Genomic DNA, 57,671 nt, shown 5'->3' on the forward strand with positions numbered 1-57,671 from the left:
TGTGAAATTCTTCCCACAAGCAGGCTACGATAAGGGTTATAAGCTAACTATTGTACCGAATGCGACCCATACTCAAGCAATTATATGTGAAAATGCCAATGCTGTAGATTTCATTCAAGCTAATATGTCAGCGGGTACGGGTATTGTGCTGACTGATGCACAGAAAGATGCTAGCCAAAGCCCGCACTGTACAGGTAAGTTCTAAGTTTTATTTAACTAGCATTTAGCTTAAGAAAAGAGCCTTTATATAGGCTCTTTTTTATTATATTGTTACGTAGCTTAAAATTAATGATGTTCGAGTTTAAATCACTTATGAATCAGCAATCAGTTGAAAAAAAATCTGTTCCTTGGTTATTAATGGGAGTAGGTTTACTCATTCCTTTTCTGATTATAGGAATTCTTTTCTTTGCTGCGAAAAGCGATGCGAAAAATAAAAAACAATACGAACAGCAGCGTTTAGAAATGGCAAAAAGAATCGCTGAAAAAGAGGCTGCAAATTCAGAAAAGAAATAACAGCAGCTTGTTAATGAATATCCTTTTGTAACTGGCGTATGGTAGGAATATTCGTGTAGCGCTTTACTAGGTAACCTGCTTCAGTAAGCATTTGATCACGAACACGGTCTTCTTCTATTTTTTCAAGATGGGTAGGGTCATCTAGCTCAATAATAGCAATCACTTCCATCTTGTCATTTAGCACGACAAAGTCAGTGACTTTACGGTTGAACTGACTACGAATTTTATAGTCATTACTGGTAATTAAAGCACTAAAAGCCACTTGTGCTAATACATGATAATTTGGAAAACTTTGTTTTAAACGGATAAACATTTGAGTTTCAAAGTTTGTAATGACAGGACGGGCAAAGAATTTTTGTTTTGGAAATAAATAAGGGCGTAAACAAACGAGAAGAAAAATACAGGTGCTTACGCAACCTAAAACAATAAAAAATAAGTGACTCGATTCGAACATGGGAAAGCATCATACAAATAAAAACCCACTCATGATGAGTGGGTTTTTAAGAATCTTGGCTCTCCCACCTGGGCTCGAACCAGGGACCTGCGGATTAACAGTCCGTCGCTCTACCGACTGAGCTATGGGAGAATCTGGAAAAGGATTTTAGGCAGGAAAGGGGGCTGGGTCAAGCCTTAATGGCAGAATTAGAGAGAATATCTAATCGTTTGGTTTAAAAATACTCGATACGTTGATTTTATTAAAAATAATAAAAGTATTAAATGATAAAAAAGAAAAAGCCCGCAATAAATGCGGGCTTTTAGAATCTTGGCTCTCCCACCTGGGCTCGAACCAGGGACCTGCGGATTAACAGTCCGTCGCTCTACCGACTGAGCTATTGGAGAATCTGATGCGCATTTTATGGATGAAATCTAAAACCGTCAATAAGAATATTAAAGAAAATGAATCGTTTGCTTGATTAATATGCTTTTGTGGTATTAAAAATAAAAAAACCACCCGAAATAGGGTGGTTTTTTATAAAGAAATAAAATTATTTCTCTACACCTGCTGGTTGACCTGCAAGTTTTGCATTTGCATAGTCCCAGTTCACAAGGCTTTCTAAGAAAGTTGCGATATATTTAGGACGTAAGTTACGGAAATCGATGTAGTAAGCGTGTTCCCATACGTCAATTGTTAATACAGCAATTTGACCATGTGCAAGTGGAGTGTCTGCATTAGAAGTTTTAGTAATAGAAAGTTTACCGTTTACTTCATCAGCAACTAACCAAGCCCAACCTGAACCAAATTGAGTTGTCGCAGCAGCAGTAAATTCTTCTGCAAATTTTTCGTAACTACCAAAAGCTTCGTCAATTTTAGCAGCGATTGCGCCAGTAGGCTTACCACCACCATTTGGCTTCATAGAATTCCAGTAGAATGTATGGTTCCAAACTTGAGCAGCGTTGTTGAAAATACCAGCTTTAGATGCATCACCAGCAGTTGCTTTGATGATTTCTTCTAAAGTTTTACCTTCAAGGTCAGTTCCTTTGATTAAGTTGTTTAAGTTAACAACATAGGTATTGTGGTGTTTGTCGTGATGGTATTCTAAAGTTTCTTTACTAATATGTGGCGCTAAATCATCATAGCCATATGGAAGTGCAGGTAAAGTAATGGTTGTCATGTTCCTATTCCTTGCATTTGCTGGGTTATACAATTAAGTGGCTCTATTGTAAATGATTCTGGTCACAATAGGGCATCGTTTTAAAGAACTATACACAATAAAGATCTAATTAATACGCATAACACAGATTGAAAAAAAGACTTAATTAAATCGGATTATTCAATTCAAAATATTCACTTTCAACTGAGAACTGTTTTGAGATCGCTTGTGCCAAACGTTGAACACCATAACGCTCAGTTGCATGGTGACCACAAGCAAAATAATGAACACCTAACTCTTTTGCTTCATAAAAAGTTCGTTCACTGACTTCACCTGAGATATAAGCATCACAATTTTGCAAAGCCGCTTTAGCAATAAAATCTTGAGCCCCACCTGTGCAGAAGCCCACTTTTTGAATGCTTTGTTTTTCTGCTGGCAAATGAATCACCTTAAAATCAAAACTGTTTTGTAGTTTTGCTTTAAATTCATCAACAGAAAGCGCTTGTTCTAAATAACCAATATTGCCAATTGGATGTTTCTCGGCTAAATCGAGTGGTTCTAAATTCTGCAAGTTCAGTTTTTCTGCAATAGCCACATTGTTGCCTAAAGTTGGGTGGGCATCTAAAGGTAAATGGTAAGCAACTAATGAAATATTATTTTGGATGAGTTTCTTAATGCGATTGCCGCGCATTCCTGTAATTGGATACGGTTCGCCCTTCCAAAAATAACCGTGATGTACGAGTAATAGATCTGCATTCTGAGCAATTGCAGCATCAATTGCATCTTCGGAAGCAGTAACCGCACAAAGAATATGTTTTACTTCAGTTGAACCTTCAATTTGCAGGCCATTAGGTGCGTAATCTTTAAATTCTGCTGCTTTTAAGGTTTGGTCGCACCACTGAATAATTTCATGCAAATTTGCCATGATATTTCCTGAATTGAGTAGTAAATAATTGCTAAAGCTATAGAAACATATTTTGTTGTGTAACTAAAGCTAGACAAATCTTTTTTGACTTTTTTATGTATATCGACATATTTAATTTAAAATGCTTAACTGAAAAGTCTTTTTGTTCAATATATTAATTTAATTAAAAACTTCTTTGCGTAGAGGATATGAACGTGCGCCGCACCTTTACATGGTTACCTTGGGTGTTACTTATTATTGTAATTGCCAGTTTTATTGCATGGCAAAAATACCATCAGCCGAAACCAACTGTTGCAGTTGATGGGGTGCAAATGCCTGCTGAGAAAGTTGAACCATTGGTTGATACTTCACGAACGGGCGGGGTGGTATCTTATAGCGCTGCGGTAAAAGTTGCAGCGCCAGCCGTTGTTAATATTTTTACGACCCAGAAAGTTAAACAAAATCATCCATTATTAAGTGATCCTGTCTTCCGCGAATTTTTTGGAAATCAGGTTCCTGAACAACAACAGCAAAATGAAAATAGCTTAGGCTCTGGGGTTATTGTACGAGCTGACGGTTATATTCTTACGAATAATCATGTAATTGCTCAAGCTGATCAAATTGTGGTGGCTTTACATGACGGGCGTCGTGCAGAAGCAACGATTGTGGGTACAGACCCTGATACGGATTTAGCCGTAATTAAAATCGATTTAGATAAATTACCTGTATTGCCATTTAAGCTAAGTGGCAATGAAGTAGGTGATGTTGTCTTGGCTATCGGTAACCCATTTGGTGTAGGGCAAACGGTAACTCAGGGTATTATTTCTGCGACTGAACGCTCTGATTTAGGTATCAATACCTATGAAGATTTTATTCAAACGGATGCTGCGATTAACCCAGGTAACTCTGGCGGAGCATTAATTGATGTGGCTGGGAATTTAATTGGTGTAAATACTGCTATTTTCTCTCAGTCAGGTGGTTCTTTAGGAATCGGTTTTGCAATTCCAGCTAAAGTTTGCCAACAAGTTTTAAACTCAATTTTGAAAGATGGCCGTGTTGTCCGTGGATGGTTAGGTATTAGTTTAGTACCCCCTACACAAGAAGATGTATTAGCGCCGAAACAGCAAATTGGGGTAGTAGTTGCAGATGTCTTGAAAAGTGGTCCAGCTGCGTCAGCAGGTATTAAAATTGGCGATAAAATTATTCAAGTTAATAATGAGCCAATCACTTCAGCATCTCATTTGATTAATTACGTCGCATTACAATCGCCTAATAGCGAAATTAATGTAATGGTTGAGCGAGATGGGAAGCAACAAAACTTTGTGGTGACAGTAGGGGAAAGGAAAAACCAAAATACTCAATCACAATTTATACCACTGCCTAAACAGTAAAAGTAAAAGTAAAAAAGCCTCTTAGTGAGGCTTTTTTATTGGCTTGAATTAAGAATGAGAGGGCGCTTGATGTTGATGTTTAAACTCAGTTAAAGCATCAATGCGATACTGAATTAGCATTTCACCAATCTCAGCACCTTTAATATTCTCAGGTAAATCCTGAACTTTAATAGAGCGAACGATTTGCATCGCGTCTAACATATATTGAGCTTGAGGATAAGGGCGGTCTTCTAAACCTAGTCTTCCTTTAGCATCACATTCACATGCTTGTACAAAAGCTTCTACTCTCTCAGGACGGCGTAAGACATCTAGACGCTGTAATAAACGCCATACAGTTCCAGGTTTTAATGACATAATCTGATGACATTTTAGATGTTCTTTACACACCGAGAGTGCCAACTGTCGAGTTTGAGTAGGAACTTTTAAACGTTCACATAGCTCGGTAACGGGTTTCACCCCACGTTCTTCATGCATGATATGGCGAGGCAGTTCATTAACTGGAGTTAATGCTTTACCTAAATCATGTACTAACACAGCAAATCGAACATCGAGCGAGTAATTGGCCTTACAAGCTTGCTGTAAGGACATTAATGTATGTATGCCACAATCTACTTCTGGATGATATTCAGGACGCTGTGGAACACCAAACAAAGCATCAATTTCAGGAAAAAGATGTTTTAAGGCACCGCAATCACGTAATGTTTGGAAATAAACATCGGCATTATCTTCTAAAAGTGCACGTGAAGTCTCTTTCCATACACGCTCTGGCGTTAATGCATCTAGTTCACCTGATTCTGCCATTGTTTGCATGAGTTCTAAGGTTTCAGGTGCAATATGAAAACCATATGAAGAATAACGCGCTGCAAAGCGTGCAACACGTAAAACACGTAAAGGATCTTCAGCAAAAGCTTCTGAAACATGACGTAAAGTTTTATTTTCTAAATCGTTTTGACCGCCATATGGGTCATATAGTTTGCCATCTTGATCCATTGCTATGGCATTGATGGTTAAATCACGGCGAATTAAATCTTCTTCTAAACTTACAGTAGTATCGGTAAAAAATTGGAAACCGTGATATCCCTTACCGGACTTTCGTTCAGTACGTGCAAGTGCATATTCTTCTTTCGTTTCAGGATGAAGAAACACAGGAAAATCTCTGCCTACAGGTTGAAAACCTTGGGCGAGCATGTGTTCCGGCGTTGCACCGACCACAACATAGTCTTTTTCTTGATAGGGATGCCCAAGTAAAGAATCACGGACAGCACCGCCTACTAAATACACTTGCATGAAAAAACCTCTATTCTTCAAGCAATCATGCTACAGAATAGAGGTTTTCTCAAGTCATTAGAGAGGCTTTTCGTAAAAAGCGGTTTCTAAATTACTTTTCTTGTTGTTGGATTTCAGCAACAGTTAAAGCAGTCATATTGATAAGACGACGAGTGGTTGCAGTCGGTGTCAAAATATGAACAGGTTTAGCAGCACCTAACAAAATTGGACCAATAGTAACGTTGTTACCAGAAGTCGCTTTCAATAAGTTAAATGAAATATTTGCTGCATCTAGGTTCGGCATAATGAGCAAGTTTGCAGAACCTTTAAAACGTGAACCTGGGAATGCAAATTGACGAATATTTTCGTCTAATGCTGCATCACCGTGCATTTCACCTTCAACTTCAAGCTCAGGAGCTTGCTCAGATAAAATACGATAAACTTCACGCATTTTTTGAGCACTTGAATCAGTTTGATCACTACCAAAACTTGAATGAGAAAGTAAGGCTACACGTGGAGTAATACCAAAACGACGTACTTCTTCAGCTGCTAAAATAGTCATTTCAGCAAGTTGTTCAGCAGTCGGGTTGGTGTTTACGTAGGTATCTGCAATAAATAAATTACGATCTTCAAGCATTAATGCATTTAATGTGAAGAAGTTATTCATGCCTTCTTTAAGGCCAATCACATTGCGTACAAAGTCGAGGTGAATGTTATAGCTACTATAAGTACCACATAACATACCGTCTGCTTTACCGAATTTAACCAGTAAAGATGCAATTAAAGTAGAACGGCGACGAGCTTCACGTTGAGCATATTCAACAGTAATGCCTTTACGTTGCATTGTTTGATAGTAGTCTTTCCAAAACTCTTCATACATCGGGTTTTGTTCTTGATCTACGATCTCAATATTTACACCGTGTTGTAAACGTAAGCCTAATTTTTTGATATTAGCTTCAATTACAGCAGTACGACCTACTAAAATTGGTTTAGCCAAGTCTTCATCAACTGCGATTTGCACTGCACGTAATACGCGCTCATCTTCACCTTCAGCATATGCGATGCGTTTAGGATCTGTTTTTGCTTGAGCAAAAATCGGTTTCATCAAGAATGCAGAGTTATAAACAAACTCAGATAGTTTTTGACGGTATGCAGAGAAATCTTCGATCGGACGAGTTGCAACACCTGAATCCATTGCAGCTTTAGCAACAGCAGGGGCAATTTCTAAAATTAAACGTTGATCAAGTGGACGTGGAATTAAATAATCACGGCCAAATGAAGCAGATTTTTCACCATAAGTAGCTGCATCAGCTTCTACATGTGCCATACGTGCAATTGCATGTACACATGCAATTTTCATTTCTTCATTAATCGTCGTTGCACCAACGTCAAGTGCACCACGGAAAATGTAAGGGAAACATAATGCGTTGTTTACTTGGTTTGGATAGTCAGAACGACCTGTTGCCATAATCACGTCTGGACGTACTTCATGTGCATGTTCAGGTAAAATTTCTGGATCTGGGTTTGCCAAAGCAAAGATAATAGGGTTCTCAGCCATCTGTTTCACCATTTCTTTGGTGAGAATACCAGCAGCAGAAAGACCCAAGAACATATCTGCACCAGCCATTACTTCATGAAGCTGAGATGCAGTAATGTCTTGAACATAACGTTTTTTAGATTCATCAAGTCCGTCACGAGAAGTCGTTAATAGACCACGAGAATCGGCAACAATAATATTTTCTTTTTTAGCACCAAGTGCACAAAGCAAGTCTAAGCATGAAAGTGCTGCTGCACCTGCACCTGAAGCTACAATTTTGATTTCATCAATTTTTTTATTTACAAGTTGCAATGCATTGAGCAAAGCTGAACCTACAATAATACTTGTACCATGTTGATCGTCATGGAATACAGGAATTTTCATACGTTCACGAAGTTTCTTCTCAATATAGAAACATTCTGGCGCTTTAATATCTTCGAGGTTGATACCCCCGAAAGTTGGCTCAAGAGAGGCAACAATATCTACAATTTTATCTGGATCGTTTTCTGCAATTTCGATGTCAAATACGTCAACACCAGCAAACTTCTTGAATAAAACCCCTTTACCTTCCATTACAGGTTTAGAAGCTAATGGTCCAATATTACCTAAACCAAGAACAGCTGTACCGTTACTGACTACGGCAACCAAATTTCCGCGAGCTGTATATTTAGCAGCAGTTGATGGATCACGTTCAATCTCTAAACATGGCGCAGCAACTCCTGGTGAGTAGGCTAAAGCCAAATCTCGTTGGTTGACAAGTTGCTTACTTGGGGTGACGCTGATTTTCCCTGGGTTTGGATATTCATGGTAATTTAAAGCGGCCTGTTTTAAAGATTGATCGTCCATCTGAGTCTCTATTTGATACAAAAAAGCAAACTAGTCAAATCGCTCATTTAGGGAGAGGCAACGCGGCTCTTTGACTATGCTTTAATTTTTACCAATTAAGAGAATAGTAGACGAATTGCCAATAGCCCCGTGGTGAGCTAAATGCTAAAGAATATAACACTACTTCTTTATTTCTCACAGTCAAAAACGCTCATTTTTGGAAAAAGCAGCATAGGTAAAATAGATGGCCAAAACAGTTAAGAAATATGTGGATTTGTTTGTAGATAAGGGATGATCTGCTCGGCAGGGATTGGACGACTAAAGAAATAGCCTTGTAAAAAATCACATTGTTGTTTTTGCAGATAGGTTACTTGTTCTTTTGTTTCTACGCCTTCAGCAACCAGTTTAAGCCCCATACTTTTACCCATTGCGATCATTGCATTCACAATCGCTTCTTGTTTATGGTCACCAATTTTAGAAATAAAAGCACGATCAATTTTTAATACATCAATTGGGTACTCTGTCAGGTACGCCAAAGAAGAATAACCCGTACCAAAGTCATCTAGGGCAATTGAGATATCTCGTTGTTTTATCGCGTGTAATAGTGTTTTTACGTTATCAGTATTATCTAAAAGGGCTGACTCGGTAATTTCAAGTTCAAGATCTGAACCTTGTATATTATATTTTTGCAAAACCTCGTCTAAATCACTGAGTAATAAGCCTCGATGTATCTGTTGCGCCACAATATTTACAGAGACTTGAATGTTGATATAGCCTGCATTTTTCCACTCTTGTAGTTGCTTTCCAACTTTATCTAAAACAACTTTACCAATGTCTGAAATTAGGCTGCTACGCTCAGCAAAAGGTATAAACATATTCGGCATGACTAATCCTTTTTCAGGATGTTGCCAACGAATGAGTGCCTCAAAACCAATAATGGATTGATCTTGTAGACTAATTTTGGGTTGGTAATAAACTACAAATTCATTATTTTGAATAGCTTTGCGTAATTCTTGTTCTAAATCGGCAGTTCTATATGGGTGATCTGTTTTATTGCAGTAGTAAGAAATGGTATTGCCTCCTAAACGTTTTGCCTCTGAAAGTGCTTGCTCTGCATGATGGTTGAGATGGTCAATTTGTCTGCCATGTTCAGGGAAACATGCCACACCAATAGAAGCAGTAATAAAATATTCGTGATTATCAATATAAAATGGTGCGTTTAGCGCTTGCAAAATATTTTGGCAATATTGCTCAATATTTGGATGAATTGGTGAAATTTCATAAATAATTGCGAAATCATCACTATTTAAGTAGGCGACTAAAATTGCATTGATATTGATTAAGCGTAATCTTTGTGCGAACTGTTTAAGTAGTTCGTCACCACTATCATTATTTAAAAATTCATTAAAAGCCCGGAATCGGTCAATATTGACTCGTATTAAAGCTAAATTTTTAATGTTATATGAAGGGTTTACAAGATATTGGTGTAATTGATTGTAATAGTAAAGACGATTAGGGAGGTGAGTGAGACTGTCGTAATTTTTTAAATAAGATAGGTGCTGCTCTTGACGCTTCTGCTCAGTGAGATCGCGGGCAAATCCAATGTAATTGGTAATTTGATTGAACTCATCTTTGACGACATTGATATGCAACCATAAATAGACGCTTTTGCCAGAATTAAATTTTTCGTCAAACTGGCCCATGTATTCTCCTGTCTCGAGGAGTTGCTGTTTTATTGATGTATGAAATTGTTGTTGTAATTCTTTTTGATTACTTGTAATGCTAAATAACTCTTTATTCAGAAGTTCTGCTTTAGTAAATCCGGTCAATTTTTCGTAGTAAGGATTAATATTAATATAGTTCAGATGTTCATCTAAAATAAATATTCCTTCTGCTGCTTGCTCAAGCACAATAGCAGATAGCCTTAGATGTTCTTGGTCTTTTTTCTCTTGATGTATATCTCGGGTCATTCCAACCATACGAAGCGCTTTTTGTGTTTTAGGATCTCTCGTGATGACTCGACCTACATCATGAATCCATCGCCAAGAACCATCTCGACGTAAAATGCGAAAATTGATATTAAAATGATCTGTAATACCTTCCAAATGTTGTTTTAAACGTTCTTCAAAAAGCTTTTTATCACTTGGATGGATCCGATCTAATATCGTATGAAGATGAATAACAGCAGTCTGACTTTGCTTTTGTTGATCAAAAAAAGTAATTTCTAACTTTTGATGTTCAATATCCCAATCCCAAGGCCGGATACCTGCAGTTTCATGCGCAAAAGCTAAATTGTAGTGATGGCTTTCGAGTTGCTCATTCATTTTGGTGAGATCATAAGTACGTTCACGTACTTTTTGCTCAAGTAAATGATTGTTGAACTGAAGTTGGGCTTCAATATCTTTAGACTTATTTACTTCTTGCTGGAGCTGTACACATAATTCTTCAGCCCACTGAGTATGTTGGTCTGAAATTTGAACAAGCTGTTTGTTTTTAAGTAATAGTTGAGAAATTTTTTGGTAATTACGTTGAGTTGCGTATGCACAAAGTACTGTTGCTACAAAGGTAAGGTTATAGGCAAAATAAAATGGTAATTCAGTAATGGAGTTGTGTGTGAATTGAGCGAACAATAACGGCAAAGTACTAGGAATAAATAAGAGATAAAAGTATCGAGGTTGTTGCGTTAAAAATGTAAGGCCAATGATATGAGCAGAGGTAATAAATAAAGCAATTAAAATATGAGCATCTGGTAGTGCAACTAGCTCAGGCGGAAGATAAAAATGAATAATCGTGACATTTATTCCCATTAAAATGCCAGATAATAAACAAATACTTTGTAAGACACGATCAGCTTTTTTTGTGAAGTCGATAGTGCGGTAGTGAGTTAAAATATTTGGAATAAATAATAAGCAGATAAAAGAAATAATAGTCAGTCCAATAGACCAGCTAAATATTGTTATTACAGAGGAAAAATAATAAGAAAAAATACCATATGAAATAAGGCACAATAATATCAGGCTAATCAAATACCAACGTATATATTGAGTTGAAAGTTTCAGCTGTTCAATTTTTGTTTGATGCTGTAGATATTCTTCCTGAAGCCCAGACATAAGATTTTTCTATCCTATTTTTTTTACATATATACAGAAAGAATCTGATTTATCAGTGAAAAAGAATTTGAAATTTTATTCATACAATAAAAGTAAATTAACTTTAAATCACGATTTAATCAATGTTCTGAGAACTTAGGTGGATAAAAATCGATAATTTAAGATAGACAAGGCAACAACAGGGGCAGTTTCTGTACGTAAAACACGGTCACCAATGCACCAGTTCATGAAACCAGCTTGATTGGCTTGCGTAATTTCATTTTCACTTAGTCCACCTTCTGGGCCAATTAATAGGGCAAGTTCAGGTTGTATTCCTGCCAATACATCTTTTTGTTCTTTTTCAGGCGCTAAAACAAATTTAGAGTGAGGAAGTTCAGACGAACTTAACCATTCATGAAGGGAAATAGGTGCTAATACTTCTGGCACTAAGTTCAAGCCACATTGTTCACATGCTGCAATTGCAACTGCTTGCCAGTGATCTAATTTTTTTTGATCTCGATCGTATTTTAAGCGCATTTCACAACGCTCACTGGTCAATAATTGAATTTGGCTTACACCCAGCTCTGTGGCTTTTTGAATAGCATAATCCATTCGATCGCCTTTACTCATAACCTGACCCAAAACAACTTTAAAAGGGGCATTACGGTTTGCAGGGTTAAAATTTTCAATTGTGACAGACGCATTTTTTTTATTAATTTCGGTCAACGTTGCGAGATATTCACCACCTTGTCCATTAAATAAAGTCGCTTGTTCTTGTAGTTGTGCACGTAAAACACGTACCCAATGATGGAATACTGATTCTGTCAGTTGAATTGTTGAGCCAACTGTAAGTTCAGTTTCGATAAAAAAACGATTCATTGGGTACGCCTTACAAAATTAATTTAAACCAAGGTCAACAACAAGCTGACGAGTTGGTTCGACTTGATTCATTGAGTAGAAGTGTAAGCTTGGTGCTCCACCTGCAATAAGGCGTTCGCATAGCTTAACAACAACTTCATGACCGAAAGCTTTAATGCTTTCACTGTCATCGCCATAGGCTTGTAACTGCTTACGGATCCAGCGAGGAATTTCAGCACCCGTACCATCTGCAAAGCGAATTAAATTACTTGCATTGGTAATAGGCATGATACCAGGAGCGACAGGAATGTTAATTCCAGCTTTATCTAAACGCTCTATAAAATAAAAGTATGAATCTGGATTAAAGAAGAATTGGGTAATTCCCGCATTGGCACCAGATTGTACTTTTTCAATAAAACGTTGAATGTCCGAATCAAGGTTTTCAGCTTGAGGATGCATTTCTGGATAAGCTGCAACTTCAATATGAAAATGATCACCTGAGTGCTCACGAATAAAACGTACTAGATCCTGTGCGTAAGGAAGTTCCCCAAGTCCAACCTGACCAGAAGGCAAGTCACCGCGTAAAGCAACAATACGATTAATGCCTTGCGCTTTATATAAATCCAGTAACTCAGCAATACGAGCTTTATCATCACCAATACAAGAAAGGTGAGGTGCAACTGGCGTACCTTTACCGTTAAAATCTTCAATAGCAGCAAGAGTACGTTCGCGAGTAGAACCACCAGCCCCATAAGTAATCGAGAAAAACTCAGGGTTTAATAGTTGTAATTCTTGGTGAACAATACGAAGTTTTTCAGCACCCCCATCAGTTTTTGGTGGGAAAAACTCAAAAGAAATAGGTGTACGTTTAGTCATGTCAAATCCTTGTAAACAGCGAAACATTTTTAGAAAAAAGGGCAGTCGGTTCACCGTCTGCCCTTAATTTCTTAGTATTTGTAAGCGTCAGATTTGAATGGTCCCTCAACAGCAACGCCTAAATAATCGGCTTGCTCTTGAGTTAACTGAGTAAGTACACCACCGAAACCTGCAACCATTGCAGCAGCAACTTCTTCGTCAAGTTTCTTAGGAAGAACTTCTACGCGAATTTTTGCAGCTTTTTCATTTGCAGGAAGGTCAGCAAATTTCTCTTGGAATAAGTGAATTTGACCTAAAACTTGGTTAGCAAAAGAACCGTCCATCACACGTGATGGGTGACCAGTTGCATTACCTAGGTTTACAAGGCGACCTTCAGAAAGAAGGATAAGGTAGTTGTTTTCGTCTTCTGAACGATAAACTTGGTGAACTTGTGGCTTAACTTCAACCCACTTGTAACCACGTAAATAAGCCGTGTCGATTTCTGTGTCGAAGTGACCAATGTTACATACAACTGCGCCAGCTTTTAAGCTATCTAACATCGCTGCATCACACACGTGGTAGTTACCAGTTGTTGTTACAACAAGGTCAGTATTGCCAAGAAGATCGTGGTTAATATCTTCTTTTTTACCTGTTTGTACGCCATTTTTGTATGGAGATACAACTTCATAGCCATCCATACATGCTTGCATTGCACAAATTGGGTCAACTTCAGTTACACGAACGATCATGCCTTCTTGGCGTAAAGATTGAGCAGAACCTTTACCTACGTCACCATAACCAACTACAAGTGCACGGCGGCCAGACAAAAGCATGTCAGTTGCACGTTTGATTGCGTCATTTAATGAGTGACGGCAACCGTATTTGTTATCGTTTTTAGATTTAGTCACTGAGTCATTTACGTTGATTGCAGGAACTTTCAAAGAACCGTCTTTCCACATTTCGATAAGACGTTGAACACCTGTTGTAGTTTCTTCAGTAATACCGTGAATACGTTCTAAAAGAGCAGGGTATTTTTCATGAACAAGAGCAGTTAAGTCACCGCCATCGTCCAAGATCATGTTGGCATCCCAAGGTTGACCATTTACATTGATCTGTTGTTCAAGGCACCATACATATTCTTCTTCAGTTTCGCCTTTCCAAGCAAAAACTGGAATACCGCGAGCAGCAATTGCAGCAGCAGCGTGGTCTTGAGTCGAGAAAATGTTACATGATGTCCAGCGTACTTCAGCACCTAACTCAACAAGCGTTTCAATAAGAACCGCTGTTTGAATGGTCATGTGAATACAACCAAGAATTTTTGCGCCAGCAAGTGGTTTAGTCGCTGCATAGCGTTTACGTAAGCCAATCAAAGCTGGCATTTCTGCTTCAGCAAGTTTGATTTCTTTACGACCGTAGTCAGCAAGTGAGATGTCAGCAACTTTGTAATCTGTAAATGAAGCATTAACCGCGTTCATCAGGATCTCCTAGGAAAAAATAGTATTGATCATTCTGTTCGCGGATGCCGTTGTTGGTTAAAACGAGTGTTTAACCGATCGTCGAGCCTGGCAAATTGATCTTTAGTGCCGATCATTTGTCGCAGCATCCCTCGACTAGCGGGACATTGTACTTGGAAAAGCTTTTAGTGCCAATCCAGTTTTGTTTATTATCTGCGTAATTATTACTTTAGATTTCAATTATGGCAGTAAATATCCCCGAAGTATTAGCGAACCTTGAAGCCAACTGTGGCGTATTTGCAGTGTGGATGGTACTTCAGCATCATGCAGTGCAAATTGATGTGGCCGAGTTGATCAAAGTTTGTCGACACGATGAAGGAGGGACCTATACGATTGCTTTAGCCGTCGCTTTAAAAAAACTCGGATTTGAAGTGTCATTTCATTCAGATGAAGACCCTAATATTAGCGCAAGTGAACGAATGAGCTATAAAGAAACAAAGGTATTGAAAATTCCAACTGGACCAGCGCTCAGCTATCAAGATATTCAAACTGCAATTGAAAATGGAAAAATGGTGATTGTCTATTACGATACTTTAGCAGGTGTCGGAAATCAGTCACTTATCTATTCTATTGACTCAAATGAAATCTGCTTTTTTGATAGTTTTAAGCCGATGTCAGCGGCAGTTTTTGAAAAGCAGCGTCAAGTAGAGGGGATTTGCCGTCAGGCTATTGTGATTGATGACCGTAATTTTCAGACATATTCGACCAAATTGAATTAGATTAAAAAAGAGCCAGTAGCGTGCTGGCTCATATTGAAGTTATTTTTGTTGATATTCCTGAATCACTTCTAAAGCAGCACGAAAAGCTTCTTGTGTAGCAGGCGCACCGCAATATGGCAGACTATGTAATAAAGTTTCTTGAATCTCTTCAACTGTACAGCCATTGTTGAGCGCACCACGAACATGGCCTTTGAGTTCAGTAGGTGATTTGAGTGCCGTGAGCATTGCCAAAGTAATTAATGAACGATATTTACGTGGTAGCACACCTTCACGCTGCCAAGTCGATCCCCATGCATGTTCATTAATCCAGTCTTGTAAAGGCTGGGTAAAGGGTACGGTATTTTCTTGGGCACGTCTTACAAAAGCTTCTCCCATCACCTCTGTGCGTACTTTTAATCCATTTTCGTAATCTTGCTTAGACATTAATTTCTCCTAAAAATAAAAGCGTCGATTGACGCTTTTATGGCTGTTTATTAATTAATCCCAATCAAAAGTGAACGCAATAGTGAATTAGTGGAGGCATCAGTCACTAAATTTGATGAGGGTTCGACAAAGGAAGATCCTTATTTAAATCCTCATCAAATACATCTGTAAGCATGCTATCGAATCGAATTGCGTTGTATTGCAATAATTGTTGGGCTTCACTTTCAGTAATAAAACCTTCTTTTATCGCTTGTTGAATATTCTCTTCGAAAGTCAGTCCTGTAAATTTGCCTTTAGATTCAGCTTTTTTAAACTTATCCCAAAGCGGCTCAAGTGTTCGTAGAATTTGGAAAGCATGCTCTAAACGACCCGTTACATCATCGGCTTTGGTTGAATAAAATACGTGATGCTTAAGTTGTTCTCTGAAAGGATGCTCTTGCATCATAAGTTCAGCGACTTGTTGTTTTAACTCATCATCTGGTTTTGAAATGACACGACCAAAAGGGAAACAGATCCATTTCACAAATGCTGCTGGAAGTTTGGCTGGAAAATTTTCAAATAATCCCCAAAATGCTTCCTGAATATTCAAGAACGCTTTTTGTAGCGCTAATTTAGCGTGAAGTTGTTCAGCTTCAGTTTTTTGTCCAGCTTCATAAAATTTTAAAATCGCAGTAGAAATAAAGAGGTGCGCGTGAATATCTGCCAAACGGCCTGATAACATCTCTTTGCGTTTTAAGTCTCCTGCAAGTAAGCCAAGTGACATATCCGAAACAAGCGCGAAGTTGGCACTAAAACGGTTAATCGTCTTATAGTAACTTGCGGTGAATTGATCTGCTGACTGAGGTGCATCGCTTGAGCCACCTGTCCAACCGTAAGCAAATGATCTAGCACCACGGTTAAAGGTATAGGCTAAATGTTTAAATAATAAATCATCGAATTTTTGAACCGCATTGGTTTTATCTTCAGACTGTAAAAATTGCAATTCTTCAAATAGGTAAGGATGACAACGCATTGAGCCTTGGCCAAAAATCATCAATGAACGGGTCAAAATATTTGCACCTTCTACCGTAATTGCAATTGGAATGGCTTGATAGGTAAGGGCAAGGAAGTTACGTGGTCCAAGTTGAATTGCACGTCCTCCCGCAATATCCATCCCATGATTGACAACTTTACGCATCGTTTCGGTTGCATAATATTTTGCCATGGCAGTCATTACAGCAGGAGTTCCACCTTGGTTTAAGCCACATGTCACTAAATAACGGAATGCTTCAAGCATATAGGCATCGCTGGCAATTTCACTGGTCGCTTCTTGTACACCTTCAAATTTACCGACAGAAATATTGAACTGTTGACGAATTTTCGCAAAAGCACCAACAGTTAAATAGCTCATTTCACCTGCTGCTGTTGCTAAAGCGGGAAGGGAGATACCACGGCCCACACCTAAGCATTCCATGAGCATACGCCAGCCTTTACCGGCATTTTCTTGACCACCAATAATCCAATCAATAGGAATAAAAACATCTTCTCCTTCTACTGTTCCGTTCATAAATGGAGAGCCAGGATAATGACGTGCTCCTATTTTTACACCTGCATGACTGGCGGGAATTAAGGCACAGGTAATACCGTACTCTATTTTATTTTTATCGCCGAGTAAGCCGTCTGGGTCATAAAGTTTAAATGCAAGACCTACGACTGTGGCAATTGGGGCGAGGGTAATCCAGCGTTTAGAGAAATTCATGCGCAGCCCAAGAACCTGAGCACCTTTATATTCACCGTAGCAAACAACGCCCGAATCTGGAATGGCACCAGCATCTGAACCCGCTTCTGGACTGGTTAAACCAAAGCATGGAATCTCTTCACCTTTTGCAAGACCCGGTAAATATTGTTGCTTTTGAGCATCGGTACCGTAATGCATGAGTAGCTCACCCGGCCCCAACGAGTTTGGAACCATACAACTCACAGCAGTGGTGAGTGAGCGTGAAGCAATTTTGCTCATAATACGGCTTTGGGCAAATGAGCTAAATTCTTTACCACCAAAAGATTTTGGAATAATGAGACCTAAAAAACCTTTGTTTTTAATAAATTGCCAAACCTCTGGTGGAAGATCTTTTAAGTGATGATGAATTTCCCACTCATCTAGCATGCTGCAAAGTAGCTCAACTTCATTGTCGATAAAACTTTGTTCTTCTGCTGACAACGTTGGATAGGGATACTTTTCAAATTGCGACCAGTCAGGTGCCCCCATAAATAATTCTTTTTCCCACCAACTGGTACCTGCCTCTAAAGCCTCTTGTTCAGTCGTACTGATGCTTGGCATTGAGTTTGCTAATGTTTTATATGCAGGTTTGGTAATCAGGTTAAAGCGTAATGGTGCAAATAAAATAATGATACTAAGGGCAATGAGGGGAATACCTAAAATGAGAGCCCATGGCGTTACTATGAGTGCTGTAAATATAGCGACAGCAATCGTAATTACACTACCAATGATTCGATTCAGGTTAAAAAAGAAAATTGCCCATATTGCAAAAAGCTGAATGACAATGCTTAAAACAAAGAGTAGGAAAATCATACTTGCTCCTTGCTAGATAAGCCCTCATGTTAGAAGTTACAAAAAAAGCGAGGAGAGATTTAAGGCTTAACTAGCTAATTTTAATGCTGTTTAAATTTAATTTTTTATGTCGCAATTGATGTATATGCTAGAGCAGGGATATATCGTACTTTTAGGTATAAAATATTTTTAAGTGAAAGTGTAATGGCTTGTTTTATCGATTTGTCAAGAAATGTTATTGATTTTCTTATACAAATAAAAAGCCCTCTAAAGTAGAGGGCTTTCATTGAACTTTAATTTTTAAGCTTCGACAACTTGAACAGCAATTTTTTTAGCTGGATCTACTTTACGACGAACTTCTGGTACTGGTTCACCATGGTATTGACGATCAGCAAAGTAACTTGAACGAACCATTGGTGCAGACCAAATATTTTTAAAGCCAAGTTTACGGCCATGCTCTGCATAACGTTCGAACTCTTCTGGCGTTACAAAGCGGTCAATTGGTGCATGTTGTTTAGAAGGCTGTAAATATTGACCAATAGTTACATAGTCAACATCGTGAGCACGTAAGTCATCAAGTAATGCAATAACTTCTTCTTCAGTTTCACCAATACCGACCATCAAACCACATTTTGTTGGAATGTCTGGGCAGTATTCTTTAAACATTTTTAATAAGTTTAAAGAGTGTTGATAATCTGAACCTGGGCGCATCGCTTTATATAGACGTGGCACAGTTTCAATGTTGTGGTTAAATACGTCTGGCGGACATTCCGTCATAATGCGTAAGGCGATGTCCATACGTCCGCGGAAATCTGGTACTAAAATCTCAAGTAATGTATTTGGACTAAGTGCGCGAGCTTCTTTGATACAGTCCACAAAGTGTTGTGCACCGCCGTCAAGCAAGTCATCACGGTCAACCGAAGTAATTACTGCATACTTGAGTTTAAGATTAGCAATTGTCTCTGCCATGTGACGAGGTTCATCAGCATCGAGTGCATTTGGACGGCCATGTGCTACATCACAGAAAGGGCAGCGACGTGTACAAATATCACCCATAATCATGAATGTTGCTGTACCACCACCAAAACATTCAGGTAGGTTAGGACAAGCAGCTTCTTCACAAACGGTATGGAGTTTTTGAGCACGTAAAGTCGTTTTAATACGCTGAACTTCTTCTGGTGCCGTCATCTTGACACGAATCCAGTCAGGTTTACGCGGCACTTCAACCGTAGGTACAACTTTTACAGGAATTCTTGCGACTTTTTCTGCGCCACGAAGTTTTACACCCTGTTCAGGTTTACGGTGTTCTGACATATTTAACTTTTCCACTCGTTTATAGAGACATTGACATTGTATTATAGCGAACTTCTGTAGTTAATAGCGGAAAATAACTATTCATATAATAAATGTGGTTATTCAGAAATATAGGGTTGAGAAATACATAAATTCACCGCATATTACCCATAATTTATTATAAAATATGGTCATTCAAGTGAGGAAGGAGCTTTCAATGCCACGTAAAAAAGAGGTCGTTAGTGGGAATTTCGTTAAGTACGATGCGGTAGTTCTCGGTTCTGGACCTGCAGGTGAAGGCGCGGCAATGAAGCTTGCAAAAGCGGGTAAGCGTGTTGCAATTGTAGATGTGCGTGATCAACTAGGTGGTAACTGTGCACACGTAGGTACCATTCCAAGTAAAGCATTGCGTCAAACGGTTTCTAGTATTATTCGCTATCAGCGTGATCCAATGTTTCAAAAAGTAGGTGAATGGAAACAGTTCACCATGAAACAGGTATTGCGTAATGCACACAAAGTAATTCAACAACAGGTTGATACGCATACACGTTTTTACGACCGCAACAAAATCGGTGTATTCCACGGCCGTGCATATATTCAAGATAAAAATACAGTTTTAGTTTTTAGCCATGAAGGCATTAAAGAAACAATTATTTGTAAGCAAATCGTGATTGCAACAGGTAGCCGTCCTTATCATCCGCAAGGTCTAGATTTTGATCATCCTCGCGTATTTGATTCGGATAAAATTCTTGATCTTGATTACTCAATTCAAAAAATTATTATTTACGGCGCAGGCGTTATTGGCTGTGAATATGCCTCAATCTTTATTGGTCTAGATCATAAAGTTGACTTGATTAATACTCAGCAAAAACTCTTAAGCTATTTAGATGATGAAATTGCGGATGCCTTGTCTTATCACTTACGTGAACAAGGTGTATTGATTCGTCATAATGAACAAATGGATCATCTTGAAACGTTTGATGACCATGTGGTTCTGCATTTACAAAGTGGTAAAAAGATTAAAGCTGATGCGATCCTTTGGTGTAATGGCCGTTCAGGAAACACAGAAGGTTTAGGTCTTGAGAATGTTGGCTTAGTTCCAAACAACCGTGGCCAACTTTCAGTAAATGATCAGTACCAAACTGAAGTTGAAAATATCTATGCTGCTGGTGACGTGATTGGCTGGCCTTCACTTGCTTCTGCTGCTTATGACCAAGGGCGCTGTGCGGGCGCAAACATGAGTGGTGAAGATGCGAAACCAGTACGTGATATCCCAACGGGTATCTATACCATTCCGGAAATCTCATCAATTGGTAAGAATGAACAGGAATTAACGGAAGAGAAAATTCCGTATGAAGTGGGTCAAGCTTCTTTCCGTCATTTGGCTCGTGCACAAATTACCGGTGATACAGTAGGTGAGTTAAAAATTCTTTTCCATCGCGACACTATGGAAATTTTAGGTATTCACTGTTTTGGTAATAACGCTGCCGAAATTATCCACATTGGGCAAGCAGTTATGCACAGCCCAAATAATACCTTGAAATATTTCGTTGAAACGACATTTAACTATCCAACCATGGCGGAAGCATACCGTGTAGCTGCACTTAATGGTATGAACCGTTTATTTTGATTTTAAATAATTTTTCCATAAAAAAGCCCGCAAATTTGCGGGCTTTTTTATTTTCATTAGACCATAGGTTTCTTATATTTTTATGACAATGCAAAGCTTTAATCTGATTATCGATATCTCTAGTGAGCACAAAATGCTTGATTAAAATACTCAAATAAATCAGGTGTCTGCATCCATAAAATAAGTGAACAGACCAAAAGAGTAATGACGAGAAAAATCATAATTGTTTTCAAAAGTAAGGCATTATGCGTCATGAATAACAGCCTCCTCATTCACAAAGAAGTGTACGATTACACCTAATATACTCAATGCAATAGAACATAGCCAAATCGCATTGTAATTACCTGTTAAGTCGTGATTAACACCGCCAAGCCAACCGCCAAAGAAAGAACCGACTTGATGGGTGAAAAACACAATGCCACTTAGCATTGAAAGGTATTTGACACCAAACATATTTGCCACAATGCCGTTTGTGAGTGGAACTGTAGAAAGCCATAAAAGGCCCATAATCACTCCAAAAGCATATACCGTATATGTGCTTAAAGGTAATAGTAAAAAAGCAATAATTGCGATGCCGCGGCTACCATAAAGTGCCATTAATAACTTAGGCTTCGAGAAACGATCTCCTAACCAGCCTGCGCCGTAAGTCCCCACAATATTAAATAGTCCAACTAGTGCCAGAAACACGGTACCTGTAGCTGCATCAAAGCCATGGTCGATTAAATAACCGGGTAAATGTACACCTAAGAATACAACTTGAAATCCGCAAACTAAAAAGCCTAAGGCTAACCACCAGAAGGGTTTGTGTTTTCGGGCAATATTCAATACTTGCTTAAAAGTGAGCTGAGGTTGTGTAATTGCTTTTGGTGTTTGAGTGCTAGGACCTTTTAACATCCACGCTAGTGGAATGATAAGGGCAATTAATAGCGCACTGACCATTAGGGCTGCTGACCATCCAACATTTTTAAGTAAGAGAAGGGTTGAGGGCAGCATAATAAACTGACCAAAAGAACCTGCTGCACTGGCAATCCCCATTGCCATACTCCTTTTTTCAGGCGGAGCAGCTCGGCCCACTGCACTAAGTAAAACTGTAAAAGAAGTTGTTGATAAAGCTAAACCAATAATAAGACCTAGGCTCAAATTTAAAATGAGTACATTTGAACTAAAAGCCATGAGTAGTAAGCCGAGGGCATAAAGTAGCCCACCAACAGCAACCACAATTTTACTGCCGTATTTATCTGCGATAGCCCCAGTAAAAGGTTGAACTGCGCCCCAGATTAAATTTTGCATAGCGATTGCAAGACTAAAAACATGCTGCCCCCAACCGAACTCATGGCTCATTGGTACGAGGTAAAGGCCGAAACCATGACGAACACCTAATGAAAGTGCCAGAATAATTGCACTGCCAATCAACATATAGATGAGGGACTGAGAAAATCGTTTGTCAGTTTTAGTCATGATTAATGGAAAATTATAATAATGGTGATTTATTGTAGAAGATATATCGAACAATATCGATATAGATGGCAAGAATATTTAAGAAGAATTAAAAAGTTTTTAAGGGGCGTATTTTATGAAAAGACAATTAAAGAAGCAGATATCATTTTGATCTCTGCTTCTTATAAAAATTACGCGGCGGAATTACGCTCAAGTAATGCTTGTTCAAAAAGGACTTGTTCTTTTTCTTTATGTTCGGTGGTAAAGCGAATCAAAATTACGCTACAGCCAGCGACCATAACCAGACCACCTAAAATAAATAAGCAAGTTTGAACATCAAGCAAGCCTTTAAGTAGGAAACCAGCAGCTACAGCACCAACATTGCCACCAGCCCCAATAATGCCAGCAACACCACCTAATGCATTACGGTCAATGAATGGTACGAGAGCATATGTTGCACCACAAGCCATGTGAGTAAACAGGGCAAAAATTGTCATGGAAATAATTGCAAGAGCAACCACATTCATTTGAGAAAAAAGAATTAAGAATAAACCTTCGCCCAAAATCATGAGCACCAGTACTTTAGTGCGGCCATCTAAACCTTTTTTCAGAGCGACTTTGTCGGAAATAATACCCCCAAGCGCACGAGCGAATAATGCTAAAAGACCAAATATTCCGGCAGTTAAACCAGCAGTTTTTAAATCCATTTTGAACTGATCAACATAGTACATTGCTGCAACGTTATGGATAAAAATTTCGATTCCGAAGCATGCCCCGTAAGCCACAAATAAAATCCAGACGCGGTAGTTGCGAGCAGCTTGCATTAAAATTGCCATGCCACCTTTTTTGCCACTGCCAACTTCAATGCCTTGTGCACGAACTTCTTTAAAATTTCCTTGCGGGCAATCTTGAGTGAGTTTCCAGTAAAGAATACCAACAATGACCATCATTATGCCCGGTACGACTAACGCAACACGCCAGCCCATAGTTTGCTCGACGCCAAACATGATAATTGCACCGAGTAATAAAGGCATAAGCGCTTGGGTTGCACCGCCACCAGCATTTCCCCAACCAGCTGCTGCCGCATTTGCTGTCCCTACTACGTTAGGGGCAAACATGACACTGGTGTGATATTGCGTAATGACAAAGCTTGCACCAATTGCACCAATCAGCAAGCGGAAGAATAAAAAGGATTCATAACTGTTGGCCGCAGCTACTCCAAATACTGGAATACTTCCTAATAGCAATAGGGTGGTGTAAGTGATGCGGGGGCCATATTTATCACATAGTGGACCGACAGCGAGTCTTACTAAAATCGTAATCGCAACGGCAGCAATATTAATATTGGCAATTTGATCTTTCGTTAAGCCGAACTCACCTTTAATCACTGGCATTAATGGAGCACATGCAAACCATGCGAAGAAGCACACAAAGAATGCGAGCCATGTCATATGGAAGGCACGCATTGCTGGAGTAGAAAAACTGAATAATTTAATCTCAGTTGCTTTTTTTGCATCTAGATTGATATTTGAAGACATACGCTGTCCCCCTGAACTGAACGAAATGTTAATTTGCTTGGCAATTTATTGCCTACTGCATACCGATCAGAGCGGACATCATTGGCCGTCTTGGTTTATTCATTGAGTCATCGTTGACTCATCTTGCTATGAATAAAGCAAAGCTTGTGCCAAAAAATTATTTTTACTAAAAGGAAAACCTTAGTTTTTAATTTTATTCATTTAGTTATTAAATATAAAAATTATTAACGTAGGGAATTTTAAAGAAAGAAGATGATAAAAGTGAAGAAAGAGAGATTTGATAAACCTATTTTTAAAAAGTGCTCATTTTTTTAGCACTTTGTTTTAAAAAGAGGCAGTGTGTAGAGAGAATGAAAGCTATAACAACGCGCCTCCGTTCTTATAGCTTTACTTGACACAAAAGTTAGAAACGGTAGCCGACACCTGCATAACCTAAAATTGGGTTAATTTCGATATCTGCTTTTGCATTAATTAATTCACCATACTTAGCATCATTGACTGTAATTGTTGTATCTGTTTTTAAATGAGCATAAGAAACAGACCCGACCGCATACCATTTATCATTGAAGTCATAGGTGAAACCTAAAGTTGCTACAGGGGCAATTGCATCGGACGCTTCAAGTTCTACTTTAGGATTACCAGAACTGGTTTTTCTTTCTAAGGCAGCACCTGATTTACCATCTTTAATATTGACAATCATGTGCCCGGCACTGACTAAATCTTTCTCAATTTCAGGATTCATTTCTAACTCACTGAAATAGGCATACATCACACCTAATCCGACATAAGGTCTAAACTTATTTACGCCAGTTTTGCCAAAATGGTACTGTAGTTCAAATGCAGGTGTCCAAGCTCGAGCCGATGCCGCACTTCCATGTGCTTCAAGATCGGTAATAAAAATATTATTTTCAAGCTCCATCGACCCGAGGATTCCACCAGCAGGTTTTGCAGTAGCAGAAAAGGGAGCATATATTTTCCCTTTACCTTGTAAATCAACTTTAGGGGGAATTCCTGCTTTTAATTCTAGTGAAACATTATCTGTAAAAAAGTAATTTGACATGAGACCGAGAGTAGTCACATCATCTGCTTCTAAACCTGTATTCTCAGCTTCCCATTGGCTTAAACCGCGAATTTCTGCTGTTCCACTTAACCATGCAGGAATAGTATCTGTACCTAAACCAATAACATCAATGAGCTGTTCAAGAACGACATTACTATTATCGTCTGAAATATTGTCTTGAATAGTTTTTACTTTAATATCTCCGACCTTAGACTGCTCATTCTCTTTAACAGAAGTATTAATTCTAAATGGTTGAGCATTACCAGTCGGTTTGACATATAACGGACCAGCAGAGATAGAAAAACGTTTGAAGCCATCGCCATCTTTTAAACTAAAATATGGAGAAGCGGCACAAGTGACTGTTGGCAGAGCAAAAACAGCAGCTGTCATACAAAATAATGACTTTTTCATCATAAAAGGACTCCATGTCCGGCATTTGTTTACTGATTTTTATTGAGCCCACCATAGCGTGTTTTATTAAAATGATTGTGTATTTAAAATTAACAATTGTAATTTTTTTGAAATATTTGTTTATATTTGGAAATATTTATTAATAAAAAGTACATAATAAATAATAAAAGGCTACACAAGGCAGCCTTTTATTTAAGTTTGTTAAACTATTTAGTTAAAGCGAGATAAGTCTTCTTCAGGACGAGCTGTTAGAACTTCAATACCTGTTTGAGTGACTAAAATAGTATGTTCATATTGAGCTGAAAGTTTATGATCTTTCGTTACAACCGTCCATTTGTCACCCAATAATTTGGTTTGCCAAACACCCGCATTTACCATAGGTTCAATCGTAAAAGTCATACCAGCTTCTAAACGCATACCTGTACCAGCTTGACCATAATGGAGTACTTGAGGTTCATCATGGAAAACAGTTCCAATACCATGGCCACAATATTCACGTACTACGCTAAAACGTTCTGATTCAACATACTTCTGGATTGCATGGCCGATATCACCTAAATATGAACCATCTCTGACAGTTGCCATTCCACGATACATTGCTTCTTGAGCAACCTTACATAGACGGTTTGCTAAAATAGAAGTTTCGCCACCAACGACATACATCATGTTGGTATCGCCGTGATAACCGTCTTTAATGACAGTTACGTCAATATTAAGAATGTCACCATTTTTTAAGATTTTATTTTCAGAGGGAATACCATGGCATACAACATGGTTAACCGAAGTACAAATAGAGTGCTGAAAAGCCGGGCGGCCAGGAGCTCCACCATAGCCGACACATGCAGGAATAGCATGCTGCACATTTTCAATGTGATTGCGACAAATGGTATCAAGTTCAAGTGTACTTACACCTGCCTTAATATAGGGCTTGATCATCTCTAGAACTTCAGCCGCCAGTCGTCCTGCAATGCGCATTTTTTCAATTTCATCTGGAGTTTTGATTAATCGACGTGGAGCTGTATAAGTACTGTTCATGATCTCTAAAAACTTTTGGTAATTTACAAGTGTCTATGGTATAAATAGCCGCCCATTTTATCAAATGCTTTTCGTGAATATCTTTTACGAACAATTTTGATAGATGGAGTAAAAAATCCGCACATATATCGTCACATTACTCTGGGTGCCTGTAAAAGGGTGGAGGATGCGGATATATGGAGGCCTAACCCAACTTTTAAGGTAAAGAAAATGGCAGATTACAACGTAAGCATGCGCGACCTTCTTCAAGCAGGTGCGCACTTTGGTCACCAAACTCGTTTCTGGAACCCAAAAATGCGTCAATACATTTTTGGCGCGCGCAACAAAATTCACATCATCAACCTTGAGCACACTGTTCCTGCGTTAAATGATGCTTTGAACTTCGCTAACCAATTAGCAAGCAAAAAGAACAAAGTTTTGTTCGTTGGTACAAAACGTGCTGCTTCTAACATCATCCGTGAACAAGCTCAACGCGCTGGTCAACCATACGTAGATCACCGTTGGTTAGGTGGTATGTTGACGAACTGGAAAACACTTCGCCAATCTATCAACCGTTTAAAAGATCTTCAAACTCAATCTCAAGATGGTACTTTTGCTAAGCTTACTAAACGTGAAGCTTTAGAACGTGCTCGTGAGATGGAAAAACTTGAGCGCTCTTTAGGCGGCGTTAAAAACATGGGTGGTTTACCTGACGCATTATTTGTAATCGACGTTGATCACGAAGCGATTGCAATCAAAGAAGCGAAGAACTTAGGTATTCCTGTTATCGGTATCGTTGATACAAACTCTAACCCAGACAACGTTGATTACGTTATTCCTGGTAACGACGATGCGATCCGTGCAGTAACTCTATATGCTTCAGCTATGGCTGACGCAATTCTTGCTGGTAAAGAATACGCTCAATCTCAAGCGAACGCTCAAGCAAAAGGCGATGACGCTGCGAAAGACGCTTCTGAGGCTTAATGCGTTTTGACGCAGGCTTGTCATTTTTGCGACATGTAATGGTGGCAAATTAAGCGTCGAGAGTGCAAACGGCCCAGAGATTCTTTGGGCCGTTTTTGTTGAAAAGATTTATTTTCTACCGATTTTAGGAGATCAACATGACTGCAATTACTGCAAGCATGGTAAAAGAATTACGTGACCGTACTGGTCTTGCAATGATGGAATGCAAAAAAGCATTAACAGAAGCGAACGGTGACATCGAGCTTGCTATTGATAACCTTCGTAAATCTGGTCAAGCTAAAGCTGCTAAAAAAGCTGGTAACATTGCTGCTGACGGTGCAATCACAATCGTTCAAGAAGGCAACAAAGCAATTTTAGTTGAAGTTAACTGTCAAACTGACTTCGTTGCTAAAGACGAAAACTTCTCTAACTTCTCAAAAGCTGTTGCTACTGCTGCTTTAGCTGCTGGTGAAACTGATGCTGCTAAAATCGCTGAATTAAAATTAGCAGACGGTCAATCAGTTGAAGAAGCTCGTATTGCACTTGTTCAAAAAATCGGTGAAAACATCCAAGTTCGTCGTGCGAAAATCGTTGAAGGCGAAAACTTGGCTATCTACAAACACGGTTTAAAAATCGGTGTTGTAGTTTCTTATACTGGTGATGCTGATACTGGTAAAGGTATTGCAATGCACGTTGCTGCATTCAACCCAGTAGCTGTAAATGCTGAAGCTGTTCCTGCTGACCTTATCGCTAAAGAAAAAGAAATTGCTGAAGCGAAAGCGTTAGAATCTGGTAAGCCAGCTAACATCGTTGAGAAAATGGTAACAGGTTCAGTTGATAAATACTTGAACGAAGTTGCTCTTGATCGTCAAATGTATGTAATCGACAATGACAAAAAAGTTGCTGATGTATTAAAAGCAACTGGTACTACTGTTGCTGAATTCGTACGTTTCGAAGTTGGTGAGGGTATTGAGAAGAAAGCAGAACTTAGCTTCGCTGAAGAGGTTGCTGCTGCTCAAGCTGCTGCGAAGTAATTCGTATCACAATAAAAAAAGCCCCATTGGGGCTTTTTTTATCTCAGTTAAAATAAGGTTATACAATGACAAATAAAAAAAATCTCAGTATTGGTGGTGTTATTATTTTATTGATTGCTGCGTATTTTGGACTGGATTTATCTGGACATAAGCAAAGCCAATCGCCTTCATCAACTATACCCACAGCTCAGAATAATAAAACTACATTTTCAAATAATGGGGTGGACACTATAAAAACTGCTTACGAGCAGCGACAAAGTAATGTTCAAGTAGGGGGAAAGGGTCGAGTCAAAGCAATTCTAAGAGATGATAATGATGGGTCGAGACATCAGAAATTTATTCTGGTATTAAACAATGGCCTTTCAATTTTGGTCGCCCATAACATCGATTTGGCACCTAAAATTTCCAATCTAAATAAAGGTGATATCGTAGAGTTTTATGGCGAATATGAATACAACCCAAAAGGTGGGGTATTACATTGGACTCATCATGATCCACAAGGTCGTCATGAAAGTGGTTGGCTTAAACATGATGGACAAATCTACCAATAAAACTCCAGTGAATGTCTGATTAGATTATTTTCATAGAGCAATTTTGTTCTATTCAGTTTATTAAAACATGCTATGGTTTTTTTATTGAATAGATGAGACGTATTTATGCAGCGGGAGCAAGCCGATTATCTGCATGTGCGAGAGTTGGGCGGTTTAGAGTTATTAAAAGCACATTATCACCAAACACAATTTTCAAAGCATACTCATGAAGGGTATTGTATTGGTGTAATTGAAGAAGGGGCACAGTCTTTTTTTCGGACGGGACAGCTACATGTAGCTCCTAAAGGCGATATTATTTTAGTTAATGCAGATGAGATTCATACTGGCTCCTCTGCTGTCGAATCGGGTTGGCGCTATCGAGCAATTTATCCTACACCGGAAATGTTGGCAGAAGTTAGCCAAGATTTTTTTGAAAATCCGCATGGAGCCCCATGGTTTCCACAAGCTGTGATTCACGATCTAGGTTTGGCTCAACAGCTTTGTTTACTATTTGATTTATTAGAACAAAAAGATAATTTTCTACTCAAAGAAACAATGTATTTGTCGACGTTAGCTTGTTTAATGAAACGACATGGTAAATCAAATCATACTTTTTGTGAGTTGCCAGAGGCGTATTCAAAAATATTAAGAGTTAAAGAATTGCTGGTAGAAATGCCTGAAACGAACTTTTCTTTACAAGATTTGGCGGACATGGTCGGCTTGAGTGCTTGGCATTTCTTAAGACAATTTAAAAAATATGTAGGCTTACCACCTCATGCATGGCTGGTTCAAGCGCGCTTGCAAAAAGCGAGACAGTTATTAAAACAGAGAGATCAAATTGCGATGGTGGCACAACAATGTGGTTTTTCTGATCAAAGCCATTTTAACCGTCACTTTAAAAAAGCAATGGGCGTTACACCTACTCAATATGTGGCAAGTTTAAACATATAAATAAACTGGTATTAAAGCAATTTTATCCAATATAAATCTGCACTCATCAAGCAAGTTATAGAGGTGTTTCTTATATTGGATTTTATATATGAATTTTCAGCTTAATCAGGTGGTTGAGTTTTCAAAAAATAAGCCATCCTCTTTGTTTTTACGTGGTGCGATGGATATTTTGCCCTTGTCAATTTCGGTTATTCCATGGGCGATTTTAGCTGGTTCTATGGCAATTCATGCAGGATTATCTTTTTATAAAGCACTGGCAATGTCTGGACTTGTCTTTGCTGGAGCTGCTCAATTAGTTAGTTTAAGCATGGTGGTGGAAGGGGCATCCGTTTTTACAATTTATCTGACTATTTTCTTTTTAACGGCTCAGCATTTTATTTATGCATTAACTTTAAGAAATGATATTTCTATTTTGCCCTTATCGAAACGAATAAGTTTGGGCTTTTTATTAACAGATGAATTGTTTGCTGTGAGCGCTCCCTTGGAAAAAAGAAGATCGGAATATCTACTCGGGGCCGGACTGACTTTTTATTTATTCTGGGTGATTTTTAGTTTAGTAGGAATATTGCTGGCAACAGTGATACCTGATCTTTTAAATTATCATTTAGATTTTTCGATCGTTGCTATTTTTATTGCCATGATTGTGCCGTTATGTAAAGGATATCCTGTTATGGCGGGTGTATTAAACACTTGTTTAAGCGGATTTTTATTTAAACTTTATCAAATTGAGGGAGCGATTTTACTTTCAGGATTAATAGGGATGTTAGCGGCTGTATTAACTGAAAAAATAGGGATGGGGGAATAGTATGTCTTGGTTTATGATTTTAGGCTTGGCAGCAATTGTCTTTTTTAATCGCTATTACTTTTTAGAGCCGAAAGTAAAAATTAAAATGCCGCTTATTATGAATAAGATGCTTCACTATTCCGCACCTTGTTTGTTAACTGCAATCTGCATTCCAGTTATTTTTTTCGATGATGATCATTTTAGAGGTATGGTAAATAATCCTTATATTTATGCAGCAATCTTTTGTGTTGTGATTGCTATTTATCTAAAAAAAGTACTTTTAAGTGTGATAGCAAGTTTGGGATTCTTTTATTTTATAAATTTTCTAATAAATTATTAAGATATAAAAAAGCTGAATCGAGAGGATTCAGCTCTAATTTAACAATTAGGAAATAGCATGTTTTTGTCTCGTTTTCCATTTGGGTAAGATTTTTGAGAGATAAGCATCCATACACCAAACTGGTCCAATCAGTAGGAATTGTAAATCTTTAAAGAATGATGGTTTTTTGCCTTCTATTTTGTGTCCGTAAAACTGTCCGACCCAAGCAATCACAAAAATAGCGATATAAAACCCGACTCCTACAGGCAGGGTGTAAATGAGCCATGCCATAACAACGAGTAAAGCAGCCATCGCAACAGCAAGTACAAGATCTAAACGTGCATAAAATACTAAGGTCAGCACAAGTAATAGCGCAGTAAGTAATGTGCTGAAATGCGCAATAATTCCAATAATAGAAAATAAAATAGCAGGAACGCATAGCCAGTGAATTTGTTTGTTTGTTGGATTTTGATGACTTTCACTATATTCATCAAACCATTCAGTAATGGATTTCATGGGTAGCACACTCCTTGTTTTAAATTTGATTTATTTTTTCTGAGTGTATTTTAGCCTGTTCTTGAAGATATCGACAAGAAACTCACACTATTCAACTATGGAAAATTGGTAATAAACGCTTAGGAAAGAACAATGGAAAAAATAAGGTCACGGTAATTGAAAAAGTGATCAATTTGACCTCAAGAGAGGTGCAATATTTCATAATATTTTTTCTATGTTGCTAGATGATGAAATTATCAAAAAAAGTGCCATTTTAAGATAGTCGGGAAAATTGTGTGAAAAAGCTCTACTCATCTACTCTAAAAACGCCGTAAATAGCCTTTATTTTAGAAAAATGGTACTAGGGTAGCCAAAATTTTATAAAGTTGCTCTAAGCGCAATTTAGGCGTTAAATTGAGTTGGACTAAATTAATGTGTTTTTTTGATTAATAAGTATTCAAATTTGGGGTGAATTAGGGGCAAAAAAGAAGTCACTTCAATTCTAGGCCGGAAATTATATTTGATAGTTTAAAATATAAAAAAGCCGCAGAAAATATGCGGCTTTTTACATGAACTCGAGAGGCTATAACTTATGAAGTTGGGCCATCAACACGCTCAATATTTACTTTTGCAGTTCCGGCATTGGTAATACCAAGACGTTTAGCTGCACCGTAAGATAGGTCAAGTACACGATTACCATGGAAAGGACCACGGTCATTTACTTTTACAACCACACTTTTACCATTGTCTTTATTGGTTACTCGAATATAACAGTTCAATGGTAGGCTACGGTGAGCAGCAGTTAGAGCATTCATGTCGAATGTTTCACCACTTGCAGTTTTACGACCATGGAATTGGCGGCCATACCAAGACGCCATACCAGTTTGGCTAAACTTACGAACAGTATTTGAAGCTACTGTGTTAAGTTTTTCAATCACTGAAGGCTCATCTTCAGGGATTTCAATTTTTGCTGCGATCGCTTGACGACGGATTTGATCGCCAGAACGTTCAGTGATTGAAAGACTGTTAATGTTAGAAAAACGAGAATTAAAGTTTTGAGTATCTTTACTCAACACACGTGCTGCTAGATTAGGACCATCTACATCACTGTTTAATGATGATGACTGCACCATTTCAGCGTGCAGTGGGGCCATGCTTAAACTAGCCGTCAGTGCAAGAACGTATTTCAGCGATAACTGCATTTGTATAAACTCCTGAGAACATGTACTTTTTTCTTTCAGCCATTGACTGAAATTTAAAGTGAACATGCCTTATTATTCACTTTTGCAATTGCTATATTGGGGTGGATAATATTCATCGCTTACGGAGAGTGTCTAGTCTTTAACGAGAAATCGTTACAAAAAGGGCAAAAACTTACAGTTTTAGATTAAAAAATAACCAATAGTGTAACAATTTATTTAAAATGTATGTATTGTGAGCTATTTAACAAAAATATTTATTGACTTTTGAGGCGGAGATAAAAAAGCTAGCCTATCGGCTAGCCACTTCAGTGCCTAATAACCACACAGCGGTAGCGTACATACGGCTCTTATTATAAGTCGTAATCACTTGAAAATTCGGGTAAGTTAAATAGTAAATTGGACCGTTATAGTCTTGTAATTGAATTACATTCACCATATCCAGATCATCAATTTTGACTAAAGGATTTAATGGTGCGATACCCAGTGTCTTTAGTGCGCCATAGGGGAAAGGCTGAGTTAAATCTTTCGCAATAATACTTTCCGGATTTGATCCTGTGTAACGTGCCATAAACCCGATAGGCTGATCGCGTTGCCAACCTTGTTTTGCTAAATAGTTGGCGATTGAACCGATGGCATCTTCTGCTGAGTTTCTTAAGTCGATATGGCCATTACCGTCATAATCCACACCATATTTACTAATATTACTTGGCATAAATTGCGGATAGCCAATCGCCCCTGCATATGAGCCAACAATACTTCTAGTTGGATAACCTTCTTTATATGTCCATGCAATCAGAGCAGCTAACTCATCACCAAAATATTCAGCGCGGCGAGGGTAGCCAAAAGCAAGGGTAGCTAAGGCATCACGTGTAATAAAAGAACCTTTATTTGCACCATAACCTGTCTCAACGCCCAAAATACCTAAAATGACAGCTTGAGATACGCCGTATTGCTGTTCAGCGCGATTTAAAGCATCTGCATATTGGTTTTTAAAACGCACGCCGCGTTGAATTGTGCCTTCTACCAAGAACATGGAACGGTAATCATACCAAGGCTTACTTTCACCTGGGCGAGTCATAATATTTAGAATGTTTGGTAAATTTTTTGCGCCACTCATGGCTGCATCGACTTGATCGCTACTTAAGCCATAAGCATTCATCGTTTTTTGTTTAAAGTTTAAATAATCAGGATGTGTGGCAAAATCGTTAGCCTGAGCAAAATGACTGGTACTGATTAAGCCAGTACACAAAGCAAGCATTTTTAAAGTTTTATTTAAGTGTTGAGACAACATATCGTTTTAAAATTCCAGATTATCGATGTGTATGAATGGACATGACTAAACCAAAGGTGGCCATTAAAGTAATAATAGCTGTTCCGCCATAACTCATAAAAGGTAAAGGAACACCTACTACAGGTAAAATACCACTGACCATTCCCGCATTTACAAATACATAAACAAAAAAAGACAAACCAAAGGCGCCGGCAACTAAACGTCCATAGTTATGGAAGCTTTGTAAACCGATCTGGAATGTTCTAAAAATAATAGCAAAATAAAGAGTTACTAAAATAAGTACACCGATGAAACCAAATTCTTCGGAATACGCCGCAATAATAAAGTCAGTATGTCCTTCGGGTAAAAAGTGTAAATGTGATTGAGTACCTTCAAGGAAACCTTTACCTGAAAAACCGCCAGAGCCAATTGCAGTTTTAGATTGAATAATATTCCAACCTGTACCGAGTGCATCTGCTTCTGGATTAAGTAAAGTTAACACCCTTTGACGCTGATAGTCGTGTAAAAGAAATTCCCATGCAATAGGAATTATGACCGCTGCACAAGCGGCAGCTGCACCAATCATCCGCCATGATAGTCCACTTAAAAATAAGACAAATATGCCGCTTGCCAAGACTAAAAGCGATGTCCCTAAATCTGGTTGTTCTGCAATCAGTAAAAAAGGAATACCAATTAACATTAATGATAAAACAACTTGTGAAAAGCTAGGGGGAAGAGGTTTTCTTGCCAAGAACCACGCAATCATCATCGGCATGCCGATTTTCATGAATTCACTGGGTTGGACACTTCCGAAACCGGGAATATCAATCCAGCGCTGAGCACCCATTCGGACTTCACCAAACACCATGACTGCCACAAGTGAAAATAGACCAAACAAATAAAAATAGGGTGAAAAAGCTTGATAGACCTTGGGTGGAATTTGGGCTAGGCCAACCATTACTAGAAAACCAATACCAAAACTCATGGCTTGTTTACTGACTAACCCTACGTCTTGTGCTGAAGCACTATATAGTACAGTTAAACCTAACAGAGCATTTAAGAGCAAAAATAGGCATAACCACGGGTCAATATGGAGTTGTTGCCACTTTGATGGTTGCATAGCTGTGCTAAGACCATCTCGAGGAGCTTGGCGTAAAAATTTATATTGTGGACTCGGAGACATGCGGCGTTAACTAGGTCAATCAGTGCTTGGCGCATGCTAACATAAACCTGATTAATGGCAATGTATATCAATATTTTGCAATAAAAAAACCTAGCTCTCGCTAGGTTTCCGATAGGCTATTTTTTATTAGTTAAAGAATAGGCCATCATGATATTCAGCCATCGCTTTTAGTTCAGTACGATTTAAGCTAGGGATGAGCTTATCAATTGCAATATGAACTGCTTTTGTTACAGCCGCAGCACCAATATCAGCCGCTTTACGCTTGATCATGCCGAGGTCTAATGTCTTGTTAAAATCAGACATAAAATGCTTGATCATAGCATCGCCGAATTGTTTATATAGTTCAGCTAATGCAGCTTTATTAATATCATTGCCAGCTTCAAGCTCAGTGAAGTTATGCTTAAGGTTAGTGACTAAACTAGGATCTAAAGTTACACCTACTTTATATTGACCTTGTGGGTCTTTAAATAAGCTTTTTTCAGAGAACTCTACAGACTGTTTAACAACATCGTTTGGTGCTTTGCTTAACAATTGTTTTAAAAGAACAGCAACTGTTGATTTGACATAGCCTGCTAGTTTTTCGGCAGTATCACGTTTTTCACTTGCAGGGAAGTGCTGAACTAACTGAATTAAGACATTATCAATAATCTCTTCATTGAGTTGTAAAGCAATCTTATCGCGAAGTGGATACAAAGGTTCGCTAGAATTTTTATTCGCAATTCCAGTTTGTATATCGTTCAATAAGCCTTCAGAAGGGGTAAAACCAAAAAACGGCATGGTATATCCTCAAATTATTCGTTTTATTGTCGTGCCAATCGAATCGGTTTTGGCATCCATGAAAGATCCGATACTCGGCAAGGGTTAATATCAAGTCCGCCGCGACGAGTATAAGTTGCATAAACCATCAGCTTTTCAGGCTGCAAATTTTGCCAAATATCAGCAAAGATTTGCTCAACACATTGTTCATGAAAACCATTATGCTGACGGTACGAGATAATATAAGCTAAAATACTACGATAACAAGGTTTTTTGCCCTTAAAACGGATAAAAACTGTACCCCAATCCGGTTGTCCCGTGACTGGGCAGTTACTTCTCAAAAGATGAGAATACAGTTCAATTTCCACTTCTTCGTTAGACTCATCTTGTTTTAAAAGAGTCGCATCTGGATGTTGCTCTAAACGCTCTGGGTTTAGCTCATCAATACAAATACCTTGAGGCTTAGAAATCTCTAAATCATCTACCTGAAATAGGGTTAACTCAACTTTAGCGCCTGCCGCAGCCGATAAGTCTTTTTCAACTGTTTCAATGAATGATTGTTTAGAATCAAACTGAGTAAAGTTAAGACTATTGAAGTAAAGTTTTAATGACTTTGATTCAATCAAATTTGGTGAAGAAGCTGGCAGCGTAATTCTGCCAATAGCAACTTGCGGGATGGCATGAGCGTTTAACCATGAAATTTCAAAAACATGCCACCAATCTTTACCTTGTGTAATACCTTCAATGTGCGAGTAAGCTTCACGAGACTGGGCACGAGCAATTGGAAATAAAACATCAGGTTGATAGTTAGTTGGATATTGAGTTTCTTTACCCAATAAAGACTGTTCGACACTCATTCACGCATTCCTGAACCACGAGCAAGTAAATAGTAAGCAATTCCGTAAAGTACAACACAGCATAATGTCACAATGATTAAAGAGAACGTAACATTCACGTCACTATGACCTAAAATACCGAAACGGAAAGCATTGACCATGTACACAATAGGATTAATTAAAGAAAGTTTTTGCCAAAAAGGACCAAGTGCACTAATGGCATAGAACACACCACCTAAATAGGTTAAAGGTGTAAGGACAAATGTTGGAATAATAGAAATATCATCAAATGATTTTGCATAAACTGCATTAATGAAACCACCTAATGAGAAAAGAACTGAGGTAATTAAGACTGTATATATAGTCACGAACCAGTTGTGTATAAAAAGGTCGGTGAAGAATAAGCTCATTGCAGTCACAATTGTTCCGACCAATACACCACGGCAAATCCCACCAATCACATAGCCCCATAAAATAATATGGAGTGGCACGGGACTCATAATCAGTTCTTCAATACTTTTTTGGAATTTCACACTAAAGAAACTTGAAGATACGTTTGCATAACTGTTAGTAATAACCGCCATCATGATTAGGCCGGGCACAATAAACTGCATATAGCTCACGCCACCCATTTGTCCAATGCGCGAACCAACCAAATTACCAAAAATGACAAAGTACAAACTCATTGTAATCGCAGGTGGTAATAAAGTTTGTGGCCAAATACGTAGAAAACGGCGTACTTCTTTACGAACTAGAGTCCAGAGGGCAATTTGCAGTTGGTTAAAATTCATTTTGCCTCTCCTTCAAGATTTTTCTCGACCATTTTGACGAATAGCTCTTCTAGACGGTTCGATTTGTTTCGCATACTACGAACACGAATACCTTGTGATTCTAAAAGCTGGAATAAGTCATTTAATGTATGGGCCTTATCCATTGTCACTTCTAAAGTGCTGCTATCAATTAAGTTGAACTTCACACCAATGATGTTTAATTGAAGTGGGGCAATGGGTTCTGCCAAATCAAAAATAAAAGACTCTTCACTCAGCTGGTTTAAGAAACTTTTCATGCTGGTGTCTTCTTTAATGACACCACGGTCAATGATGGCAATTTGACGACACAACATTTCTGCTTCTTCGAGATAATGTGTAGTCAAAATAATAGAAGTACCACTTTCGTTCATTTCGGTGAGAAAATCCCACATAGAGCGGCGCAATTCAATATCTACACCCGCGGTAGGCTCATCTAGAATAAGTAGTTTAGGCTCATGCATCATGGCACGGGCAATCATCAAACGGCGCTTCATACCACCCGATAGCATGCGTGCTTGTATATTACGTTTTTCCCAGAGACCTAGCTTTTCTAAATAATGTTCGGCGCGTTTTTCTGCAATCTTTTTATGAATGCCATAATAACCCGCTTGAGTGACTAAAATATCGAACGCTTTTTCGAACTGTCCAAAGTTAAATTCTTGAGGGACAACACCAAGCTGCTGTTTTGCCAAGGATGGATGAGTGTCGAGATTATGCCCAAAAATCTCAACTGTCCCTTCGGTTTTTTTCGTGAGGGAACTGATAATACCAATGGTTGTTGATTTGCCGGCACCATTTGGGCCTAACAACGCATAAAATTCACCTTCAGGCACAGTGAGGTTAATACCTTTTAACGCCTGAAAACCATTACGATATGTTTTGGACAAATCTCTTAAAACCAAAGCATCAGTCATGAAATTCTCACATTATGAAAGAGGGGTATATTTTGAGCGATAATGATTAATAAACCAAGTAAAATAGTCGGAATTTTATAAAATTGAGATAAATTTATGAAGTTATTATATATAAATTGGTGCGCTCGGCGGGGATCGAACCCACGACCCCAGGCTTCGGAAACCTGTACTCTATCCAACTGAGCTACGAGCGCACGTGTGTGGGCCACATCATAGGAAAAAAACACCAATAGGTAAAGCACGAAATAGGTAACAAGTGAGTTTAATGCTTAATTAAACAGCAGCTTGTTGTTTTTTTAGATGCGCTGTTGGATAAGTTGAATTGAATAATTAATAGAATGAAGAGTATGGGTTAGCTCATGAGGTGGAATACGTGACTCCTGTAAGTGGGTAATCCATTGCATTTGGCACATTTTAAGCTCTTGAAGCGTTTTTATTTGCTCTATTTTCTGGATAAGTGGTTTTGCCATAAGTCCACAGTACTGATTCAAATTTTGCTTCATCAGTTGTTGTATTTCTTCAAAAGAAAGTTGTTGAACAGGAACTGGTGGCTGAATATTTTCAATATTTGTAGATTGCAAAGATTAGGGAACCTGAATTTCACCAATTATATTGTCGTTTTTATGATCATCTGTAGGATTTTTCTGATGTTCTTCTACAGTAGTTATAGGTGTTTGTGGAAAAGATATTTGTTCATTTAATTTTGAATAGTTTTCGTTTGAAGGAGCAATAAGTTTTAAGTCGATAAGCTGTTGAATAAGTTCTAGAGACGCAATACGTTTTTTAAATTCACTATTTAAATTTTGAAAATCTTCATGGTCTATTAATAGTAGTAAACGTCTTTGTTTTGCATTTAAAGCAATATTACGTTGTTGAAGCGCGACTCTTCCCAAATTGGTTCGATAAAAACCAGCCATCGTTTTTCCCCAAGATAAAAAATAAATCAGACTGTTCAACCTTCTCAGTTGAACAGTACTGTTTTTAATAAAATATAAATGGGGTTAACGATAAAACTCAAAAATGACAATATGATGAAGAATTTATGAATATCATCTATTTAAGTCTTTAAAATGCGCCTTCTAACGCTTTACGTAAATAGATATCCAGTTCATCTTGGCGTAACAGCCATTGAATATAGTCTTTAGGAAGTTCAGAAATTGCCGTGCCTTTATGCTTTCCAAAATTAATAGTTGTAGGGATACGTGCTTCTTCAGAAACTCGGTACAGCTCTTCAATATCTTGAATATTTAAATGATAGACAATATGCATCAAAATATTAGCGGTCAAAATAATATCTGCGTCGGCACGGTGTGCACCTTTGAGCAATTCTCGAGCTTTACTGCTGCCTTGAGAAATCATATAAATCAGTGCTGAAATATTATGCGCTTCTGCTTCAGGCCAAGTTTTACGCGCTAAAGCTAGAGTACAAATCGGTTTGATATTCGATACATCTACACCACAGCGAGCAATCGCGGCAATATCGTAATCAATATTGTGACCAATAATATAAGTGGTAGTTTCTGGTAATTTAAAGGTTTTATAGTGGGGTTGGTTTTCTAAATCTGACTCTAATATATGGTGTACTGCCATAGCAGCGTAAGAGATAGGGGTGCCGACTTGATAAAGTTGATCAAACAATTTGCTTTTATCTAAGGTGAGCTTGCCTGCATTAATCTCAATCGGGGCATACGCAATTTCAATTGGCAAACCATTTAGTGTATGTGTTTCTGTATCTAAAATAATGGTTTGCATAACTGGCCCTTTAAACAATCACGAGTAATTATGAATGTTAACAGTTGACAACCTACTTTAAAACATGAAGTGAAGCTATAAAGTAGCGATAACGTCAATTTATATTAAAAATAGAGTTTTCAGAGATTAATTCCATCCAATAGAACTTGCGGAAAAGAAAGATTAGGCGTAATTGTTTTTAAGACATTAGAAAATGTTGATTAAAAATTAAAGCACAACAAAAATGGAATTTAAGGGAAGATATATCAATGAAAATGAACCTATTAATGACAAGCGTTCTGAGCACGAGTTTATTTTTAGTCGCTTGTGGAGGAGGAAGTAGTGATGATGGCCCAGCTCCTACTAATCCATCCGGGACACTAATCAATAATATTCAAAATCCAGTTGTTAAAGTTGAAGCTTACACAAGTACTAACTTAGGAAGTGTGGCAGCAGAAAGTAGTATTTTGACTTATAAAATGTTGGGTCAAAGTGGTCAAGAAGTACAGGCAACCAGTTTGGTATTTACACCAAATACTCCACCACCAGTAGGCGGTTGGCCAATTGTAGTCTGGGCGCATGGCACTACGGGTGTGGCAGATGCTTGTGCACCAAGTAAAGCAGCTTTAGCAGATAGTACAAAAGATTTAATTAGTAAATTACTAACAGCAGGTTATGTTGTTGTTGCACCTGACTATGAGGGTTTAGGTACACTAGGTATACATCCTTTTTTAAATGTTAAAAGTGAGGCTTTTTCAATTACAGATGCGGTGGTTGCAACACGCAATTATTTATTACAGCGTAACTTATTAACTTCGAAAAAATGGGTCACAGTAGGACATTCGCAAGGTGGGCATGCTGCATTAGGTGCTGCACAATATGCAAGTCGTGCACAGCTCGACTATAAAGGTACTGTAGCCGTAGCACCTGCTTCTAATTTAGGTTTTATTTTAGTGGCGGGAGAGCAATCTGTTGCTAATGCGACTCTAGATAAAAAAATATCAATGTATGCTCAACTTGATACTTATACAGCTTTAGTTAGTGCGGGTATTCGCAACACACAACCCACTTTTGATTATCCACAAGTCTTTACTTCGCAAATCTCCAGTATTGCAGCGCAAGCAGAAACAATTTGTTCCGGACCATTGGGTCAAGCTTTTGGCGCAGGTATGACTAAGTATGCTACAGATCACAATGGAACGCTGGATGGTTATACGCGTACACAACCTAATTTTATGGCTGTGCCGTTAGTTAAAACATTTTTAGATAAAGATTCGCAGCCGTTACAAGTAAAAGTCACGACACCAATCATTATTTATCAGGGCTTAGCAGATTCAACAGTTCCTAAAGTAGCAACGGATATCTTGATATCTAATGCCACTGTTGTAGGCACCAAAATTAATAGTTATGTAACGGGTAACTGGGATCATGGCACAGCAATGAGCAGTAATGTTGATAATATCGTTGGAAATGTTCAGACTTTACTGACATCTCAATAGAGTTATTGATATTTAAAGGCTTTTTAATGTTGTTGTAAGCTAAAATGAATGATGGAAAAATTTAAAATATAAGCTTTAAACGTGCTTTTTATTTGATTTATAAACAATGGCTCATTTTTTATAAAACTTGAGCCATTTTTATTTAAAACTGAGCTAACTTCATTCTGTTTAATTATAAAGTTCATGCTACAATATGCCGCAATCTTAGCACGGCTTAAAAGCCCTAATTTATAGGACCCCCGCTAATGTTTGCCAATATTTCCATTTCTGAATTTGATCCAGAATTAGCTCAAGCAATTGCTTCTGAAGGTGAGCGTCAAGAAGCACATATCGAGTTAATTGCATCTGAAAACTATTGCTCTCCTGCTGTGATGGAAGCGCAAGGATCAAAACTTACGAACAAATATGCAGAAGGTTATCCAGGCAAACGCTATTATGGCGGTTGCGAGTATGTGGATATTATCGAGCAAATGGCGATTGATCGTGCTAAAGAACTTTTTGGTGCAGATTACGCAAACGTTCAACCACATGCTGGTTCACAAGCTAACTCTGCTGTTTATCTAGCGCTTCTTAACCCGGGCGATACAGTTTTAGGTATGAGCTTGGCTCACGGTGGTCACTTGACTCACGGTGCAAAAGTAAGCTTCTCTGGTAAAACTTATAATGCGGTTCAATACGGTCTAAACGCTGAAACTGGCGAGATCGATTATGAAGAAGTTGAACGTTTAGCGTTAGAGCACAAGCCACGTATGATCGTTGCTGGTTTCTCTGCTTATAGCCGTGTTGTAGATTGGCAACGTTTCCGTGACATCGCGGACAAAGTTGGCGCTTACCTTTTTGTTGATATGGCTCACGTTGCAGGTCTTGTTGCTGCTGGCGTATATCCAAACCCAGTTCAAATTGCTGACGTAACGACAACTACGACTCATAAAACACTTCGTGGTCCACGTTCTGGTTTAATCCTTGCGAAAGCGAATGAAGAAATCGAGAAAAAACTTCAATCAGCTGTATTCCCTGGTAACCAAGGCGGTCCATTAATGCATGCGATTGCTGCTAAAGCAATCTGCTTCAAAGAAGCAATGTCTGATGACTTCAAAGCTTACCAACAACAAGTTGTGAAAAATGCTCAAGCAATGGCTGAAGTATTAATTGCACGTGGTTATGATGTTGTTTCTGGTGGTACAGAAAACCACTTATTCTTGTTATCTTTAATCAAGCAAGATGTAACTGGTAAAGATGCAGATGCTTGGTTAGGTGCTGCTCACATTACTGTGAACAAAAACTCAGTTCCAAATGACCCACGTTCTCCATTTGTGACTTCTGGTATCCGTATCGGTACTCCAGCAGTAACAACTCGTGGTTTCGGTGAAGCTGAAGTTCGTGAACTTGCTGGTTGGATCGCTGACGTGATTGACAGCAAAGGTGACGAAAAAGTTATTGCTGACGTAAAAGCAAAAGTTGAAGCTGTTTGTGCAAAATTCCCTGTATATGCACAATAAGTTGTAAATATAAAAAAAGCGCCATATGGCGCTTTTTTTATATCAAGTTAATTAGGTGAGGCAGCCTGCCATCCGCCTCCTAATGCGCGGATTAAATCTACACTCGCCATCATTCTACTGCCGTTAAGCTGTGCGGAAAGTTGCTCTTTTTGCAAAATAGTCCGGTCAGAGTCAATCACATCAAGATAGCTAATCGCACCTTCTTTATAGCGTAGATGAGAAAGCTGGTTTGCATGACGAGAAGAGGAGAGCGCTTGATTTTGAGCCTGAATTTGCTGATCTAGAATACGTTGATCGGACAAACCATTTTCAACTTCGCGAAATGCATTCAGTACAGTTTGCCGATAGTTTGCCACACTTTCTTCATAGGCAGCTCGTGCTTGAGCGACTCCAGCTTTACGTTGCCCGTCGTCAAATAATGGCAAAGACAAAATAGTACCTGCAACTGGACCGAGTAAGAATGTACGGCTCGACCATTTACCTAAATCACCTAAAGTTGATGATTCATAACCGAGCGTGCCCGTCAGGTCCAGTTTTGGGAAAAAGGCAGCACGCGCAATTCCAATACGTGCATTATCTGCTGCCATAGCACGTTCAGCCGCAGCAATGTCCGGTCGTCTTTCAAGTAAAGCCGACGGTAAACCCGCTGGGAGACGGAGGCTGTTTGCAGTTAAAGGTTGAACTGCCAAGCTAAAATCAGCAGGTGTTTTGCCCAATAATACTGCAAGTGCGTGTTCAGCATTGGCTCTGTTACGAGCAATATTCAATGCGCTCGTTTGTGCTGTAGCAAGTTCGGTCTGGGCACGAGAAACATCTAATTCACTGACTAAACCATTTCGAAAACGTGTTTGGACGAGATCTCGTGTTTCACCAAGTAGCTTAATGGTGCGATTATAAATTGCTTGTTCAGCATCAAGCTGACGAATGAGAAAGTAACCTTGCGCAACATCTGCTTGTAAGGCTAAAAGTGCTGACTGATATAAGGCTTCTTGTTGCTGTACATCAGCTGTTGCTGCATTGACGCTACTGGCGATACGGCCAAATAAATCGAGCTCATATGAAACATTCGCTTGAGCACGCCATAAGGTTTGTGCAGATGTATGAGCATTTTCATCTAAACCGAGTGAAGCTGGAGATGGCTTTTGACGAGTTGGGCCAAAGCCAGCACCAATACTAGGCAAGCGTTCAGCTTGTGCTGCTGAACGTATTGCACGTGAAGCCTGAATATTAGCTGCTGCCGCTTTAAGACTCTGGTTTCCAGAAATGGCTTGTTGTTCGAGCTCATTCAATTGAGCATCATTAAAAACACGCCACCATTCACCTCGGGCCTGCTGATCAGCAGGTTGGGCAATTTTCCACTTATTGTCTTCAAGTTGAGCATCAGACTCTTTAAATTTGACTGGAACAATCACCTTTGCAGGTTGATATTCCGGAGCCAAAGAGCAGCCTGCAAGGAGCAGGCTTCCCATGAGTGAGGACAATAATAAGCTTTGTTTTGCTGTAGCCATCAAATATCCTCCTTAATGATCATGTGGGGTAGATAAAGGCGCTTCATGAACGGCTGCCGAATGCAATTTATGTTTACTGTTCAGGGTACGAATCAGCACATAAAAGGCAGGAGTCAGGAATAAACCAAACAACGTTACACCAATCATGCCGAAGAACACGGCAATACCCATGGCATGGCGCATTTCAGACCCTGCACCAGTTGAGGTAACCAGCGGTACGACACCCATAATGAATGCAATAGAAGTCATTAGAATTGGACGTAAACGTAGTCGACTTGCTTCAACAGCTGCTTTAAAGGCAGTTGCACCTTGCATTTCGAGTTCCCGCGCAAATTCGACAATTAAGATGGCATTTTTACAGGCCAGTCCGACCAGTACCATCAGACCAATTTGGGTAAAGATGTTGTTATCTCCACCTGTCAGCCAAACACCCGTCAGAGCTGCCAAAATCCCCATTGGTACAATTAAAATTACAGCTAAAGGCAAAGTTAGACTTTCATATTGAGCAGCTAGCACCAAGAACACGAGCAATACGCTAATTGGGAATACCCAAAGTCCTGCGTTACCAGCCAAGATTTTTTGGTAAGTTAAATCTGTCCATTCAAACTTGATACCACGTGGCAGAGTCTGCGCGGCAATACGTTCAACCACAGCTTCCGCTTGGCTAGATGAATAACCCGGTGCAGGGCCGCCGTTAATATCTGCTGAGGTATAGCCGTTGTAACGCACCACCATTTCAGGACCGTAAGTTTGAGTTACATTTACCAGTGAAGATAACGGTACCATTTGCCCTGCACTGTTACGGGTTTTAAGCTGCAAAATATCTTCAGGGTTAGCACGGAAAGGGGCATCGGCTTGTGCTCGAACCTGATAAACACGTCCAAAGCGGTTAAAGTCGTTGACGTACTGAGAACCTAAATAAATCTGCATGGTGTTGAAAACATCTGTTACAGCAACACCTTGCTGTTTAGCTTTTACACGGTCTAGATCTACGTTCAGTTGAGGTACGTTAATTTGATAACTTGAGAACATTGGACCAAGTTCAGGGGCTGATTGTGCTGCTTTCATAAAGTTCTGTGCAGCATCATTCAAGGCTGAATAGCCTAAGGCACCTCGGTCTTCAAGTTGGAGTTTAAAGCCGCCCATGGTACCTAAGCCCATCACTGGTGGCGGTGGGAAAACTGCAATATAGGCATCTTGAATAGCTGAATATTTCTGATTGAGTGCACCAGCAATTGCATTGGCAGATAAGTCTTTGGCCTTACGTTCATCAAATGGCTTTAAGGTTACAAAGACAATACCGGCGCTTGAGCTGTTGGTAAAACCGTTAATTGAGAGGCCCGGGAAGGCAACAGCACTTTCTACACCAGGTTGTTTAAGAGCTGTATCACTCATTTTACGGATGACAGCTTCGGTACGATCTAATGACGCACCATTTGGCAGTTGAGCAAAGCTAATCAAATATTGTTTGTCCTGAGCGGGAACGAAACCACCCGGAACAATGTAGGAAATCCCAACGGTTAAACCTAAAAGTGCTGCATAGACGCCCATTGCTGAAGCTTTGTGTGAGATGACACGACTCACACCTTTACCATAACGATCTGAGGTACGTGTAAATACACGATTAAACAGCGCAAAGAAACGTCCAAATACGCGGTTCATAATGCGTGTTAATGCATCAGGTTTAGCGTCATGTCCTTTAAGCAACATGGCTGCTAGCGCAGGAGATAGAGTAAGTGAGTTAAATGCCGAAATGACTGTTGAAATGGCAATGGTCATGGCAAATTGTTTATAAAATTGCCCTGTTAAGCCTGTCATAAAAGCAAGAGGTACGAATACTGCAACGAGTGTTAGGGCAATCGCAATAATCGGTCCACTCACTTCTCGCATGGCGCGATAAGTTGCATCTCTTGGGCTTAAACCTGCTTCAATATTCCTCTCGACATTTTCGACGACGACAATCGCGTCATCGACCACAATCCCGATGGCAAGTACCATCCCGAATAGTGACAGTGCATTGATTGAGTAACCAAAAGCAAGCATGAGCGCGAATGTACCAATAATTGAAACCGGTACGGCAAGCAATGGAATAATTGAGGCACGCCATGTTTGCAAGAATAAAATTACAACAACAACAACCAGTGCAATTGCTTCAAGTAAGGTATGAACGACCGCTTTAATACTGGCACGTACGAACTGAGTCGGGTCGTACACAATGTCGTATTTAATTGAAGATGGGAAATCTTTTGAAAGCTCCTTCATCGTGTCGCGCACTTGATCGGAAACTTGCAATGCATTGGCACCAGGTGCTTGGAAAATTGGAATCGCGACTGCTTGTTTATTATCAAGCAATGAACGCAAACCATATTGTGAAGCTGCGAGTTCAACACGAGCTACATCACCCAATCGGGTAACAGCACCATCTGGAGCAGTTTTTAAAATAATATCGGCAAATTCTTGCTCAGTGGTTAAACGACCTTGAGCATTGACTGAGAGCTGTAAGGGTGAATTACTTGGTGATGCACCGATTGTACCCGCTGCTACCTGAATGTTTTGTTCACGGATTGCAGTCACAATTTCGGTTGCTGTGAGGTTACGCTGTGCCACTTTTTGTGGGTCGAGCCACACACGCATCGCGTAGTCACCCGAACCAAATAAACCGACTTCACCTACACCTTGTAAACGCGCTAAACGGTCTTTCACGTTCAATACTGCATAGTTACGTAAGTAGGTCATGTCATAGCGACTATCTGGTGAGGTTAGATGCACAACCATGGTTAATGTTGGTGAGCTTTTTAAAGTCGTGACACCTAAACGTTGTACATCTTCAGGTAAACGAGGCATGGCCTGAGATACACGGTTTTGAACCAGTTGTTGAGCTTTATCTGGGTCAATACCGAGCTTAAAATTCACCGTAATGGTTAGATTACCGTCGCTGTTTGCTTGAGATTGCATGTACAGCATGTCTTCAACGCCGTTGATCGATTCTTCAAGCGGAGAAGCAACAGTTTCAGCAATTACTTTCGGGTTTGCACCCGGATATTGAGCGCGAACCACCACAGATGGGGGAACAACTTCCGGATATTCAGAAATCGGTAGTTTAAACACCGAAAGCAGACCGGCGAGTAAAATCAATACTGATAAAACACCAGCAAAGATCGGCCGATCAATAAAAAATTTAGAGATATTCATATGCGATTAACCTTTTGCCGGAGTTGATGTTTTATCTGTTGGCTGAGGTTGAGTCATAGTGCTATTAGCTGTGATTTGTGCGTTAGGCATAGGAACGAGATGTGGCGTAATAGGGTCACCCGGACGAATCCGCTGTAAACCATTCACCACAATACGGTCACCTGCTTGTAATCCGCTATTCACGATTTGCAAACCATCTTGCTGCGTTCCGATTTTTACTTCACGGTAAGCAGTCTGGTTTTTAGCATCAACGACCACGACAAAGCGTTTATCTTGATCGACCCCAATTGCGGTTGGGCTAATTAAAATTGCTGAACGAGGTTGGCCCCCGCCTAAACGGATTCGTGCATATAAGCCCGGTAATAAAACTCCGTTTGGATTGTCAAAGGTCGCGCGAACACGGATTGTTCCCGAGGTTGCATCTAGATTATTGTCGATTGAATTGATCGTACCTTCACGAGTAAAGCCTGTTTCATTGGCAAGTCCCATATAAACAGGAACTTGTGCTGAATTACGCTGGTTGCTGATGTATTTCAGATAGGTTTGTTCATCAACATCGAAAGATGCATAAAGGCGAGATACAGATACTAAACTTGTTAAAACCTGTGCTCCGTTACCTGCAGAAATTACATTGCCGACGGTGACTTCGGCTCGTGAAATTCGGCCGCTGACTGGTGCAGTAATGCGGGTGTACTCAAGATTTAAACGTGCAGATTGAACGGCAGCTCTAGCAGCTTGCAGGTTGGCATTGGCTGAGCGTGCATCATTTTCGGCTAAATCTAGCTCTTGACGTGAGACAGCATTACTTTGGATTAAACGTTGAATACGGAATAAGTTAGAACCCGTATAAGTGACTTGTGCTTCAGCCGAAGCGAGTTGAGCTTGGGCACGATTGAGTTCTGCTTCGAAAGGACGCGGGTCGATTGTAAAAAGTAAGTCGCCTTTTCTAACCAGACTGCCATCTTTGAAATGTACGGCAATGAGTTTTCCTGAAACTTGAGGCCGAATATCGACTTGATCAATCGCCTCTAAACGCCCGGAATATTCTTGCCAATCGGTAATGGTTTTACTCACTACAGGGGCGATATCAACAGTAGCAGCTTGTTGGGCAGCGGTCAGTGCAGCTTTTGCATCGGCATTTTCATGTAAAAACATAAAACTGCCTCCTGTTGCTAAAATGGCAACAAAGAGGGCAGACAGTGTGAACTGTTTGCGGGAAAATGACATGAGGTGCTCCTAGTTATTTGGATACCTGTTTTCAGACTTTTAGTTTTGGTCCGTATGGGAGAAACAGGGTTTATGGGATGGACGGAGCATAAAAGTTTGTCAATCACGAATAAATATATTAAATTTGATAACACTATTCGTATTTTTATAATAATTGATGTGTTTGAGTTAAATAAAACGCATTAATAGGAGTGTGCGTGTGGATCTATTTCATGCCATGAGAGTATTCAATAAAGTTGTCGAAACAAATAGTTTCAGTTTAGCAGCTGATAGTTTGGGTTTACCGCGTGCTTCTGTGACGACAACCATCCAGGGTTTAGAGAAACATTTACAAGTTAGGTTGCTTAACCGAACCACCCGTAAACTTAGTTTGACACCAGATGGGGCAGTTTATTATGAGCGTACATCACGAATTTTAGCCGATGTCGAAGACGTAGAATCAAACTTTCATGATTCGGAACGTGGACCAAGAGGCCGACTGCGTATTGATGTTAAAGCTTCGATTGGGCGCATGATCTTAATTCCAATGCTCTGTGACTTCCATACACGTTATCCAGATATTGATTTGGTAATTGGAATGAGTGATCGCCCAGTCGATTTGGTACAAGATGCGGTGGACTGTGTCATCCGTATTGGTCAGTTGAAAGATTCAAGTTTGGTTGCACGTCGTATCGGAACAATTCAGTGTGTGACGGTTGCTGCACCCCGTTATTTGGCAGAGCATGGTGAACCAAAAACTATTGATGACTTAAAGCAACATCAAGTCGTGCATTACTTTAACAGCCGTACCGGACGTAATATCGACTGGGATTTTATGGTGGATGGTGAGATTCATAGCGTAGGTGTGAAAGGACGCGTTTCTGTCAACGATGGTGATTCATATGTGGGGCTTGCAGTTCAAGGTTTTGGTTTAATTCAGTGTCCACGTTTCATGGTTGCCGACCATCTGGAGTCGGGAGCTTTGAAAGAGGTTCTTACAGAGTGGCGTCCAGCACCAATGCCAATTTCTGTTGTTTATTTACAGAATCGACATTTGTCACCCAAAGTTCGTGTGTTTGTAGATTGGGTAGCTGAATTATTTGCGGGTTGCCATCTATTAAGTGGTTGTTCAATGTCATTGGATCAAAAATGTGAATTTGCCAGTGCAAAAGAGCATAACCACGAATATACCATTCGGACATTGGTCGAAAATGAGAATATGGCAGAAGCCTATGCACTCAAAAATTAGCTTCATATTTTGAGTGATTTTTCAACAATTAATCAGTTAATACAATCCACGGTTTAGTCATCTTCATAAATCCTTAATTTATGGTATAGAAATTGCAATTATTTCGGCAGAAGAGTAAGTTAGAAATACTCAAGTTTTTATCACCTTATTGGGATTTTAAGGAGAAGCTTCAAGATGGCAAGCTTTATGAAAAAAATATTCGTTTCAACAACTTTAGTTTTGGCTGCTGTTGCGACGAATGTTCAAGCAAAGGATTGGAAGGTGATTCGTTTTGGTACTGAGTCGTCTTATGCACCATTTGAATATAAAACACCAGATGGCAAGTTAACTGGTTTTGATGTTGATTTAGGGAATGCTATTTGTGCAAAACTCAAAGCCAAATGTGTTTGGGTTGAGAACTCTTTTGACGGGATGATTCCGGCACTTAAAGCGAAAAAGTTTGATGGCATTCTTTCATCAATGACAGTCACGGATGAACGTGCGAAACAAATTGCATTTACTAGCAAAATCTACAATACGCCAACACGTATGGTTGCAAAAAAAGGTTCACCGTTATTACCGACCGCTGCATCATTGAAGGGTAAACGTGTGGGCGTACAACAGGGCACAATTCAAGAAACTTATGCTAAAACCTATTGGGCACCAAAAGGTGTAACTGTTGTACCTTACCCAGTCCAAGATTTGATTTACCAAGACATGATGTCAGGACGTTTGGATGCAACCTTACAAGATGCAATTATGGTTGATGGTGCTTTCTTAAAACAACCAAAAGGCAAAAACTTCGGTTTTGTTGGTGGCAATGTGGTTGATGCAAAAACACTTGGGGTGGGCGCGGCGATTGGCTTACGCAAAGAAGATGCAGATTTGAAAGCCAACATTAATAAAGCAATAGCTGCAATCATTGCAGATGGCACATATAAGAAACTCGAGAAAAAATATTTCTCCTTTAGCATTTACTAATGATGTGAAAAATGTCGGCTTTAAGCCGACATTTTTAGATCTATTCTCATCTTATCAATATTAGATATTGTTTTTAAGGAGAAGAGGAGTCATGTTTTTTTCTGGCTATGGGCCACTCCTTCTCAGCGGTACATGGATGACCATACAGCTTGCGCTGTTGTCACTTTTGCTTTCTGTGATTATTGGCTTAATTGGTGCGAGCTCAAAACTCTCTAATATTAAAATCTTACGTTACATTGCGACAGCCTATACCACACTCATCCGTAGTGTGCCTGATTTGGTCATTATGCTGTTGTTATTTTATAGCTTGCAGTTGGGCCTAAACCAAATTACTGAAGCACTGCAAATGGAGCAAATTGATATCAACCCGTTTGTGGCTGGTGTGATTACTTTAGCGTTCATTTATGGTGCATATTTTACCGAGACCTTTCGTGGTGCATTTCAATCGGTCCCAAGAGGACAAATTGAAGCAGCAATGGCCTATGGTATGACTCCTTGGCAGGTTTTTCACCGAGTATTATTCCCTCAAATGATGCGTTTTGCGTTACCGGGTATTGGTAATAACTGGCAAGTTTTGATTAAGGCAACCGCACTGGTTTCAATTATTGGTCTGACTGATATTGTAAAAATTTCACAAGATGCGGGTAGAAATACCATGCAATTGTTCTTTTTCAGTATCGTGGCTGCTGCGATCTATTTGGCAATTACCACAGTGTCGAACCTGATTTTAATGTGGCTTGAACGTCGTTATTCTGCTGGTGTGAGGAAGGGACAATTATGATTGAAATCCTTCAACAATATTGGCAGGCATACCTTTGGACCGATGGCCTACAAATGACTGGGGTAGCGATGACTACTTGGTTATTGGTGTTATCTATTGGTATTGGGTTTGTGCTTGCTGTGCCTTTATCGCTTGCACGTGTATCAGAAAATCTTTGGTTGCGTGGTCCAGTCTGGTTGTTTACCTACGTTTTTCGTGGCACACCACTGTACATCCAGCTACTGATTATTTACTCAGGCATTTACAGCTTTGATTACATCCATGAACATCAGACACTCGATGCATTTTTTAGAGAAGGCATAAATTGTACCATTTTGGCATTTGCGCTCAATACTAGTGCATATACCACTGAAATCTTCGCTGGAGCGATCCGTTCTATTCCACATGGCGAGATAGAGGCTGCACAAGCTTTCGGTATGTCGAAATGGAAACGTTATACCCGTATTATCATCCCGTCGATGTTACGCCGTGCTTTACCATTTTATGGCAATGAAGTCATTTTAATGTTACATGCGACAACTATTGCATTTACAGCAACAGTTCCTGACATTTTGAAAATTGCGCGTGATGTGAATGCGGCAACCTATGACACCTTCAATGCTTTTGGGATTGCCGCGGTGTTGTATGCAGTATTGGCATTTATTTTGATTTGGATATTTCGTCGGCTCGAAAAACGTTGGTTGGCATTTTTAAAACCATCGAATCATTAGGAGACATAAATGGAACACGTTGCAAAACTAGTGATTCGCGATTTACATAAGACATTTGGCGATCATGAAGTACTAAAAGGAATATCACTTGATGCAAATGCTGGTGATGTCATTAGTATCATTGGTTCATCTGGTTCAGGTAAAAGTACCTTGCTGCGTTGTATTAACTTCTTGGAACAACCAAGTAATGGCACTATTAAACTTAATGGTGAAAAACTACGCACAGTCTTTGATAAAAAAGGCAATTTAAAAGTCGTTGACCCAAAGCAACTACAAAAAATGCGTACCCAGCTCATGATGGTGTTTCAGCATTTTAATTTGTGGTCACACATGACAGTACTGGAAAATGTCATTGAAGGACCAATTCATGTACTCGGGGTAAAACGTGCTGAGGCTGAAGAGCGTGCACGCAAATATTTACGTAAAGTAGGATTACCTGAAAGTGTTGAAAGTAAATATCCGACATTTTTATCTGGTGGTCAGCAGCAACGTGTAGCAATTGCTCGTGCTTTGGCTATGGAACCAGAAGTGATGCTGTTTGATGAGCCAACCAGTGCACTTGACCCAGAGTTGGTAGGTGAAGTACTTAAAGTCATGCAAGGCTTGGCGGAAGAAGGGCGTACCATGATTGTGGTCACACATGAAATGGGCTTTGCGCGCAATGTATCTAATCAAGTGATTTTTTTGCATCAGGGGAAAATTGAGGAACAAGGTCATCCTGATGAAGTACTCAACAATCCGAAAAGTGAGCGTTTAAAGCAATTTTTGACGGGTAGTTTGAAATAAGTTATTCATACCGAGTAAGGTGAATTTTTTTAAACAAGGATTTGCATCTTACTCGGTTGTTTTAGTTATAGTTTAAAGATGAGTGTTTTTAGAAAACACATTAATAATGATAATACCCGTGATCATTAAAGTAAGACCAATGCACGCTGCCAAGTCTAAATGCTGTTTGTAAAATATCCAGCCAATTGCGGAAATTAAAATAATACCTGCACCTGACCAAATGGCATATGCAATCCCCATCGGAATTGTTTTTAAAGTCAGGGACAATAAATAAAAAGCAATTGCATAGCCCACCACTGTAATGATGGATGGAATAGGAACAGTAAAACCTTGAGATGCTTTTAAAGCTGAAGTTGCAATGACTTCACAAGCAATCGCAATTGCTAAATAAAGATAAGACATGGGAAGCTGCGCCAGAATGAGTTTTAATCAATCTACATGAAATGTTGAAATGGTTTGGCAGTTTTAACGATTGTTTAATTTTTTTGGTACAAAATTACCAGTAAATCAAACTGAACTGATAAATTGATTTTATCACTAGCTATGTGGTCTCAGCTATTTATTCGTTTAATTTAAACATTGATCTGCATAGTTATTTAGAAGGATCAGTGCCTTTAGCTTGATCTTCTCTAGACTTTTTAAGAAATAGATGAGCCGAGTAAATTTAGCATCTTAAATTTCTCTAAACAGACATAAAAAAACCGAGGGCTTTGCCTCGGTTTTTTATTTCTAGAAAAAATTATTTTTCTACGAACGCACGTTCAATCACGTAGTCGCCCATTTCACCCATACGAGGTGATTCAACTAAACCATGTTGGTCAAGTAATGCAGCAACATCTTTCAAGAATGCAGGGCTACCACAAAGCATTGCGCGGTCAGTTTCACGGTTGAAGCGTGGTAAACCAATTTTTTCAAATAAAGCGCCAGTTTCAATTGCAGTTGTTACACGGCCTTGAGTGTGGAAAGGCTCACGAGTTACTGTAGGGTAGTAAACAAGTTTGTCTTTAATGCCTAGCTCTTCAAAGAATTCATGGTTTGGCAATTCATTCAAGATAAGATCTTGATAAGCTAATTCAGAAATATAGCGTGTACCATGAACAACGATTACTTTTTCAAAGCGTTCGTAAGTTTCTGGGTCACGAATAATTGATAAGAATGGTGCAAGACCAGTACCAGAAGATAAAAGGTATAAGTTTTTACCTGGTAAAAGATCATCATGAACCAAAGTACCTGTTGGTTTTCTAGAAACTAAAATTTCATCGCCAACTTGTACTTTTTGCAAAATCGAAGTTAAAGGACCGTCTTGTACTTTAATTGAGAAGAACTCTAACTCTTCTTCGTAGTTTGCACTTGCAATCGAATATGCACGCATTAACGGTTTGCCATTCACTTCAAGTCCGATCATTACGAACTGACCATTTTTAAAACGTAAGCTGGTGTCGCGTGTAGTTTTAAAACTGAAAAGAGTGTCATTCCAGTGGTGAACATGAGTAATGCGTTCAACGTTAAAAGCAGCCATTAAAGGTCTCGATCACGATTAAAAGAAAACAGATTGCTATTCTAATCTAATTTCATTCCCGATAAACTGAATATATTTAATTGTGTTTATAAGAAAAAGTGATGATCAACTCTGTCACCTTCCCCATAATTGGCTACATGTGTTCTCCTTATCGTGAAAAATTTGGTATTCCACGCCAGCCTAATTTGGTCAATATTGAGTCTTATATTGACATGGTAGAACCATATAACGACTTGCTAGCATTTGAGGGAATTGAGCAGTTCAGTCATCTCTGGTTAGTTTGGCAGTTTCATGATAATAAAAATCAGGGGAGTGCCGATAAATTTCGTCCACAGGTTCGTCCGCCACGTTTAGGGGGCAATGAAAAAATAGGCGTATTTGCTACACGTAGCATGTATAGACCTTCTCCTATAGGTCTTTCAGTCGTAAAACTTAATAAAGTGGAAAAAGTGGGGAAGGCTGTCCGCGTCTATATCACAGGAAGCGATTTATTAAATGGCACTCCAATTTTAGATATTAAGCCTTATATTCAATATTCTGATTCAATTAGCGATGCACAAAGTGGTTATGCCCATGCAGAACCAGAACGGAAGTCAGTCATTTGGGGGGAGGCTGCATTAACAGCACAAAAATATTTTTTGCAAAATAATGAAATGAATTCTCAATACATTGATGAACTTGAGCAAGTCTTAGCTTTAGATCCTCGACCAGCCTATCAAGAAGACGCTGAACGAATCTATAAAATGAAATTTTCAAACTTTGATATTCATTTTAAGGTCGATCAATTTGTAGTTACTGTGGTTGATGTAGTAAAGAGTTCTTCGCTTGCACAATAGAAATTTTTTAAAACCAATGGATGTTGAGCCAAAGTAAACTAATAAAAATAGCCATATGAATGAGTTGGGCGGGAACGAAAGCAAGTGCATAGTGAAGCCCACCTGAAATTGCGGAGTTCACACTTTTGGCAAGTGCATGAACTGCGAAACCTCCTAAAAAGGCAATGAGTAAAGGTGTCATATGTGCACTATCAGGCTCACCTTGCACAATAACTGCCGCAATTGCTGCATGTATTTCAAACAAAGATGCAAGCAGAGTACCTGCGATTAATCCTGCATCGCCTAAAGATAGACTTAAACCATAAACACCTGCCTGAACAAGGGTAAGTGTACCTGCAATAATAATGGCTTCTTTTAAGCTGAACATTCTTGAGTCAAGCTCGGGCGAAGCCGTACTAGGCTCTGCTTTACGTAATAAAATAAAGGCCCATACTGATAAAACTACTAATGCAATAAGTGTAGGAAATATAATTAGCTTAAACCAAGCAAAGCTAATGCCGATCACAATAATTAAAGTTTGAATCAGTGTTGAAACACAGGACATTAAGGCAGCACCTGCATTTGTCGTTGCATTGGCTTTGCCAGAGCGTACTTCTAAACCTAAACTGGCAATCGTCGCTGTACTAGAAACAAATCCAGAAGCTAAAGAAGAAAGCAATAAAGCATTTTTTGAGGAGAGTAGTCGCTTCGCAATATGAGCGAGGGCCTGTACAAATAAGATCAAAGTCAGTAACTTTAAAATCACATGCGGATTTAAAACTGGACCCCAAAAGGGTTTATTGGGTACTAAAGGTAGAGCAATTAACAGTAAGGCAAGTAGAAAAATGCCATCACGCAATTCCGATTCGGTAATCCACTGACTTGCAATGCCATGCATAGACTGCTTTGCAAATAAAATAATCGTCATGATCACAGCTAAGCCAGCAGCGAGCGAAATATTCCAAATGCAAATTGCCCCAATGAAATAAGTCATAATAAAGGCGAGTTCTGTGGTCACACCTGGGTCATTCGGCTGATTTTTGAGGGAAACGATACTAATAGCCCCAATGAGAAGGGCGCCTACAATTCCAATTTCAGTGCCAAATAAAAAACAAATCGCTCCAAGTAATGCACTAATGGCAAAAGATCGGAATCCGGCAAAGGTTTTATATTCATGTTTAAGCTTGCTTCGTTCACGTTCTAACCCAATTAATAAACCACAACCGAGCGCAGCAGCAATCACCGTAATAAATTCTTCAAATGATGTTGTTTGTAATGACATTGTCATTGGAAGTTCCATATTACTTCCTCTTTGCTTATTGTTATATGTAGATTTGAATCATTTTAAAATCATGTATTCATGTTCAGTTTATGCTTTTTATTATAGTGAGCATAGTGTCTTTTTTTAGATAAAACTAGATAGAAAATATTTCTATAAATATGACCTGTGCCACAAAAAAATATTAAGATGAGAAGTGGTTTAATTAACTGATGTTAAAGGATATTTAAACCTAAAATATCTCTGTTATATTATAAAAATATATTGGGGATAACGCATGAATGCACATGTAGAAATAGACACGTATTGGTGTCTAGAACAACTATTACAAGAAGGCCGTATAACAGAACGAGATAAATTACTGGTACAGACAAGTCACCGCCAAAAAGACCAGTTAAAGTGGCACCCTTTACAGTGGATTGCACATTTTAATTTAAAAGATCAGCAGTATACACACGCTCATTTAAGTTTAAA

52 protein-coding genes, 3 tRNA genes and 1 pseudogene (2 of these 56 cut by a window edge) are annotated in these 57,671 nt (G+C 39.1%); 20 read left to right on the forward strand and 36 right to left on the reverse strand.

The window, feature by feature from the left end:
- Together F931_RS05535 and F931_RS05540 are read left to right on the forward strand one after the other, a co-directional pair.
- A protein-coding gene (locus F931_RS05535) for a lipase family protein (protein ID WP_016140437.1) crosses the window boundary here: on the forward strand, window positions 1–205 show its 3' portion. Its footprint begins 1,253 nt before the window's first position; only the last 205 of its 1,458 coding nucleotides appear in the window; the start codon falls outside the window, past its left edge; the stop codon is at window positions 203–205.
- A gap of 107 nt (window positions 206–312) precedes the next feature.
- Window positions 313–513, forward strand: a complete 201-nt coding sequence (locus F931_RS05540) for a hypothetical protein (protein ID WP_016140438.1) — start codon at window positions 313–315, stop codon at window positions 511–513.
- Window positions 514–523: 10 nt separating this feature from the next.
- Here the strand turns inward: F931_RS05540 and F931_RS05545 are convergent, their stop codons facing one another.
- From F931_RS05545 to F931_RS05565, 5 genes are all read right to left on the reverse strand, one after another.
- The gene (locus F931_RS05545; RefSeq protein WP_016140439.1) at window positions 524–967 is read right to left on the reverse strand and encodes a DUF2726 domain-containing protein; all 444 of its coding nucleotides are present in this window, start codon (window positions 965–967) and stop codon (window positions 524–526) included.
- A 56-nt stretch (window positions 968–1,023) separates the two neighbouring features.
- Window positions 1,024–1,099: transfer RNA gene (locus tag F931_RS05550), tRNA-Asn, on the reverse strand.
- Between the two features lie 178 nt (window positions 1,100–1,277).
- Window positions 1,278–1,353 (reverse strand) — tRNA-Asn (locus F931_RS05555).
- A 146-nt stretch (window positions 1,354–1,499) separates the two neighbouring features.
- On the reverse strand, window positions 1,500–2,126 hold the full coding sequence (gene sodB, locus F931_RS05560; RefSeq protein ID WP_000208083.1) for a superoxide dismutase: 627 nt from the start codon (window positions 2,124–2,126) through the stop codon (window positions 1,500–1,502).
- Between the two features lie 145 nt (window positions 2,127–2,271).
- Window positions 2,272–3,030, reverse strand: coding sequence for a Nif3-like dinuclear metal center hexameric protein (locus F931_RS05565; protein ID WP_016140440.1), 759 nt, complete (start codon window positions 3,028–3,030; stop codon window positions 2,272–2,274).
- 194 nt (window positions 3,031–3,224) lie between these two features.
- Here F931_RS05565 and algW point away from each other — a divergent pair, with 194 nt between their 5' ends.
- On the forward strand, window positions 3,225–4,400 hold the full coding sequence (algW, locus tag F931_RS05570) for a S1C family serine protease (RefSeq protein WP_016140441.1): 1,176 nt from the start codon (window positions 3,225–3,227) through the stop codon (window positions 4,398–4,400).
- Window positions 4,401–4,448: 48 nt separating this feature from the next.
- On the opposite strand, the gene cca is transcribed toward algW, so the two are convergent.
- From cca to ahcY, 6 genes are all read right to left on the reverse strand, one after another.
- Window positions 4,449–5,687 (reverse strand): multifunctional CCA addition/repair protein, encoded by a 1,239-nt coding sequence (cca, locus tag F931_RS05575; RefSeq protein ID WP_016140442.1) that lies wholly within the window; start codon window positions 5,685–5,687, stop codon window positions 4,449–4,451.
- Window positions 5,688–5,778: 91 nt separating this feature from the next.
- Window positions 5,779–8,049, reverse strand: a complete 2,271-nt coding sequence (gene maeB, locus F931_RS05580) for an NADP-dependent malic enzyme (protein WP_016140443.1) — start codon at window positions 8,047–8,049, stop codon at window positions 5,779–5,781.
- A 236-nt stretch (window positions 8,050–8,285) separates the two neighbouring features.
- On the reverse strand, window positions 8,286–11,138 hold the full coding sequence (locus F931_RS05585) for a putative bifunctional diguanylate cyclase/phosphodiesterase (RefSeq protein ID WP_016140444.1): 2,853 nt from the start codon (window positions 11,136–11,138) through the stop codon (window positions 8,286–8,288).
- Between the two features lie 135 nt (window positions 11,139–11,273).
- The gene (locus tag F931_RS05590) at window positions 11,274–11,996 is read right to left on the reverse strand and encodes a 16S rRNA (uracil(1498)-N(3))-methyltransferase (RefSeq protein ID WP_016140445.1); all 723 of its coding nucleotides are present in this window, start codon (window positions 11,994–11,996) and stop codon (window positions 11,274–11,276) included.
- Between the two features lie 18 nt (window positions 11,997–12,014).
- Window positions 12,015–12,851 (reverse strand): methylenetetrahydrofolate reductase [NAD(P)H], encoded by an 837-nt coding sequence (gene metF, locus F931_RS05595; RefSeq protein WP_016140446.1) that lies wholly within the window; start codon window positions 12,849–12,851, stop codon window positions 12,015–12,017.
- Window positions 12,852–12,922: 71 nt separating this feature from the next.
- Window positions 12,923–14,305, reverse strand: a complete 1,383-nt coding sequence (ahcY, locus tag F931_RS05600; RefSeq protein ID WP_016140447.1) for an adenosylhomocysteinase — start codon at window positions 14,303–14,305, stop codon at window positions 12,923–12,925.
- 221 nt (window positions 14,306–14,526) lie between these two features.
- On the opposite strand from ahcY, the gene F931_RS05605 reads away from it, so the two are divergent.
- Window positions 14,527–15,063: a cysteine peptidase family C39 domain-containing protein gene (locus F931_RS05605; RefSeq protein WP_016140448.1), complete on the forward strand. Its 537-nt coding sequence runs from the start codon at window positions 14,527–14,529 to the stop codon at window positions 15,061–15,063.
- Between the two features lie 39 nt (window positions 15,064–15,102).
- Here the strand turns inward: F931_RS05605 and F931_RS05610 are convergent, their stop codons facing one another.
- The 3 genes from F931_RS05610 to lipA all read right to left on the reverse strand — a co-directional run bounded on the left by F931_RS05610 (window position 15,103) and on the right by lipA (window position 19,348).
- Window positions 15,103–15,486, reverse strand: coding sequence for a carboxymuconolactone decarboxylase family protein (locus F931_RS05610; protein WP_016140449.1), 384 nt, complete (start codon window positions 15,484–15,486; stop codon window positions 15,103–15,105).
- A gap of 106 nt (window positions 15,487–15,592) precedes the next feature.
- On the reverse strand, window positions 15,593–18,055 hold the full coding sequence (locus F931_RS05615) for an acyl-CoA dehydrogenase (RefSeq protein WP_016140450.1): 2,463 nt from the start codon (window positions 18,053–18,055) through the stop codon (window positions 15,593–15,595).
- Between the two features lie 279 nt (window positions 18,056–18,334).
- A complete protein-coding gene (gene lipA / locus F931_RS05620) occupies window positions 18,335–19,348 on the reverse strand; it encodes a lipoyl synthase (RefSeq protein ID WP_016140451.1) in 1,014 nt (337 codons plus the stop codon).
- Window positions 19,349–19,544: 196 nt separating this feature from the next.
- On the opposite strand from lipA, the gene sthA reads away from it, so the two are divergent.
- On the forward strand, window positions 19,545–20,957 hold the full coding sequence (sthA, locus tag F931_RS05625; RefSeq protein WP_002118117.1) for a Si-specific NAD(P)(+) transhydrogenase: 1,413 nt from the start codon (window positions 19,545–19,547) through the stop codon (window positions 20,955–20,957).
- A gap of 243 nt (window positions 20,958–21,200) precedes the next feature.
- Here the strand turns inward: sthA and F931_RS05635 are convergent, their stop codons facing one another.
- The 4 genes from F931_RS05635 to map all read right to left on the reverse strand — a co-directional run bounded on the left by F931_RS05635 (window position 21,201) and on the right by map (window position 26,438).
- The gene (locus tag F931_RS05635) at window positions 21,201–22,415 is read right to left on the reverse strand and encodes an MFS transporter (protein WP_016140453.1); all 1,215 of its coding nucleotides are present in this window, start codon (window positions 22,413–22,415) and stop codon (window positions 21,201–21,203) included.
- 170 nt (window positions 22,416–22,585) lie between these two features.
- The gene (gene crnA, locus F931_RS05640) at window positions 22,586–23,932 is read right to left on the reverse strand and encodes an MFS transporter (RefSeq protein ID WP_016140454.1); all 1,347 of its coding nucleotides are present in this window, start codon (window positions 23,930–23,932) and stop codon (window positions 22,586–22,588) included.
- A gap of 403 nt (window positions 23,933–24,335) precedes the next feature.
- A complete protein-coding gene (locus F931_RS05645) occupies window positions 24,336–25,406 on the reverse strand; it encodes an OmpW/AlkL family protein (RefSeq protein WP_016140455.1) in 1,071 nt (356 codons plus the stop codon).
- A gap of 207 nt (window positions 25,407–25,613) precedes the next feature.
- Window positions 25,614–26,438: a type I methionyl aminopeptidase gene (gene map / locus F931_RS05650; protein ID WP_016140456.1), complete on the reverse strand. Its 825-nt coding sequence runs from the start codon at window positions 26,436–26,438 to the stop codon at window positions 25,614–25,616.
- A 210-nt stretch (window positions 26,439–26,648) separates the two neighbouring features.
- Between map and rpsB the strand changes: the two genes are divergently transcribed.
- The 6 genes from rpsB (at window position 26,649) to F931_RS05680 (ending at window position 31,019) form a co-directional block, all read left to right on the forward strand.
- Window positions 26,649–27,401, forward strand: a complete 753-nt coding sequence (rpsB, locus tag F931_RS05655; protein WP_002118204.1) for a 30S ribosomal protein S2 — start codon at window positions 26,649–26,651, stop codon at window positions 27,399–27,401.
- Between the two features lie 137 nt (window positions 27,402–27,538).
- Complete coding sequence (tsf, locus tag F931_RS05660; RefSeq protein WP_002118238.1) at window positions 27,539–28,414, forward strand: translation elongation factor Ts; 876 nt, start codon at window positions 27,539–27,541, stop codon at window positions 28,412–28,414.
- Window positions 28,415–28,479: 65 nt separating this feature from the next.
- On the forward strand, window positions 28,480–28,965 hold the full coding sequence (locus F931_RS05665) for a DUF3465 domain-containing protein (RefSeq protein ID WP_016140457.1): 486 nt from the start codon (window positions 28,480–28,482) through the stop codon (window positions 28,963–28,965).
- A gap of 105 nt (window positions 28,966–29,070) precedes the next feature.
- Complete coding sequence (locus F931_RS05670) at window positions 29,071–29,895, forward strand: helix-turn-helix transcriptional regulator (RefSeq protein ID WP_016140458.1); 825 nt, start codon at window positions 29,071–29,073, stop codon at window positions 29,893–29,895.
- Window positions 29,896–29,983: 88 nt separating this feature from the next.
- The gene (locus tag F931_RS05675; protein WP_016140459.1) at window positions 29,984–30,700 is read left to right on the forward strand and encodes an AzlC family ABC transporter permease; all 717 of its coding nucleotides are present in this window, start codon (window positions 29,984–29,986) and stop codon (window positions 30,698–30,700) included.
- Window position 30,701: 1 nt separating this feature from the next.
- The gene (locus F931_RS05680) at window positions 30,702–31,019 is read left to right on the forward strand and encodes an AzlD domain-containing protein (RefSeq protein WP_016140460.1); all 318 of its coding nucleotides are present in this window, start codon (window positions 30,702–30,704) and stop codon (window positions 31,017–31,019) included.
- Between the two features lie 45 nt (window positions 31,020–31,064).
- Here the strand turns inward: F931_RS05680 and F931_RS05685 are convergent, their stop codons facing one another.
- The 11 genes and pseudogenes from F931_RS05685 to exoX all read right to left on the reverse strand — a co-directional run bounded on the left by F931_RS05685 (window position 31,065) and on the right by exoX (window position 40,215).
- Window positions 31,065–31,514 carry an Mpo1 family 2-hydroxy fatty acid dioxygenase gene (locus F931_RS05685; RefSeq protein WP_016140461.1) on the reverse strand — a complete coding sequence of 150 codons (450 nt, stop codon included), beginning with the start codon at window positions 31,512–31,514 and terminating at the stop codon, window positions 31,065–31,067.
- Window positions 31,515–32,083: 569 nt separating this feature from the next.
- Window positions 32,084–32,695 carry a septal ring lytic transglycosylase RlpA family protein gene (locus tag F931_RS05690; protein ID WP_002118141.1) on the reverse strand — a complete coding sequence of 204 codons (612 nt, stop codon included), beginning with the start codon at window positions 32,693–32,695 and terminating at the stop codon, window positions 32,084–32,086.
- Between the two features lie 289 nt (window positions 32,696–32,984).
- A complete protein-coding gene (gene mltB, locus F931_RS05695) occupies window positions 32,985–33,986 on the reverse strand; it encodes a lytic murein transglycosylase B (RefSeq protein WP_016140462.1) in 1,002 nt (333 codons plus the stop codon).
- Between the two features lie 19 nt (window positions 33,987–34,005).
- Window positions 34,006–35,148 carry a rod shape-determining protein RodA gene (rodA, locus tag F931_RS05700; RefSeq protein WP_016140463.1) on the reverse strand — a complete coding sequence of 381 codons (1,143 nt, stop codon included), beginning with the start codon at window positions 35,146–35,148 and terminating at the stop codon, window positions 34,006–34,008.
- A gap of 126 nt (window positions 35,149–35,274) precedes the next feature.
- Window positions 35,275–35,925, reverse strand: coding sequence for a hypothetical protein (locus F931_RS05705; protein WP_016140464.1), 651 nt, complete (start codon window positions 35,923–35,925; stop codon window positions 35,275–35,277).
- A 23-nt stretch (window positions 35,926–35,948) separates the two neighbouring features.
- Window positions 35,949–36,761, reverse strand: a complete 813-nt coding sequence (queF, locus tag F931_RS05710; RefSeq protein WP_016140465.1) for an NADPH-dependent 7-cyano-7-deazaguanine reductase QueF — start codon at window positions 36,759–36,761, stop codon at window positions 35,949–35,951.
- Window positions 36,758–37,531 (reverse strand): ABC transporter permease, encoded by a 774-nt coding sequence (yadH, locus tag F931_RS05715; RefSeq protein WP_016140466.1) that lies wholly within the window; start codon window positions 37,529–37,531, stop codon window positions 36,758–36,760. Before yadH ends, queF begins: the two co-directional genes overlap by 4 nt.
- Window positions 37,528–38,463 carry an ABC transporter ATP-binding protein gene (yadG, locus tag F931_RS05720; protein ID WP_002118101.1) on the reverse strand — a complete coding sequence of 312 codons (936 nt, stop codon included), beginning with the start codon at window positions 38,461–38,463 and terminating at the stop codon, window positions 37,528–37,530. The genes yadH and yadG overlap by 4 nt, the downstream gene beginning before the upstream one ends.
- A gap of 117 nt (window positions 38,464–38,580) precedes the next feature.
- Window positions 38,581–38,657, reverse strand: a tRNA-Arg gene (locus tag F931_RS05725).
- Between the two features lie 102 nt (window positions 38,658–38,759).
- Window positions 38,760–39,380: pseudogene (locus F931_RS0103650) on the reverse strand (hypothetical protein).
- A 148-nt stretch (window positions 39,381–39,528) separates the two neighbouring features.
- Window positions 39,529–40,215 carry a 3'-5' exonuclease gene (exoX, locus tag F931_RS05730; protein WP_016140468.1) on the reverse strand — a complete coding sequence of 229 codons (687 nt, stop codon included), beginning with the start codon at window positions 40,213–40,215 and terminating at the stop codon, window positions 39,529–39,531.
- Between the two features lie 248 nt (window positions 40,216–40,463).
- Between exoX and F931_RS05735 the strand changes: the two genes are divergently transcribed.
- Entirely contained in the window at window positions 40,464–41,693 is a 1,230-nt protein-coding gene (locus F931_RS05735) for an alpha/beta hydrolase (RefSeq protein WP_016140469.1), read from the forward strand.
- A 23-nt stretch (window positions 41,694–41,716) separates the two neighbouring features.
- Here the strand turns inward: F931_RS05735 and F931_RS21875 are convergent, their stop codons facing one another.
- On the reverse strand, window positions 41,717–41,878 hold the full coding sequence (locus tag F931_RS21875; protein ID WP_080649436.1) for a hypothetical protein: 162 nt from the start codon (window positions 41,876–41,878) through the stop codon (window positions 41,717–41,719).
- Between the two features lie 60 nt (window positions 41,879–41,938).
- On the opposite strand from F931_RS21875, the gene glyA reads away from it, so the two are divergent.
- Complete coding sequence (gene glyA, locus F931_RS05740; protein ID WP_016140470.1) at window positions 41,939–43,192, forward strand: serine hydroxymethyltransferase; 1,254 nt, start codon at window positions 41,939–41,941, stop codon at window positions 43,190–43,192.
- Between the two features lie 47 nt (window positions 43,193–43,239).
- On the opposite strand, the gene oprM is transcribed toward glyA, so the two are convergent.
- The 3 genes from oprM to adeF are packed head-to-tail and all read right to left on the reverse strand — an operon-like array spanning window position 43,240 to window position 49,119.
- Complete coding sequence (gene oprM, locus F931_RS05745; protein ID WP_016140471.1) at window positions 43,240–44,700, reverse strand: efflux transporter outer membrane subunit; 1,461 nt, start codon at window positions 44,698–44,700, stop codon at window positions 43,240–43,242.
- Window positions 44,701–44,712: 12 nt separating this feature from the next.
- On the reverse strand, window positions 44,713–47,892 hold the full coding sequence (gene adeG, locus F931_RS05750; RefSeq protein WP_016140472.1) for a multidrug efflux RND transporter permease subunit AdeG: 3,180 nt from the start codon (window positions 47,890–47,892) through the stop codon (window positions 44,713–44,715).
- 6 nt (window positions 47,893–47,898) lie between these two features.
- Entirely contained in the window at window positions 47,899–49,119 is a 1,221-nt protein-coding gene (gene adeF, locus F931_RS05755; protein ID WP_016140473.1) for a multidrug efflux RND transporter periplasmic adaptor subunit AdeF, read from the reverse strand.
- Window positions 49,120–49,318: 199 nt separating this feature from the next.
- Between adeF and F931_RS05760 the strand changes: the two genes are divergently transcribed.
- The 5 genes from F931_RS05760 to hisP all read left to right on the forward strand — a co-directional run bounded on the left by F931_RS05760 (window position 49,319) and on the right by hisP (window position 53,584).
- Window positions 49,319–50,347, forward strand: coding sequence for a LysR family transcriptional regulator (locus tag F931_RS05760; RefSeq protein ID WP_016140474.1), 1,029 nt, complete (start codon window positions 49,319–49,321; stop codon window positions 50,345–50,347).
- A 174-nt stretch (window positions 50,348–50,521) separates the two neighbouring features.
- Window positions 50,522–51,307, forward strand: coding sequence for an ABC transporter substrate-binding protein (gene argT, locus F931_RS05765; RefSeq protein WP_016140475.1), 786 nt, complete (start codon window positions 50,522–50,524; stop codon window positions 51,305–51,307).
- A 91-nt stretch (window positions 51,308–51,398) separates the two neighbouring features.
- Window positions 51,399–52,088 (forward strand): ABC transporter permease, encoded by a 690-nt coding sequence (gene hisQ, locus F931_RS05770; RefSeq protein WP_016140476.1) that lies wholly within the window; start codon window positions 51,399–51,401, stop codon window positions 52,086–52,088.
- Window positions 52,085–52,798: an ABC transporter permease gene (gene hisM, locus F931_RS05775; RefSeq protein ID WP_016140477.1), complete on the forward strand. Its 714-nt coding sequence runs from the start codon at window positions 52,085–52,087 to the stop codon at window positions 52,796–52,798. The genes hisQ and hisM overlap by 4 nt, the downstream gene beginning before the upstream one ends.
- Window positions 52,799–52,807: 9 nt before the next feature.
- Window positions 52,808–53,584, forward strand: coding sequence for an ABC transporter ATP-binding protein (gene hisP / locus F931_RS05780; protein ID WP_016140478.1), 777 nt, complete (start codon window positions 52,808–52,810; stop codon window positions 53,582–53,584).
- A 72-nt stretch (window positions 53,585–53,656) separates the two neighbouring features.
- Here the strand turns inward: hisP and abeS are convergent, their stop codons facing one another.
- Together abeS and F931_RS05790 are read right to left on the reverse strand one after the other, a co-directional pair.
- The gene (gene abeS / locus F931_RS05785) at window positions 53,657–53,986 is read right to left on the reverse strand and encodes a multidrug efflux SMR transporter AbeS (RefSeq protein WP_016140479.1); all 330 of its coding nucleotides are present in this window, start codon (window positions 53,984–53,986) and stop codon (window positions 53,657–53,659) included.
- Between the two features lie 337 nt (window positions 53,987–54,323).
- A complete protein-coding gene (locus tag F931_RS05790) occupies window positions 54,324–55,103 on the reverse strand; it encodes a ferredoxin--NADP reductase (protein WP_016140480.1) in 780 nt (259 codons plus the stop codon).
- Between the two features lie 101 nt (window positions 55,104–55,204).
- On the opposite strand from F931_RS05790, the gene tsaA reads away from it, so the two are divergent.
- Window positions 55,205–55,939 carry a tRNA (N6-threonylcarbamoyladenosine(37)-N6)-methyltransferase TrmO gene (gene tsaA, locus F931_RS05795; protein ID WP_080649437.1) on the forward strand — a complete coding sequence of 245 codons (735 nt, stop codon included), beginning with the start codon at window positions 55,205–55,207 and terminating at the stop codon, window positions 55,937–55,939.
- A 7-nt stretch (window positions 55,940–55,946) separates the two neighbouring features.
- On the opposite strand, the gene F931_RS05800 is transcribed toward tsaA, so the two are convergent.
- Window positions 55,947–57,218, reverse strand: a complete 1,272-nt coding sequence (locus F931_RS05800) for an MgtC/SapB family protein (RefSeq protein ID WP_016140482.1) — start codon at window positions 57,216–57,218, stop codon at window positions 55,947–55,949.
- Between the two features lie 256 nt (window positions 57,219–57,474).
- Here F931_RS05800 and F931_RS05805 point away from each other — a divergent pair, with 256 nt between their 5' ends.
- Window positions 57,475–57,671, forward strand: the 5' end (the start) of a protein-coding gene (locus F931_RS05805; protein WP_016140483.1) for a type IV pilus assembly ATPase TfpB. The gene runs 1,561 nt beyond the window's last position; only the first 197 of its 1,758 coding nucleotides appear in the window; it begins with the start codon at window positions 57,475–57,477; its stop codon lies off the right edge, out of view.

The sequence above is a fragment of the Acinetobacter pittii ANC 4050 genome (genome assembly GCF_000399685.1).
Taxonomy (GTDB): Bacteria; Pseudomonadota; Gammaproteobacteria; order Pseudomonadales; family Moraxellaceae; genus Acinetobacter; species Acinetobacter pittii_E.

What these genes read in the sequence shown, in the direction of transcription:
- hisM (WP_016140477.1), top strand. Translation starts at nt 52,085, where the DNA reads ATGATTGAAATCCTTCAACAATATTGGCAGGCATACCTTTGGACCGAT.
- rpsB (WP_002118204.1), top strand. Translation starts at nt 26,649, where the DNA reads ATGGCAGATTACAACGTAAGCATGCGCGACCTTCTTCAAGCAGGTGCG.
- F931_RS05680 (WP_016140460.1), top strand. Translation starts at nt 30,702, where the DNA reads ATGTCTTGGTTTATGATTTTAGGCTTGGCAGCAATTGTCTTTTTTAAT.
- crnA (WP_016140454.1), bottom strand. Translation starts at nt 23,932, where the DNA reads ATGTCTTCAAATATCAATCTAGATGCAAAAAAAGCAACTGAGATTAAA.
- F931_RS05615 (WP_016140450.1), bottom strand. Translation starts at nt 18,055, where the DNA reads ATGATTTTCCTACTCTTTGTTTTAAGCATTGTCATTCAGCTTTTTGCA.
- lipA (WP_016140451.1), bottom strand. Translation starts at nt 19,348, where the DNA reads ATGTCAGAACACCGTAAACCTGAACAGGGTGTAAAACTTCGTGGCGCA.
- sthA (WP_002118117.1), top strand. Translation starts at nt 19,545, where the DNA reads ATGCCACGTAAAAAAGAGGTCGTTAGTGGGAATTTCGTTAAGTACGAT.
- glyA (WP_016140470.1), top strand. Translation starts at nt 41,939, where the DNA reads ATGTTTGCCAATATTTCCATTTCTGAATTTGATCCAGAATTAGCTCAA.
- F931_RS05540 (WP_016140438.1), top strand. Translation starts at nt 313, where the DNA reads ATGAATCAGCAATCAGTTGAAAAAAAATCTGTTCCTTGGTTATTAATG.
- F931_RS05565 (WP_016140440.1), bottom strand. Translation starts at nt 3,030, where the DNA reads ATGGCAAATTTGCATGAAATTATTCAGTGGTGCGACCAAACCTTAAAA.
- yadH (WP_016140466.1), bottom strand. Translation starts at nt 37,531, where the DNA reads ATGAATTTTAACCAACTGCAAATTGCCCTCTGGACTCTAGTTCGTAAA.
- F931_RS05675 (WP_016140459.1), top strand. Translation starts at nt 29,984, where the DNA reads ATGAATTTTCAGCTTAATCAGGTGGTTGAGTTTTCAAAAAATAAGCCA.
- F931_RS05790 (WP_016140480.1), bottom strand. Translation starts at nt 55,103, where the DNA reads ATGGCTGCTTTTAACGTTGAACGCATTACTCATGTTCACCACTGGAAT.
- hisQ (WP_016140476.1), top strand. Translation starts at nt 51,399, where the DNA reads ATGTTTTTTTCTGGCTATGGGCCACTCCTTCTCAGCGGTACATGGATG.
- map (WP_016140456.1), bottom strand. Translation starts at nt 26,438, where the DNA reads ATGAACAGTACTTATACAGCTCCACGTCGATTAATCAAAACTCCAGAT.
- F931_RS05670 (WP_016140458.1), top strand. Translation starts at nt 29,071, where the DNA reads ATGCAGCGGGAGCAAGCCGATTATCTGCATGTGCGAGAGTTGGGCGGT.
- F931_RS05590 (WP_016140445.1), bottom strand. Translation starts at nt 11,996, where the DNA reads ATGAATCGTTTTTTTATCGAAACTGAACTTACAGTTGGCTCAACAATT.
- F931_RS05585 (WP_016140444.1), bottom strand. Translation starts at nt 11,138, where the DNA reads ATGTCTGGGCTTCAGGAAGAATATCTACAGCATCAAACAAAAATTGAA.
- F931_RS05545 (WP_016140439.1), bottom strand. Translation starts at nt 967, where the DNA reads ATGTTCGAATCGAGTCACTTATTTTTTATTGTTTTAGGTTGCGTAAGC.
- F931_RS05735 (WP_016140469.1), top strand. Translation starts at nt 40,464, where the DNA reads ATGAAAATGAACCTATTAATGACAAGCGTTCTGAGCACGAGTTTATTT.
- adeF (WP_016140473.1), bottom strand. Translation starts at nt 49,119, where the DNA reads ATGTCATTTTCCCGCAAACAGTTCACACTGTCTGCCCTCTTTGTTGCC.
- rodA (WP_016140463.1), bottom strand. Translation starts at nt 35,148, where the DNA reads ATGTCTCCGAGTCCACAATATAAATTTTTACGCCAAGCTCCTCGAGAT.
- ahcY (WP_016140447.1), bottom strand. Translation starts at nt 14,305, where the DNA reads ATGAACGCGGTTAATGCTTCATTTACAGATTACAAAGTTGCTGACATC.
- argT (WP_016140475.1), top strand. Translation starts at nt 50,522, where the DNA reads ATGGCAAGCTTTATGAAAAAAATATTCGTTTCAACAACTTTAGTTTTG.
- maeB (WP_016140443.1), bottom strand. Translation starts at nt 8,049, where the DNA reads ATGGACGATCAATCTTTAAAACAGGCCGCTTTAAATTACCATGAATAT.
- mltB (WP_016140462.1), bottom strand. Translation starts at nt 33,986, where the DNA reads ATGTTGTCTCAACACTTAAATAAAACTTTAAAAATGCTTGCTTTGTGT.
- metF (WP_016140446.1), bottom strand. Translation starts at nt 12,851, where the DNA reads ATGACTAAACGTACACCTATTTCTTTTGAGTTTTTCCCACCAAAAACT.
- exoX (WP_016140468.1), bottom strand. Translation starts at nt 40,215, where the DNA reads ATGCAAACCATTATTTTAGATACAGAAACACATACACTAAATGGTTTG.
- tsaA (WP_080649437.1), top strand. Translation starts at nt 55,205, where the DNA reads ATGATCAACTCTGTCACCTTCCCCATAATTGGCTACATGTGTTCTCCT.
- adeG (WP_016140472.1), bottom strand. Translation starts at nt 47,892, where the DNA reads ATGAATATCTCTAAATTTTTTATTGATCGGCCGATCTTTGCTGGTGTT.
- F931_RS05705 (WP_016140464.1), bottom strand. Translation starts at nt 35,925, where the DNA reads ATGCCGTTTTTTGGTTTTACCCCTTCTGAAGGCTTATTGAACGATATA.
- hisP (WP_016140478.1), top strand. Translation starts at nt 52,808, where the DNA reads ATGGAACACGTTGCAAAACTAGTGATTCGCGATTTACATAAGACATTT.
- abeS (WP_016140479.1), bottom strand. Translation starts at nt 53,986, where the DNA reads ATGTCTTATCTTTATTTAGCAATTGCGATTGCTTGTGAAGTCATTGCA.
- F931_RS05690 (WP_002118141.1), bottom strand. Translation starts at nt 32,695, where the DNA reads ATGCAGTTATCGCTGAAATACGTTCTTGCACTGACGGCTAGTTTAAGC.
- yadG (WP_002118101.1), bottom strand. Translation starts at nt 38,463, where the DNA reads ATGACTGATGCTTTGGTTTTAAGAGATTTGTCCAAAACATATCGTAAT.
- queF (WP_016140465.1), bottom strand. Translation starts at nt 36,761, where the DNA reads ATGAGTGTCGAACAGTCTTTATTGGGTAAAGAAACTCAATATCCAACT.
- tsf (WP_002118238.1), top strand. Translation starts at nt 27,539, where the DNA reads ATGACTGCAATTACTGCAAGCATGGTAAAAGAATTACGTGACCGTACT.
- F931_RS05800 (WP_016140482.1), bottom strand. Translation starts at nt 57,218, where the DNA reads ATGGAACTTCCAATGACAATGTCATTACAAACAACATCATTTGAAGAA.
- sodB (WP_000208083.1), bottom strand. Translation starts at nt 2,126, where the DNA reads ATGACAACCATTACTTTACCTGCACTTCCATATGGCTATGATGATTTA.
- F931_RS05685 (WP_016140461.1), bottom strand. Translation starts at nt 31,514, where the DNA reads ATGAAATCCATTACTGAATGGTTTGATGAATATAGTGAAAGTCATCAA.
- cca (WP_016140442.1), bottom strand. Translation starts at nt 5,687, where the DNA reads ATGCAAGTGTATTTAGTAGGCGGTGCTGTCCGTGATTCTTTACTTGGG.
- F931_RS05610 (WP_016140449.1), bottom strand. Translation starts at nt 15,486, where the DNA reads ATGTCTAAGCAAGATTACGAAAATGGATTAAAAGTACGCACAGAGGTG.
- F931_RS05635 (WP_016140453.1), bottom strand. Translation starts at nt 22,415, where the DNA reads ATGACTAAAACTGACAAACGATTTTCTCAGTCCCTCATCTATATGTTG.
- F931_RS05665 (WP_016140457.1), top strand. Translation starts at nt 28,480, where the DNA reads ATGACAAATAAAAAAAATCTCAGTATTGGTGGTGTTATTATTTTATTG.
- oprM (WP_016140471.1), bottom strand. Translation starts at nt 44,700, where the DNA reads ATGGCTACAGCAAAACAAAGCTTATTATTGTCCTCACTCATGGGAAGC.
- F931_RS05645 (WP_016140455.1), bottom strand. Translation starts at nt 25,406, where the DNA reads ATGATGAAAAAGTCATTATTTTGTATGACAGCTGCTGTTTTTGCTCTG.
- F931_RS21875 (WP_080649436.1), bottom strand. Translation starts at nt 41,878, where the DNA reads ATGAACTTTATAATTAAACAGAATGAAGTTAGCTCAGTTTTAAATAAA.
- F931_RS05605 (WP_016140448.1), top strand. Translation starts at nt 14,527, where the DNA reads ATGGCAGTAAATATCCCCGAAGTATTAGCGAACCTTGAAGCCAACTGT.